Source organism: Nocardioides sp. GCM10027114, assembly GCF_042659625.1.
In the GTDB taxonomy this organism is placed as follows: Bacteria; Actinomycetota; Actinomycetes; order Propionibacteriales; family Nocardioidaceae; genus Nocardioides.
In genome coordinates, this window is record NZ_JBHSSS010000008.1 from 1 (window position 1) to 57,671 (window position 57,671).

At 72.1% G+C, this 57,671-nt stretch carries 48 protein-coding genes and 4 tRNA genes (1 of these 52 running past the window's edge); 7 read left to right on the forward strand and 45 right to left on the reverse strand.

Annotated elements, in window-relative coordinates; all coding sequences use genetic code 11:
- Nucleotides 1-253: 253 nt before the first annotated feature.
- The 23 genes from ACFP2E_RS04375 to ACFP2E_RS04485 all read right to left on the reverse strand — a co-directional run bounded on the left by ACFP2E_RS04375 (nt 254) and on the right by ACFP2E_RS04485 (nt 24,248).
- Nucleotides 254-1,075: a DUF1206 domain-containing protein gene (locus tag ACFP2E_RS04375; protein WP_378521461.1), complete on the reverse strand. Its 822-nt coding sequence runs from the start codon at nt 1,073-1,075 to the stop codon at nt 254-256.
- Between the two features lie 79 nt (nt 1,076-1,154).
- Nucleotides 1,155-1,559 carry a transcription antitermination factor NusB gene (nusB, locus tag ACFP2E_RS04380; protein WP_378521460.1) on the reverse strand — a complete coding sequence of 135 codons (405 nt, stop codon included), beginning with the start codon at nt 1,557-1,559 and terminating at the stop codon, nt 1,155-1,157.
- Nucleotides 1,559-2,122 carry an elongation factor P gene (gene efp / locus ACFP2E_RS04385; RefSeq protein WP_378521459.1) on the reverse strand — a complete coding sequence of 188 codons (564 nt, stop codon included), beginning with the start codon at nt 2,120-2,122 and terminating at the stop codon, nt 1,559-1,561. Before efp ends, nusB begins: the two co-directional genes overlap by 1 nt.
- A 94-nt stretch (nt 2,123-2,216) precedes the next feature.
- On the reverse strand, nt 2,217-2,669 hold the full coding sequence (locus ACFP2E_RS04390; protein WP_378521458.1) for a type II 3-dehydroquinate dehydratase: 453 nt from the start codon (nt 2,667-2,669) through the stop codon (nt 2,217-2,219).
- Nucleotides 2,666-3,775 (reverse strand): 3-dehydroquinate synthase, encoded by a 1,110-nt coding sequence (gene aroB / locus ACFP2E_RS04395; protein ID WP_378521457.1) that lies wholly within the window; start codon nt 3,773-3,775, stop codon nt 2,666-2,668. Before aroB ends, ACFP2E_RS04390 begins: the two co-directional genes overlap by 4 nt.
- Nucleotides 3,775-4,245 (reverse strand): shikimate kinase, encoded by a 471-nt coding sequence (locus tag ACFP2E_RS04400; protein ID WP_378521468.1) that lies wholly within the window; start codon nt 4,243-4,245, stop codon nt 3,775-3,777. The genes aroB and ACFP2E_RS04400 overlap by 1 nt, the downstream gene beginning before the upstream one ends.
- A 44-nt stretch (nt 4,246-4,289) precedes the next feature.
- Nucleotides 4,290-5,468, reverse strand: coding sequence for a chorismate synthase (gene aroC, locus ACFP2E_RS04405; protein ID WP_378521456.1), 1,179 nt, complete (start codon nt 5,466-5,468; stop codon nt 4,290-4,292).
- A gap of 40 nt (nt 5,469-5,508) precedes the next feature.
- The gene (locus ACFP2E_RS04410; protein WP_378521455.1) at nt 5,509-6,249 is read right to left on the reverse strand and encodes a prepilin peptidase; all 741 of its coding nucleotides are present in this window, start codon (nt 6,247-6,249) and stop codon (nt 5,509-5,511) included.
- On the reverse strand, nt 6,242-7,069 hold the full coding sequence (locus ACFP2E_RS04415; protein ID WP_378521454.1) for a shikimate dehydrogenase: 828 nt from the start codon (nt 7,067-7,069) through the stop codon (nt 6,242-6,244). Before ACFP2E_RS04415 ends, ACFP2E_RS04410 begins: the two co-directional genes overlap by 8 nt.
- Nucleotides 7,070-7,102: 33 nt before the next feature.
- Nucleotides 7,103-8,254: an endolytic transglycosylase MltG gene (gene mltG, locus ACFP2E_RS04420; RefSeq protein WP_378521453.1), complete on the reverse strand. Its 1,152-nt coding sequence runs from the start codon at nt 8,252-8,254 to the stop codon at nt 7,103-7,105.
- Entirely contained in the window at nt 8,247-8,708 is a 462-nt protein-coding gene (gene ruvX / locus ACFP2E_RS04425) for a Holliday junction resolvase RuvX (protein WP_378521452.1), read from the reverse strand. Before ruvX ends, mltG begins: the two co-directional genes overlap by 8 nt.
- Nucleotides 8,708-11,431, reverse strand: a complete 2,724-nt coding sequence (alaS, locus tag ACFP2E_RS04430; protein ID WP_378521451.1) for an alanine--tRNA ligase — start codon at nt 11,429-11,431, stop codon at nt 8,708-8,710. Before alaS ends, ruvX begins: the two co-directional genes overlap by 1 nt.
- A complete protein-coding gene (locus tag ACFP2E_RS04435; RefSeq protein WP_378521450.1) occupies nt 11,431-11,793 on the reverse strand; it encodes a DUF6167 family protein in 363 nt (120 codons plus the stop codon). Before ACFP2E_RS04435 ends, alaS begins: the two co-directional genes overlap by 1 nt.
- A 10-nt stretch (nt 11,794-11,803) precedes the next feature.
- On the reverse strand, nt 11,804-12,400 hold the full coding sequence (locus ACFP2E_RS04440; protein ID WP_378521449.1) for a hypothetical protein: 597 nt from the start codon (nt 12,398-12,400) through the stop codon (nt 11,804-11,806).
- A gap of 11 nt (nt 12,401-12,411) precedes the next feature.
- Nucleotides 12,412-13,794: a replication-associated recombination protein A gene (locus ACFP2E_RS04445; RefSeq protein ID WP_378521448.1), complete on the reverse strand. Its 1,383-nt coding sequence runs from the start codon at nt 13,792-13,794 to the stop codon at nt 12,412-12,414.
- Nucleotides 13,795-13,819: 25 nt separating this feature from the next.
- Nucleotides 13,820-14,923: an ABC transporter ATP-binding protein gene (locus tag ACFP2E_RS04450; protein WP_378521467.1), complete on the reverse strand. Its 1,104-nt coding sequence runs from the start codon at nt 14,921-14,923 to the stop codon at nt 13,820-13,822.
- Between the two features lie 182 nt (nt 14,924-15,105).
- On the reverse strand, nt 15,106-16,209 hold the full coding sequence (locus tag ACFP2E_RS04455) for an ABC transporter ATP-binding protein (RefSeq protein ID WP_378521447.1): 1,104 nt from the start codon (nt 16,207-16,209) through the stop codon (nt 15,106-15,108).
- On the reverse strand, nt 16,206-17,213 hold the full coding sequence (locus tag ACFP2E_RS04460; RefSeq protein WP_378521446.1) for an ABC transporter permease: 1,008 nt from the start codon (nt 17,211-17,213) through the stop codon (nt 16,206-16,208). The genes ACFP2E_RS04455 and ACFP2E_RS04460 overlap by 4 nt, the downstream gene beginning before the upstream one ends.
- A 131-nt stretch (nt 17,214-17,344) precedes the next feature.
- The gene (locus tag ACFP2E_RS04465) at nt 17,345-19,123 is read right to left on the reverse strand and encodes an ABC transporter substrate-binding protein (RefSeq protein WP_378521445.1); all 1,779 of its coding nucleotides are present in this window, start codon (nt 19,121-19,123) and stop codon (nt 17,345-17,347) included.
- Between the two features lie 72 nt (nt 19,124-19,195).
- Nucleotides 19,196-20,224 carry an ABC transporter permease gene (locus tag ACFP2E_RS04470; protein ID WP_378521444.1) on the reverse strand — a complete coding sequence of 343 codons (1,029 nt, stop codon included), beginning with the start codon at nt 20,222-20,224 and terminating at the stop codon, nt 19,196-19,198.
- Between the two features lie 144 nt (nt 20,225-20,368).
- Nucleotides 20,369-22,186: an aspartate--tRNA ligase gene (gene aspS, locus ACFP2E_RS04475; protein ID WP_378521443.1), complete on the reverse strand. Its 1,818-nt coding sequence runs from the start codon at nt 22,184-22,186 to the stop codon at nt 20,369-20,371.
- Nucleotides 22,183-23,532, reverse strand: coding sequence for a histidine--tRNA ligase (gene hisS, locus ACFP2E_RS04480; protein ID WP_378521442.1), 1,350 nt, complete (start codon nt 23,530-23,532; stop codon nt 22,183-22,185). The genes aspS and hisS overlap by 4 nt, the downstream gene beginning before the upstream one ends.
- Nucleotides 23,533-23,537: 5 nt before the next feature.
- Nucleotides 23,538-24,248 (reverse strand): MBL fold metallo-hydrolase, encoded by a 711-nt coding sequence (locus ACFP2E_RS04485; RefSeq protein WP_378521441.1) that lies wholly within the window; start codon nt 24,246-24,248, stop codon nt 23,538-23,540.
- A 126-nt stretch (nt 24,249-24,374) separates the two neighbouring features.
- On the opposite strand from ACFP2E_RS04485, the gene ACFP2E_RS04490 reads away from it, so the two are divergent.
- Complete coding sequence (locus tag ACFP2E_RS04490) at nt 24,375-25,601, forward strand: DUF349 domain-containing protein (protein WP_378521440.1); 1,227 nt, start codon at nt 24,375-24,377, stop codon at nt 25,599-25,601.
- A 148-nt stretch (nt 25,602-25,749) separates the two neighbouring features.
- Here the strand turns inward: ACFP2E_RS04490 and ACFP2E_RS04495 are convergent, their stop codons facing one another.
- From ACFP2E_RS04495 to ACFP2E_RS04580, 18 genes are all read right to left on the reverse strand, one after another.
- The gene (locus ACFP2E_RS04495) at nt 25,750-27,981 is read right to left on the reverse strand and encodes a RelA/SpoT family protein (RefSeq protein ID WP_378521466.1); all 2,232 of its coding nucleotides are present in this window, start codon (nt 27,979-27,981) and stop codon (nt 25,750-25,752) included.
- Between the two features lie 95 nt (nt 27,982-28,076).
- Nucleotides 28,077-28,619, reverse strand: a complete 543-nt coding sequence (locus ACFP2E_RS04500; protein WP_378521465.1) for an adenine phosphoribosyltransferase — start codon at nt 28,617-28,619, stop codon at nt 28,077-28,079.
- Nucleotides 28,620-28,645: 26 nt separating this feature from the next.
- Nucleotides 28,646-29,881 (reverse strand): protein translocase subunit SecF, encoded by a 1,236-nt coding sequence (secF, locus tag ACFP2E_RS04505; protein WP_378521439.1) that lies wholly within the window; start codon nt 29,879-29,881, stop codon nt 28,646-28,648.
- Nucleotides 29,881-31,656, reverse strand: a complete 1,776-nt coding sequence (gene secD, locus ACFP2E_RS04510) for a protein translocase subunit SecD (protein WP_378521438.1) — start codon at nt 31,654-31,656, stop codon at nt 29,881-29,883. Before secD ends, secF begins: the two co-directional genes overlap by 1 nt.
- Before the next feature lies 1 nt (nt 31,657).
- A complete protein-coding gene (gene yajC, locus ACFP2E_RS04515; protein ID WP_378521437.1) occupies nt 31,658-31,969 on the reverse strand; it encodes a preprotein translocase subunit YajC in 312 nt (103 codons plus the stop codon).
- Between the two features lie 93 nt (nt 31,970-32,062).
- Entirely contained in the window at nt 32,063-33,130 is a 1,068-nt protein-coding gene (gene ruvB, locus ACFP2E_RS04520) for a Holliday junction branch migration DNA helicase RuvB (RefSeq protein WP_378521464.1), read from the reverse strand.
- Nucleotides 33,131-33,132: 2 nt separating this feature from the next.
- On the reverse strand, nt 33,133-33,747 hold the full coding sequence (gene ruvA, locus ACFP2E_RS04525) for a Holliday junction branch migration protein RuvA (protein WP_378521436.1): 615 nt from the start codon (nt 33,745-33,747) through the stop codon (nt 33,133-33,135).
- The gene (gene ruvC / locus ACFP2E_RS04530) at nt 33,744-34,325 is read right to left on the reverse strand and encodes a crossover junction endodeoxyribonuclease RuvC (protein ID WP_378521435.1); all 582 of its coding nucleotides are present in this window, start codon (nt 34,323-34,325) and stop codon (nt 33,744-33,746) included. The genes ruvA and ruvC overlap by 4 nt, the downstream gene beginning before the upstream one ends.
- A 76-nt stretch (nt 34,326-34,401) precedes the next feature.
- Entirely contained in the window at nt 34,402-35,166 is a 765-nt protein-coding gene (locus ACFP2E_RS04535; RefSeq protein WP_378521434.1) for a YebC/PmpR family DNA-binding transcriptional regulator, read from the reverse strand.
- 48 nt (nt 35,167-35,214) lie between these two features.
- On the reverse strand, nt 35,215-35,811 hold the full coding sequence (gene pdxT / locus ACFP2E_RS04540) for a pyridoxal 5'-phosphate synthase glutaminase subunit PdxT (protein ID WP_378521433.1): 597 nt from the start codon (nt 35,809-35,811) through the stop codon (nt 35,215-35,217).
- A gap of 85 nt (nt 35,812-35,896) precedes the next feature.
- On the reverse strand, nt 35,897-36,745 hold the full coding sequence (pdxS, locus tag ACFP2E_RS04545; RefSeq protein ID WP_378521463.1) for a pyridoxal 5'-phosphate synthase lyase subunit PdxS: 849 nt from the start codon (nt 36,743-36,745) through the stop codon (nt 35,897-35,899).
- 165 nt (nt 36,746-36,910) lie between these two features.
- Nucleotides 36,911-37,525 carry a phosphatidylinositol phosphate synthase gene (gene pgsA / locus ACFP2E_RS04550; protein WP_378521432.1) on the reverse strand — a complete coding sequence of 205 codons (615 nt, stop codon included), beginning with the start codon at nt 37,523-37,525 and terminating at the stop codon, nt 36,911-36,913.
- An 81-nt stretch (nt 37,526-37,606) separates the two neighbouring features.
- Entirely contained in the window at nt 37,607-38,227 is a 621-nt protein-coding gene (locus ACFP2E_RS04555) for a hypothetical protein (protein WP_378521431.1), read from the reverse strand.
- A gap of 43 nt (nt 38,228-38,270) precedes the next feature.
- Entirely contained in the window at nt 38,271-38,885 is a 615-nt protein-coding gene (locus tag ACFP2E_RS04560) for an antibiotic biosynthesis monooxygenase (RefSeq protein WP_378521430.1), read from the reverse strand.
- A 108-nt stretch (nt 38,886-38,993) separates the two neighbouring features.
- Entirely contained in the window at nt 38,994-39,557 is a 564-nt protein-coding gene (locus ACFP2E_RS04565; RefSeq protein ID WP_378521429.1) for an HIT family protein, read from the reverse strand.
- Nucleotides 39,558-39,573: 16 nt separating this feature from the next.
- Nucleotides 39,574-41,562 (reverse strand): threonine--tRNA ligase, encoded by a 1,989-nt coding sequence (thrS, locus tag ACFP2E_RS04570; protein WP_378521428.1) that lies wholly within the window; start codon nt 41,560-41,562, stop codon nt 39,574-39,576.
- 164 nt (nt 41,563-41,726) lie between these two features.
- Nucleotides 41,727-41,801: transfer RNA gene (locus ACFP2E_RS04575), tRNA-Val, on the reverse strand.
- 115 nt (nt 41,802-41,916) lie between these two features.
- Nucleotides 41,917-42,738, reverse strand: coding sequence for an aminotransferase class IV (locus tag ACFP2E_RS04580; RefSeq protein ID WP_378521427.1), 822 nt, complete (start codon nt 42,736-42,738; stop codon nt 41,917-41,919).
- Between the two features lie 130 nt (nt 42,739-42,868).
- Between ACFP2E_RS04580 and ACFP2E_RS04585 the strand changes: the two genes are divergently transcribed.
- The 4 genes from ACFP2E_RS04585 to ACFP2E_RS04600 all read left to right on the forward strand — a co-directional run bounded on the left by ACFP2E_RS04585 (nt 42,869) and on the right by ACFP2E_RS04600 (nt 44,233).
- A tRNA-Gly gene (locus ACFP2E_RS04585) sits at nt 42,869-42,941 on the forward strand.
- Nucleotides 42,942-42,974: 33 nt separating this feature from the next.
- Nucleotides 42,975-43,048 (forward strand) — tRNA-Cys (locus ACFP2E_RS04590).
- Nucleotides 43,049-43,074: 26 nt separating this feature from the next.
- Nucleotides 43,075-43,149, forward strand: a tRNA-Val gene (locus ACFP2E_RS04595).
- A gap of 175 nt (nt 43,150-43,324) precedes the next feature.
- Entirely contained in the window at nt 43,325-44,233 is a 909-nt protein-coding gene (locus ACFP2E_RS04600) for a hypothetical protein (RefSeq protein WP_378521426.1), read from the forward strand.
- 54 nt (nt 44,234-44,287) lie between these two features.
- Here ACFP2E_RS04600 and ACFP2E_RS04605 read toward each other — a convergent pair whose 3' ends face one another.
- Nucleotides 44,288-52,186, reverse strand: coding sequence for an Ig-like domain-containing protein (locus tag ACFP2E_RS04605; RefSeq protein ID WP_378521425.1), 7,899 nt, complete (start codon nt 52,184-52,186; stop codon nt 44,288-44,290).
- 258 nt (nt 52,187-52,444) lie between these two features.
- Between ACFP2E_RS04605 and ACFP2E_RS04610 the strand changes: the two genes are divergently transcribed.
- The gene (locus tag ACFP2E_RS04610) at nt 52,445-53,464 is read left to right on the forward strand and encodes a DUF2157 domain-containing protein (protein WP_378521424.1); all 1,020 of its coding nucleotides are present in this window, start codon (nt 52,445-52,447) and stop codon (nt 53,462-53,464) included.
- 129 nt (nt 53,465-53,593) lie between these two features.
- On the opposite strand, the gene ACFP2E_RS04615 is transcribed toward ACFP2E_RS04610, so the two are convergent.
- Genes ACFP2E_RS04615 through ACFP2E_RS04625 form a run of 3 tightly spaced genes read right to left on the reverse strand, consistent with a single transcriptional unit; the run spans nt 53,594 to nt 56,071 of the window.
- Complete coding sequence (locus tag ACFP2E_RS04615) at nt 53,594-53,932, reverse strand: hypothetical protein (RefSeq protein WP_378521423.1); 339 nt, start codon at nt 53,930-53,932, stop codon at nt 53,594-53,596.
- Nucleotides 53,933-53,947: 15 nt separating this feature from the next.
- Nucleotides 53,948-55,045 carry a potassium channel family protein gene (locus ACFP2E_RS04620; RefSeq protein ID WP_378521422.1) on the reverse strand — a complete coding sequence of 366 codons (1,098 nt, stop codon included), beginning with the start codon at nt 55,043-55,045 and terminating at the stop codon, nt 53,948-53,950.
- Nucleotides 55,046-55,054: 9 nt separating this feature from the next.
- The gene (locus ACFP2E_RS04625; RefSeq protein ID WP_378521421.1) at nt 55,055-56,071 is read right to left on the reverse strand and encodes a YihY/virulence factor BrkB family protein; all 1,017 of its coding nucleotides are present in this window, start codon (nt 56,069-56,071) and stop codon (nt 55,055-55,057) included.
- Between the two features lie 18 nt (nt 56,072-56,089).
- Between ACFP2E_RS04625 and ACFP2E_RS04630 the strand changes: the two genes are divergently transcribed.
- Nucleotides 56,090-57,671 carry the 5' portion of an acyl-CoA dehydrogenase family protein gene (locus ACFP2E_RS04630; RefSeq protein ID WP_378521420.1) on the forward strand. It continues 77 nt past the right edge of the window, so 1,582 of the gene's 1,659 nt are visible here — the first part of the coding sequence; it begins with the start codon at nt 56,090-56,092; its stop codon lies off the right edge, out of view.

Here is a 57,671-nt window from a genome sequence, read left to right on the forward strand (position 1 = left end):
CGAGGCGCACCGGTCCACGGATCCGCCCGAGCAGTAGCTGCCCCGCCCCACACCCCGCCAGGCCACGCTCGGCGGGGGCAGGGGCATGTCACCGACCCGGTTCCAAGGGTCTCGACGGGCTCGACCCACGTATGGTCGCCGCCCTGCGCACCTCACCGGTTCTCGATGGGCTCGACCACCGTTGGTCACCGCCCTGCACTGGCTGCGGGGGTTTCGAGGCTCGCTCCGCTCGCACCTCAACCACCGGTGGAGGTCAGCGGGAGAGGTGGCGGGCCCGGGCGAAGCAGAAGAGGCCGTAGCAGCCGATACCGAGGGCGATGGCGGCGAGCAGGAACTGGCCGAAGGGCTGCTGGAGCACCTTCTGGAGGGCGACGTCGAGACCGCCGGACTTCTTGGGGTCGTGCGTCATGGCCGCGTAGATGAACAGGCCGCCGACGATCGCGATGGCGATGCCCTTGGCCTGGTAGCCGATCTTGCCGAAGAGCAGGTACGCCGTGCCGGAGTCGCCGCTCTGGCCCTCGTGGGTCAGGTGGTCCTCGACCTTGCCGGTCCAGGCGCGGACGGCGTGGACGACGCCGTAGGCGATGATCCCGAGCCCGACGGCGCCCACGATCCACGTGCCGGCGGGGAGGTCCATCAGCTTCTTGGTGGTGGAGTCCGTGCCACCGCCCTTCGACCCGGCGCCGATCGCGGTCTGCATCGCCGAGACGCCGATGGCGCCATAGATGACGGCCTTGCCGGCGGAGCCCAGCCTCTTGCGGATCCGCTCCTTGTCGTCGCAGTCGCGGTGGCCGACCGACGCCTCGAGGAGCCGCCACGCGACGAGCACGAACATGCCGCCCGCGATCAGCCAGATCAGCAATTCGCCGAACGGCTCCTGCGCCATCCGGTTGAGGGCGCCGTCACTGGACGCCTTGCCGCTGCGGTCACCGAAGGCGAGCTGGAGCGCGATCCACGCGATCACCACGTGCACGACCCCGTAGGTGACGAGCCCGAACCGCACCGCGTGCTCGAACCAGTCGCTCTCGTGTGCCTCGCGCCCTGCCCGCTTCGCCTGGTCCGCCACGTCTCCCATGCGGGTCAGCGTACGGGTGCGCGGTGTGGCCCCACCCGGATGGTGAGTGGGGCCACACCGGCGGGCCCGGTAATCGGGCTCAGAGCGAGGACTTGTTGCGCTGCAGGTTGCCGAGGATGCCGTTGACGAAGGCCGGCGACTCGTCGGTGGAGAGATCCCGCACCAGCGCCATCGCCTCGGTGACGGCGACCGCGTCCGGGACGTCGTCGGCGTACAGCAGCTCGTAGACCCCGAGCCGCAGCACGTTCCGGTCGACCGCGGGCATCCGCGCGAGGGTCCAGCCCTCGGAGTACTGCGTCAGCAGCTCGTCGATCCGGGCCTGGTGCTCGACCACGCCGCGCACCAGCACCGCGGTGTACTCGTTGGTCGGTCCCTCACCCTCGGCGATCGCCCGCTCGAGGGCGTCCACCGGCTTCTCGCCACGGAGCTCGGAGGCGAAGAGGATGTCGAGCGCCCGCTTGCGGGCCTTGGAGCGTGCCGCCATCAGGACTTGACGCGACCGAGGTACGACGAGTCGCGGGTGTCGACCTTGACCTTCTCGCCCTGGCCGACGAACAGCGGGACCTGGATCTGGTGACCGGTCTCGAGGGTGGCCGGCTTGGTGCGGCCGGTCGCGGAGTCTCCCGCGACACCCGGCTCGGTGAAGGTGATCTCGAGCTCGACCGACGCCGGCAGCTCGATGAAGAGGACGCGGCCCTCGTTGGTGGCGATGATGACGTCCTGGTTCTCGAGCAGGAAGTTCTTCGCGTCGCCGACGGTCTCGGGCGCGACCTCGAGCTGCTCGTAGCTCTGGACGTCCATGAAGACGTACGAGTTGCCGTCGTTGTAGAGGTACTGCATCGTGCGGCGGTCGACCGTGGCGGTCTCGACCTTGGTGCCGGCGTTGAAGGTCTTGTCGATGATCTTGTTCGACTCGACGTTCTTCAGCTTGGTACGCACGAACGCCGGGCCCTTGCCGGGCTTGACGTGCTGGAACTCCACGACGGACCAGAGCTGGCCGTCGATGCTGAGAACCATGCCGTTCTTGAGGTCGTTGGTCGATGCCATGCGCGCGTGTCAGCCTTACGTCGGAGTAGCAGGAGAGGGTCCGGACGAGTGCCGGACGTCGGCCGCAGAGTCTATCGCCGCCCGCGCAGAGGTCCTACTCGGAGCCGCCGGCGCCGTGGGCGCCACCGGCGAGGTGCTCCAGCGCCTTGCGGTAGCCCTCGACCCCGAGCCCGGCGATCACCGCGACGGCGTACGGCGTGACGACGGACGTGTGCCGGAACTCCTCGGGCCGCTGCGTCGGGTCGGAGAGGTGCACCTCGACCAGCGGAGCGGTCAGCTGGGCGCAGGCGTCGTGGAGCGCCCACGAGTAGTGGGTCCACGCTCCGGCGTTGAGGACCACCGGGGTCTCGTCGTCGGCGGCCTGGTTGAGCCAGTCGAGCAGGTCGCCCTCGTGATTGGTCTGCCGGACCTCGACGTCGAGGCCCAGGTCGGCGCCCCAGCCGCGGCACAGGTCGGCCAGCTCGGCGTGCGTGGTGGTGCCGTAGATCTCGGGCTGCCGGCGGCCGAGCCGACCCAGGTTGGGGCCGTTGAGCACGAGCACCCTCACGCGGCACCTCCCCGGACCAGGGCGTGCGCCCGGCGCAGGCTCTGCTCCGCCGGCCCGGCGAGCACCCGCGGCTCGGCCAGGTCGGTGAGCACCACGAAGCGCAGCTGCGAGCCCCGCGCCTTCTTGTCGACGCGCATCGCCGCGAGCAGCGTCTCGAAGTCCGCGCCGTCGTACGACGTGGGGAGGCCGACCCGGGCCAGCACCCGGCGGTGCCGCTCGACGACCTCGTCGGGCAGTCCGACCTCGAGGCGCGCCAGCTCCGCGACGAACACGCAGCCGACCGCCACGGCTTCGCCGTGCCGGATCCGGTAGTCCTCCGCGCGCTCGATCGCGTGGCCGAGCGTGTGCCCGTAGTTGAGCACCTCCCGCCCCGGGTGCCCGTCCGCGCCGCCGGTCTCGCGCAGGTCGCCGACCACCACGTCGATCTTGACCCGGATGGCCCGCTCGACGAGCTCGCGCAGCTCGGGCGAGGCCGGGGTCAGTGCGGCCGGGTCGGTCGCCTCGACCAGGTCGAGGATCGCCGGGTCGGCGATGAAGCCGCACTTCACCACCTCGCCGAGGCCGGCGACGAGCTCCTCGCGCGGCAGGCTGTCGAGGAGCGCGAGGTCGCACAGCACCCCGGCAGGCTCGTGAAAGGAGCCCACGAGATTCTTGCCGGCGCGGGTGTTGACGCCGGTCTTGCCGCCGACGGCCGCGTCCACCATGGCGAGCAGCGTCGTCGGCACGTGGACCACACGCACGCCGCGCAGCCAGGTTGCCGCGACGAAGCCGCCGAGGTCGGTGGTGGCGCCACCACCGACGGTCACCACCGCGTCGGAGCGGGTGAACCCGGCGTCGCCGAGCGCCTCCCAGCAGCCGGCCGCCACGCTCGCGGTCTTGGCCTGCTCCCCCGACGGCACGCCCAGCCGGGTCACCTCGTGGGTGCCGGCCAGCGCCTCGAGGACCGGCTTGGCCAGCTCCGGCAGGTCGTCGGGGTGGACGACCGCGACACGCTGCGCGCCGTCCCCGACGAGCCCGGGCAGCCGCGAGAGCAGGTCGCGCCCGACCACCACGTCGTACGGCGAGGCGCCGCCGACGCGCAGCACCGACTCCCCCGTCGCGGCCATCACGACAGCGCCTCCATCACCTCGGCGGCCACGTCCTCCGGGCTGCGGCCGTCGGTGTCGACGACCAGGGTCGCCACGGACTCGTAGACCGGGGTGCGCTCGTCGAGCAGCTGCTTGATGCGGCCGCGGACGTTGCCGAGGAGCAGCGGCCGGGACGTGCCGAGCCCGACGCGCTTCACCGCGTCGGACAGGCCGACCCGCAGGAAGACCACGCGGTGCCCCTGCAGCAGGCCGCGGGTGGCGGGGTCGAGGGCCGCGCCGCCACCCAGCGCCAGCACGCCCTCGTGGGTCGCGAGCGCCTCGGCGACCGCCTTGGCCTCGAGCGCCCGGAAGTGCTCCTCGCCGGAGTCGACGAAGATCTCGGAGACCGTGCGGCCCTCGGCGGCCTCGACGTCGGCGTCGGTGTCGCGGACGGCGACGCCCCACGCCTCGGCGAGCAGGCCCGCGACCGTGGTCTTCCCCGCCCCCATCGGCCCGACGAGCACGGCGCGGGGCCCGGGCTGTCCCTGCCCCGTCACCGGTACCTCAGCGAGTCGAGGTAGGCCTCGGCGTTGCGCCGCGTCTCCTGCAGCGAGTCGCCGCCGAACTTCTCGACGACGGCCTCCGCGAGGACCAGCGCCACCATCGCCTCGGCGACGATGCCGGCGGCCGGCACCGCGCAGACGTCGGAGCGCTGGTGGTGGGCGACAGCCTCCTCGCCGGTCGTGACGTCGACGGTCCGCAGCGCCCGGGGGACGGTCGCGATGGGCTTCATCGCCGCCCGCACCCGGAGCACCTCGCCGGTCGACATGCCGCCCTCGGTGCCACCGGAGCGGCCGCTGGTGCGGCGCAGCCCGTCGTCGGTCGGGACGATCTCGTCGTGGGCCTCGGACCCGGGCGTGGCGGCGAGGGCGAACCCGTCGCCCACCTCGACGCCCTTGATCGCCTGGATGCCCATCAGCGCGCCCGCCAGCCGCGCGTCCAGCCGTCTGTCCCAGTGGACGTGGGAGCCGAGCCCGGGCGGCAGACCGTGGACGACCACCTCGACGACGCCGCCGAGCGTGTCGCCGTCCTTGTGGGCCTGGTCGATGCGCTCGACCATCGCCTTGCTGGCGTCGGGGTCGAGGCAGCGCACCGGGTCGCCGTCGAGCCGCGCCACGTCGTCGGGGCCGGGGACCGAGCCGGCCGGGGCCGGGACGCCGCCGAGCTCGACGACGTGGGAGACGATCCGGGCGCCGACGGCCTGCTCGAGGAAGTTCGAGGCCACCCGGCCGAGCGCCACGCGCGCGGCGGTCTCGCGCGCCGAGGCGCGCTCGAGGACGGGGCGGGCCTCGTCGAAGTCGTACTTCTGCATGCCCACGAGGTCGGCGTGGCCGGGTCGGGGTCGCGTCAGCGCGGCGTTGCGCGCGAGCGACTCGAGCTCGTCGGGGTCGACCGGGTCGGCCGACATCACCTTCTCCCACTTGGGCCACTCGGTGTTGCCGACGAGGACGGCCACCGGGCCGCCCTGCGTCTCGCCGTGGCGGACGCCCCCCAGGATCGAGACCTCGTCCTGCTCGAACTTCATCCGGGCGCCGCGGCCGTAGCCGAGCCGGCGCCGCGCCAGGGAGTCGGCGAGGTCGGAGGTCGTCACCCGGACATGGGCGGGCAGCCCCTCCAGGATCGCGACCAGGGAGGGGCCGTGGGACTCGCCTGCAGTGAGCCAACGCAGCATGGCGCCAGTCTTTCACGCGGGTGTCGCGCCCCGGCGCCGGTCACCCCGTCGCGAGACCGCCGGCCAGCCAGGGCGCCAGGACGACGCCGAGCGCGGCGCCGGCCAGCATCGCCGGGCCGAAGGGGTACGCCGCCTTCAGCAGCCGTCGGTCGCGGCGTACGACGGCGAGGGTGAGGCCGGGGACGGCCAGCAGCAGGAACGGCAGGTAGCTGCCCACCAGCAGCTCGGCCCAGCCGAGGTGGCCCAGCAGGAAGCCGGTGACGGCGGACAGCCGCACGTCGCCGAACCCCATCCCGGCGGCGTGGATCCACCACAGCAGCCAGTAGAAGCAGAACGACGCCACCAGTCCCACGAGGCCCCGCAGCAGCGCGTCGGCCTCCCCGGAGGCCGCGGCCACCGCTCCCGCCAGGACGAGGACGGCGGCCACGCCGGGCAGCACCAGCAGTCGCGGCAGCAGTCGGGTACGCCAGTCGATCCAGGCGAGGACCACGCCGAGCGGGACCAGCGGCACCCACAGCAGCAGGTCGGCCCGCCAGCCGAGGGCCGCGCCGAGCACCGCGCCGACCAGCCCGGCCGCGACGACGAGCCGGACCCGGAGGCCCGGGGTCGCGGCCAGGTCGGCGTAGGGCACCTTGGGGGGCTCGTCGGGCAGGCCGTCGGGCAGGCCGCCGGCGGGCGTGACGGCCGCCGGCTCGGGCAGCGAGGCCACGACGCGCGGCGCCGGAACCGCGAGCAGCGCCGCAGCTCCCGCAGCGACGGCCACCGCCAGCAGGTCAGCCATGCCGTTCCCTCCCGGCGGCGGCCCGCTCCGCCAGCGCCCGCTCCCCCGCCTCCCGCATCACGGCGATTGGCGCCGCCACACCGGTGAACGCCCGGAACTGCAGGGCCGCCTGGTGGACCAGCAGGTCGAGGCCGCCCACGAGCACCCGGTCGCCGGCGGCGGCGGCCAGCGGCGTGGGCCACGGGTCGTAGAGGACCTCGAAGACGACCGGCACGTCCGCGCAGCGGGCGACCAGCGACTCGTCCTGTGCGGAGGCCGGGACGGTGGAGACGACCACGTCGCCCTCGACCGGGTCGTCGGCCAGCCGGCCGACATCGACCCGGGGTGCCGAGGGGTGGGCGGCGACGACCTCCGCGGCCTCGGCGGCGCGCTCGGGCGAGCGCACGAGCAGGCGCACCGTCGTGGCCCCCAGGTCGCACAGCGCGAGACCGGTCGACGCGGCGGTCGCGCCGCCGCCGAGGACCGTCGCCGAGCGCACCGGGCCGTCCCAGCGCTCGCGGACCGCCGCGCGCGCCCCCGGGACGTCGGTGTTGTCCGCGTGCCAGCCGTCGTCGCCGCGGACCAGCGTGTTGGCGCCGCCGGCGAGCACCGCGGTCTCGCTGCGGGCGGTCGCCGCCGCCAGTGCCTCCCGCTTGAGGGGCGCCGTCACCGACAGCCCGCGCCAGTCCTGGTCGAGCCCGTCGACGAAGCCCGCGAGGCCGCCGGCCGGGACCCGGTGGGCCTCGTAGGTCCACGCGAGCCCGAGCGCGTCGTAGCCCGCCCGGTGCAGCACGGGCGACAGCGAGTGGGCGATCGGGTCACCCAGGACGGCACACCTCACCGGCCCCTCCTCGTGACGATCAGGGGCCCGCGGTCAGCAGGCGCCCTCGGACTCGTTCGCGCAATACTCCCGCAGCTCGTTCTTGTACGTGAGGAACTCGTCGTACGTCTCGGCGAACTTCGTCTCGCCGGTCGCGAGGTTGACCGTGACGTAGTAGTACCAACCGCCCTCGGCAGGCTGCACGGCCGCCTGCATCGCCTCCTCGCCGGGAGCCTCGATCGGCCCCGGCGGGAGCCCGGGGTTCTTGTAGGTGTTGTACGGCGAGTCCAGCTCGAGGTCCTCGGTCGTCGGGACCGCGCCGAGCTCCTGGTTCGCCGCGTAGTTGACCGTGGCGTCGATCTGCAGCAGCCCGTTGGTCTCGTCGCCCTCGAGCCGGTTGTAGATCACGCGGGCGATCTTCGGCATGTCGTCGCCGCGTCCCTCGGCCTCGACCAGCGAGGCGATGGTCATCATCTCGTGCGGGGTGAAGCCCAGCGCCTCGGCCCGGGCCTCGAGGTCGACGTCGGCGGCTGCCTGCTCCCACCGCTCGACCATCGCGCGGAGCATGTCGGCCGGCTTGTCCTTCGGACCGAAGGCGTACGTCGAGGGGAACAGGTAGCCCTCCGGGTTGCCGTCCGCGTAGGCGGGCAGCCCGAGCTTCTTCGGGCTGGACAGCACCTTCTCGAACTGGGCGGCGCCGAAGTCGGTCTCGTCCGCGAGGATGTCGACGATGTCGACCACGCGGAGCCCCTCGGGGATCGTGACGCTGTTGGTGACGATGTTCGAGGGGTCGACGAGCACGTCGATCGCGTCGGCCGCGGCCATCTGCTTCTTCAGCTGGTAGAAGCCGACCTGGATGCCGGCGGCGTCGGGGTCGGCGTTCGCGGCCGCGATGCAGGCGTCGACGGAGGCGACGACGTCCTCGTCCTTGAGGCTGCGGCAGATGACCGTGGAGGTGTCCCCCTCCGCCACCTCGACCGTGACCTTCCCCGTGCCGGGCCCGGCGTAGTCCTCGGGGTCGGCGAACCGGTCCTCCACCCACTGGAGGCCCCGGCTCACCGCGATGTAGCCGCCGCCGACCACGATGGCGAGCGCGACGAGGACGGCGATGCAGCCGGGGAGGCCCCGGCGCTTCCGCCGCCGGCCACCGGTCTGGTAGGTCTCCGCTGCCGGTTCCTCGACCGGCACCAGCGGCTCCTCACTCATGCGTCTCCTCGACGATCTCGCCCGGCGCCGCCCCCGACGAGCGCTCGATGTCCAGTGCGTGCTGCAGGATCAGCACCGCGGCCGCCTGGTCGACCACCTCGCGGCGCTTGCTGCCCTTGCGGCCACGGTCGCGCAGCATAGCCTCCGCCGAGACCGTGGTGAGACGCTCGTCGCACAGCCGGACCGGCACCGGCGCCACGCGACGGGCCAGCGCCGCCGCGAACTCGCGCACCTTGGCCGCGGCCGGGCCCTCGCCGCCGGCCAGCGACCGGGGCAGCCCGACGACCACCTCGACCGCGCCCTCCTCGGCGAGGATCTCGGCGATCCGCTTCAGGTCGCCCTTGCCCCGCCGCACGGTCTCCACGGGCGTGGCGAGGAACCCGGACGGGTCGCTGCGCGCGACCCCGATCCGGGCGTCCCCGGGGTCGATCCCGAGGCGGACGCCGGGTCGCATCAGCCGACGGCCCGCGCGACCTCGGTCGACACCAGCGCGAGCGCCTCGTCGATGCGGCTGGCGTCGGTGCCGCCGCCCTGGGCCACGTCGTCCTTGCCGCCGCCGCGGCCGCCGACGAGCGGTCCGACGGCGCCGACGAGCGTATTGGCGGAGATCCCCCTGTCGCGGGCCTCGTCGTTGACGGCGGCGACGACGGCGACCTTGCCGGCGCCCCCCGAGTCCGACTGGGTGCCGATGATGACGACGACGCCCGGCTGGCCCGCAGGCAGCCGGCCGCGCACGTCGAGCGCGAGGGTGCGCACGTCGCCACCACCCGCACCGTCGGCGCGGTGGGCCACGACCTTGACGCCGGAGACGTCGGCCGCGTCGGCGGCCAGCTGGCCGCCCGCGGCGAGCAGCTGGCCGACGCGGATCTTCTCGATCTCCTTCTCGGCGGTCCGCAGCTTCTCGACGATGTCGTTGACCCGCTCGGGCAGCTGCTCCGGGCGCACCTTGAGCGCCTCGGACAGCTGCGCCACCAGGACGTGCTCGCGGGCGAGGAAGCGGTAGGCGTCGCCGCCGACGAGCGCCTCGACGCGGCGTACGCCGGAGCCGATGGAGGACTCGCCGAGCAGCTTGACCACGCCCAGCTGGCCGGAGCGCAGGGCGTGGGTGCCGCCGCACAGCTCGCGGGCCCAGTCGCCGACGGAGATGACCCGCACCTCGTCGCCGTACTTCTCGCCGAACAGCGCCATGGCGCCCGACTTCACCGCCTCCTCCTGGGTCATCACCTCGGCGTGCACGGCCAGGTCGGCGAGGACCAGGTCGTTGACCCGGGCCTCGACGTCCGCCATGACCGAGTGCGGGACCGCGCCGGTGGCGGAGAAGTCGAAGCGGAACCGGCCCGGGGAGTTCTCGGAGCCGGCCTGCGTGGCGGTGTCGCCGAGCGCCTCGCGGAACGCCTTGTGGACCATGTGGGTCGCGGTGTGGGACCGCGAGATCGAGCGGCGCCGCTCGATGTCGACCTTCATCTGGGCCGCCAGGCCGGCGGTGACCTCGCCCGAGATCACCACGGCCTGGTGGACGATGAGGCCGGTCACGGGCGACTGCACGTCGCGGACCTGGAGCAGCGCGCCGTTCTCGAGCTCGATGAGCCCCTCGTCGGCGAGCTGGCCACCGCCCTCGGCATAGAACGGCGTGCGGTCGAGGACGACCTCGACCTCCTCGCCCTCGCGGGCGACGTCGACGACCCCGCCGGCGGTCACGAGGCCACGGACGGCGCCCTCGGTGACGACCTCGGAGTAGCCGGTGAACTCGACCGCCTTGCCGAGGGTGTCGGCCACCGCGCGGTAGGCGCCGGCGTCGCGGTGCTGGCCCTTCTTCGCCTTCGCGTCGGCCTTGGCCCGCTCACGCTGCTCGTTCATCAGCCGGCGGAACTCGCCCTCGTCGACGGAGAGGCCCTGCTCGGCGGCCATCTCGAGGGTGAGGTCGATCGGGAAGCCGTAGGTGTCGTGGAGCGCGAACGCCTTGGCGCCGGAGAGCTGCGCGCCGCCGCCCTGCTTCACCTCGGTGGTGGCGAGGTCGAAGATCGCCGTGCCGGCCCGGAGGGTCGTGCGGAAGGCGTCCTCCTCGGCGAACGCGACGGCGGAGATCCGCTCCCAGTCCTGGTGGAGCTGGGTGTAGGTCTCCCCCATCTTGTCGCGGCTGACGGGCAGCAGCTCGGGCAGCGCGCGGTCCTCGAAGCCGAGAAGCCGCATCGACCGGACGGCGCGGCGCAGCAGCCGGCGCAGGACGTAGCCGCGGGCCTCGTTGCCGGGGGTCACCCCGTCGGAGATCAGCATCATCGACGACCGCACGTGGTCGGCGACGACGCGGAAGCGGACGTCGTCGTCATGGCCCTGCTGTCCGCCGGCGCCGTAGCGGCGGCCGGTGAGCTCCTCGGCCTTCTGGATGACCGGGAACATCACGTCGATCTCGTACATGTTCTCGCGGCCCTGGAGCAGGAACGCGACCCGCTCGAGGCCCATGCCGGTGTCGATGTTCTTCTTCGGCAGCGAGCCGGCGATGTCGAAGTCGGACTTGGACCGCACCGCGCTGAGCTCGTCCTGCATGAAGACGAGGTTCCAGATCTCGAGCAGCCGGTCCTCGAGCTCGACGGGCATGTCCGGCCCGATCTGCGTCGGGTCGAAGTCGGGGCCGTAGGCGCCGCCGCGGTCGTAGAGGATCTCCGAGCACGGGCCACCCGGGCCCGGGACGCCCATCGACCAGTAGTTCTCCTTCTTGCCGAGGCGCAGGATCTTCTCCGCCGGCAGTCCGGTGGCCTTCATCCAGAGCTCGAGCGCCTCCTCGTCCTCGGCGTAGACGCTCGGGTAGAGCCGCGCCTCGTCGAGGCCGAAGCCGCCGTCCTCGTGGGAGCGGGTCACCAGCTCCCAGGCGAGCTCGATCGCCCCGGCCTTGAAGTAGTCGCCGAAGGAGAAGTTGCCGCACATCTCGAAGAACGTGCCGTGCCGCGTCGTCTTGCCGACGTCCTCGATGTCGGGGGTGCGGACGCACTTCTGGACGCTCGTCGCGCGGGCGTACGGCGGCGTCTCCTGGCCCAGGAAGTAGGGCTTGAACGGCACCATGCCGGCGTTGACGAACAACAGGTTGGGGTCGTCGAGCAGCAGCGACGCAGACGGCACCGTCGTGTGGCCGTTGCGCTCGAAGTGAGCGACGAACCTTCGGCGGATCTCCGCGGTGTCCATCAGGTGCTGCCTTCCTCGTCGGGGGTGGGGGTCGAGCCCGGGACCGGGCCGGCCACTGCGTGGGGGGTGCCGTGCTGGCTGCCCGGCTGGCCGACGGGCTGCGGAGCGGCGCCGGCGCGGTGCCGGCCGCCGGCGAGCGCCGGGGCGCCGGAGGGGACCAGGCCGTAGCGCACCCGCAGCTCGGCCTCCTTGTCCGCCTGCCCCTGCGCGACCTCCTCGCGCAGCAGCCGGGCGCCCAGGGTCAGGCCGGACCACCGGTCGCGCAGGCCGTCGGCGGTGAACACCTCAGCGGCGCGGCGTGCCCGCACCACGGCGTAGACGCCGGCGCCGGCGCCGGCCACGAACCACAGACCTCTGCTCATCAGTCGTCCCTCACGCTGCGTGCTCGTCGTCGAGGGTCGCGCGCTGCCGCGCCTCCCAGTCGCGTCGCGCCTCGCGCAGGTCCGCCCGGCGCTGCTTGCGGGCGCGGCGGATCTCGCGGCGGACCTCGAAGCGGACCCGGTTGCGGGTCTCGGGCGCGAGTGCGCGGCGTACGCCGTGGGCCAGCGAGGCAGCCCGGACCACCGTCTCGCGCAGCACGAGGTCGGCGAACAGGGCGCGGTCGATCCCCGGGGCGGCCCCGGTGGTGGCAGGCGTGCCCTGCGCGGGGCGGGCGGGCACGGCGGGCGGCCGGCCGGCGGCGGGCCTCGCCTCCGCCGTGGCCGCCGACAGGTCGAGGTCGGTGATCCGGAGCTCGGTGGCCGCCCGGCGCTCCTCGGCAGCCAGCCGGCGCTGCACCTGGGCGACCTGCGCGCGCAGCGCCGCGGTCTCCGCCCGGGCGGCGGCCAGCTCGAGGCGGTGGCGCGTGCGGGCGCGCAGCAGGGCCAGGCCGAGGACACCCGCCAGCAGCACCGCGCACCCCGCGATCCCGAGGGCGACGGCGACGGTGGACGGGGTCACGGCCGCGCCCCAGGTCCCTTCGTCGATCACAGTGCCCGACCCTATCGCGGTGACTTCCGGCCCCGGACGAGGCGTCGGATGCGCTCCCAGCGCTCCTTGACCGCGGCCTCCGCCCCCAGCGAGGTGGGCTGGTAGTAGCGCGCGTCCGCCACCACGTCGGGCGCGTACTGCTGCTCCGCGATGCCGTAGGGCTCGTCGTGGCTGTAGACGTAGGTCGCGCCGTGCCCGATCTTCTTCGCGCCGGAGTAGTGGGCGTCGCGCAGGTGGGGCGGCACCGGCCCGACCTTGCCGGCGCGGACGTCGGCGCTGGCCGCGTCGATGGCCTTGATGACGGCGTTGGACTTGGGCGCGACCGCCAGCGCGATGGTCGCCTGGGCGAGGTTGAGCCGCGCCTCGGGCATCCCGATCAGCTGCACCGCCTGCGCCGCCGCGACGGCGGTCGTCAGCGCGGTGGGGTCAGCCAGCCCGATGTCCTCGCTCGCGAGGATCACCAGCCGGCGGGCGATGAAGCGGGGGTCCTCCCCCGCCTCGACCATGCGGGCGAGGTAGTGCAGCGCCGCGTCGGCGTCCGAGCCGCGGATCGACTTGATGAAGGCGCTGGTGACGTCGTAGTGCTGGTCGCCCTGCCGGTCGTAGCGCACCGCTGCACGGTCCACCGCCGTCTCCGCCGTGGCGAGGTCGATGGTGGTGGCACCCGTGGCGACCGCGGCCCCGGCCGCGGCCTCGAGGTAGGTCAGCGACCGCCGCGCGTCTCCCCCGGCCAGCCGGACCAGGTGCTCGCGGGCGTCGTCGTCGAGCGTCACCGCCCCCGCGAGCCCCCGCTCGTCGACGAGCGCCTGGTCGATGACCGCACGCACATGGTCGTCGGTGAGCGACTCCAGCCGCAGCAGCAGGCTGCGCGACAGCAGCGGCGAGATGACGGAGAAGAAGGGGTTCTCCGTCGTCGCCGCGACCAGGGTCACCCAGCGGTTCTCGACGCCGGGCAGCAGCGCGTCCTGCTGCGCCTTGCTGAACCGGTGGACCTCGTCCACGAACAGCACTGTCTCCCGGCCGCCGGCGACGAGCTCGGCGCGGGCGGCGTCGATCGCGGCCCGCACCTCCTTGACCCCGGCGGAGACGGCCGAGACCTCCACGAACCGCCGGTCGGTCTGCTGGCTCAGGATCGAGGCGATCGTGGTCTTCCCGGTGCCCGGGGGTCCCCACAGCAGCAGCGACATCGACTGGTCGCCGTCGATGAGACGGCGCAGCGGCGCCCCCTCGGCGCGCAGCTGCTCCTGGCCGATGAGCTCCTCGAGGGTGCGCGGACGCATCCGCACGGCGAGTGGCGCCGCGGCGTGGCCGTACGACGACAGGGACCCGCCGGCGGCCGACGGCGTACCGCCGGCCGCCCGGTCCGTGCCGGGTACGTCGAAGAGCCCGTCCACGACGGTCAGTCCGAGGGCTGCAGGATCAGGCCGAGACCATGGTCCGGCGCTCGACGTCGAACCACTCGTCGTCGAAGCCCGGCCCGGTCGAGACCGGCACCACGGAGGCGCCCGGCTGCGGCGAGCCCTGGGCGTCGACCCCGAGGAGGTCGGACGTCACCGGGGTGGCAGGGTGCTTGCCGAGCTCTCCGGCGAAGTGGCAGGCGACCTTGTGGCGCTTGCCGATCTGCAGCAGCGGCGGCTCGACCTTGGCGCAGATCTCCTGGGCCAGCGAGCAGCGGGTGCGGAACCGGCAGCCCGACGGCGGGTTGATCGGGCTGGGGACGTCGCCCTCCAGCCGGATGCGCTCGCGCCGGCCGCCCACCGCGGCCTGCTTGACGTCCGGCACCGCCGAGAGCAGGGCCTGGGTGTACGGGTGGTGGGCCCGTCCGTAGATGGTGTCCCGGTCGGCGATCTCCACGATCTTGCCGAGGTACATCACCGCGACCTCGGGGCAGAAGTGCCGGACCACGGCCAGGTCGTGCGCGATGAAGAGGAACGCGATGTTGAACTCGGACTGCAGGTCCTGGAGCAGGTTGATCACCTGCGCCTGGATGGAGACGTCGAGCGCGGAGACGGGCTCGTCGGCCACCAGCAGCTTGGGGTTCAGTGTGAGCGCGCGGGCGATGCCGATGCGCTGCCGCTGACCACCCGAGAACTCGTTGGGGTAGCGGTTGTAGTGCTCGGGGTTGAGGCCGACGACCTCGAGGATCTCCTGCACGCGCGACAGGATCTGGTTCTTCGGCACGATGTTGTGCACCGCGAGCGGGGCCCCCACGATCGAGCCCACGGTGTGCCGCGGGTTCAGCGAGGTGTAGGGGTCCTGGAAGATCATCTGGACGTCCTTGCGCAGCGGCTTCAGCTGCCGCGGCGAGAGCTGCGCGAGGTCCTGGCCCTCGAAGTGCATGCTGCCCGCGGTCGGCTTGTAGAGCCGCGTGATCAGGCGTCCGGTGGTCGACTTGCCGCAGCCGGACTCGCCCACGAGTCCGAGCGAGCCGCCCTCGGGGACCTGGAACGAGATGCCGTCGACGGCCTGCACGTGGCCGATGGTGCGGCGCACCACGCCCGAGGACTTCACCGGGAAGTACATCTTGAGGTTCTCGACCTCGAGGACCGGCTTCGCGTCGGGGTCCAGCCGCGAGGCGGCGTGGCCGTGCTCGGCGAGGTCGGCGAACGACGCGCCCTCGGCCGGCTGCTCGCCGTGCTGCTCCTCGACGGCGGCCGGCTCCTGCTCGGCGGCCTCGTCGTGCTTGTCGGTGTTCAGGTCGGACATCAGTGGGTCTCCTCGACCAGGTCGGGGGCGATCTCCGGCAGGATCTCGGCCTCGTAGACGCGGTCCGGGTCGGCGAGGTGGCATCGCTTGAGGTGGCGGGGACCGCGCTGGCCCGGAACGAGCTCCGGGAGCTCGGTCTCGCACAGGCCACCGGGGACCTTGTCCTTGTGGACGCACCGCGGGTTGAAGGAGCACCCCGTCGGCGGGCTGAGCAGGCTGGGCGGGTTGCCGGGGATGGGGATGAGCCGCGCGTCGGTGTCGCCGGTGACGTCCGGGACGCTCGAGAGCAGACCCCACGTGTAGGGCATCTCCGGGTGGGTCAGGATCTCCTTGGTGGAGCCGAACTCCACCGCCCGGCCGGCGTACATCACGAGGACGTCGTCGGCCATCTCGGCGATGACGCCGAGGTCGTGGGTGATGATGATGATCGCGGAGTTGAACTCGCGCTGGAGGTCCTGCAGCAGGTCGAGGATCTGCGCCTGCACCGTCACGTCGAGGGCCGTGGTCGGCTCGTCGGCGATGAGGAGCGACGGGTCGTTGATGAGGCCCATCGCGATCATCGCGCGCTGCCGCATGCCGCCGGAGAACTGGTGCGGGAAGTCGTCGACGCGGCGGTCGGGCTGCGGGATGCCGACGCGGTCGAGCATCTCGATGGCCTTGCGACGCGCGTCGCGCTTGCTCGCCTTCGGGTGGTGCACGAGGTACGCCTCGGCGAGCTGGTCACCGACCTTGTAGAAGGGGTGCAGGGCCGCCAGGGCGTCCTGGAAGATCATCGACATGGCGTTGCCGCGGAGCTTGCGCATCCGCTGCTCGGAGAGCCCGATGACCTCCGTGCCGTCGACCCGGATGGAGCCGGTGATCCGGCTCGACCTCGCGTCGTGCAGCCCGAGGACCGCCAGGCTGGAGACCGACTTGCCGGAGCCGGACTCCCCCACGATGCCGAGCGTCTTGCCCTTCTCGACGGAGTAGCTGAGGCCGGAGACGGCGGTGACGAGGCCGTCCTCGGTGGGGAACTTGACCGTGAGGTCCTCGACGGCCAGGAACGGCTCGCCGGTGGCGCCCGCGGTGGTCGACGCGGGCACGGTGCTGGTCTGCTCGGTCACGAAAGCCTCACCCTCGGGTCCAGGACGCTGTAGACGACGTCGACGATCAGGTTGCTGATGATCAGCGCAGCGGCGCCGAAGATCGCCGTGGCCATGACCACGGGCAGGTCGCGGGCGTTGACCGCCTCCAGCGTCCAGAAGCCGATACCGTCGATGTTGAAGATGCGCTCGGTGAAGATCGTGCCTGCCAGCAGGGTGCCGAAGTCGATACCGAAGATGGTGACGACCGGGACCAGGGCGGCGCGCAGGCCGTGCTTGTAGACCACTGTCCGTGGCGGCAGGCCCTTGGCCTTGGCGGTCCGGATGTAGTCCTCGTTCAGCGCCTCGACCATGGCACCGCGGGTGTAGCGGGTGTACTGGGTGCAGCCGAAGATGCCCAGCGCGATCCAGGCGAGCGCCATGCCGGAGAACCACTTGGCGGGGTTATCGGTGATCGGGAAGTAGCCGGTGTCACTGAAGAAGGGGACCTCGAAGATCACCGTGAGGTAGAGCCAGGTGAGCAGCGCGAAGAGGTAGTACGGGATGGAGCTGATGGTGAGGAAGCTCGACACGAGCGCCTTGTCGGCGACGGTGCCTCGTCGGCGGGCGGCGGCCACGCCGATGGGGACTCCCATCAGCAGGTAGAGCCCCGCACCTCCGATCGCGACGGAGAAGGTGGCAGGGAGCCGTTCCTTCATCTCGGACCACACCGGGGCCTTGGTCCGGAAGGAGTACCCCAGGCAGGGAGCGGCGCAGTCGTAGGTCGTGGCGCCGATGGAGATGTCGCGACCGACGGCGACACCCTTCATGAACTTGCCGTACTCGACGTAGACGGGGTTGTCGTACCCGAGGGAGCGCTCGTAGCGCTCGAGGCGCTCGGGGGTGCACCGGTTGCTGGTCTCACGGTCACAGATCGGCTGGGCTGGGCTCGAGGGCCCGAACCAGAACAGCGCGAAGATCGCCATCGAGACCAGGGCGATCACCACGACACCGGCAAGCGCGCGCTTGACGACATACGCGAACATCAGGGCTCTTCTCTGGGGTGGGAGTCGAACAGGCCGCTGTCGGCCCAAGGTGGGGACCCCCGGCTGTGGCCGGGAGCCCCCACCTCTTGGACTTACTTCAGGTGGTGCATCGGATCAGCGTAGGACGCCGATCACTGCATCACGTAGAGGCCCTTGTAGTAAGGGGCTCCGATGGAACCGTCGCCGACGCCGTAGCCGATCTTCGAACCGAAGACGAACAGGTCGTTGCGGAAGGCGGTCGGGATGATCGGGAAGTACTCGGTCCCGATCTTCTCGTCCAGGGCACCCCACGCGTCAGCCTGCTCGTCGAGCGGGAGCTCGGTGACGATGCGGTCCATCTCCTCGTTGATCTCAGCCTCGTCGAAGAACGAGGTGTTGTAGACAGCGCCACCCTTGGTGAGCGGCGGGACCATGGTCAGACCGGACGGCCAGTCCGAGCACCAGTTCACGCCACGCAGGTTGAGCTGCTTGTTGATCTTGTTGTCGGGGTCGAGCCAGATGTTGTACGGCGAGTCCTGGACCGGGATGCCCTTGACGGAGAACCCGGACTCCTCGAGGCCCTTCTCGATCTGCTTCTGCGCGGCGACCGCGTTCGGGTCGACCTCGTAGTAGACCATCGTGATCTGGTAGGGCTCGTCGCCGTAGCCGGCCTCGGCCAGGAGCTCCTTGGCCTTCTCCGGGTTGTACTCGAACTGCTCGCCGTCCGCGAAGTACTCCTTCTTGCCGGCCATGCCCGGGGGCATGATCGAGTTCGCGGGGACGCGGGTCACGCCGGGGACCTCACCGCTGGCGAGCCAGACGTCGGTGTAGGGGTAGGCGTAGGCGAGGGCCTTGCGCACCTCGATCTCGGTGATCTTGGTGTAGTCGGGCGACCAGAAGCTGGTGCACTGCGACGACTGCTGCACGAGGCGGTCACCGAGCTCGCTGTTGGCGCGCTCGTAGTTGTTCGAGCCGATGGCGGTCGACACCGAGGTCTGCGACTCGGTGTTGTCGCTCAGCATGATCTGGTCGACCTGGGCCTGGTCCTGGTTGAACTTGAAGACCCACTTGTCGGCGTACTGGTGACGCGCCGGGTCGGAGTCCGGGTTCCACTGGTCGTTCTTGACCAGCACCAGCTCCTCGCCCGGGCGGAACGAGTCGACCTTGTAGGGACCGTTGGCCAGGATCGTCTGTGCGCCGTAGTTCGGCGGCTGGCTGGCCTTGCCCAGCGGGGCCGGGCCGATCGCCATGAAGGCGCCCCAGTAGTCCATGTCCGGGAACGGCTTGGCCATCTTGATGGTCACGTCGGACCCGTTGACCTCGACGCCGCCCCAGTCGGAGCAGTCCTCGTCCTTGCCGGTGTAGGGGCCCTTGTACTCGCCCGCACCGAAGAAGTAGGTCTGGGAGTACTCGGTGCCCGGACCCGACGGGAACTGGTCGGAGTCCATCGACCGGCAGATGCCCCAGGCGACCTCCTCGGCCGTCACGGGCTCGCCGTTCTCCCACGTGGCGTCGTCACGGATGGTGAAGGTCCACTCCGTGTAGTCCTCGTTGGCGGTGCCCAGGTCGGTCGCGAGGTCCGGGACCAGGATCATGCTGCCGGTCTCGGGGTCGCGGTAGTACTGGGTCAGCGAGCGGCTCGTGAGCGCCTGCTGGATCGAGTTGCCGGTCACGGACCAGCCACCCGTCGGGTCGATGTTGTCCGGACCCGGGTCGCCGGGGAGGAAGACCGTGATGGTCCCGCCCGACTCGGCGCCCTCGATCTCGGGGGCCGGGCCCTGCATCTCCTCGTCCTTGGCAACGTCGGCCGCGGCCGTGAACGTCTTGTCGCTGCCCGGACCGTCGTCACCGCTGTCCGACCCGCCGCCGCATGCAGCGAGGGTGAACAGCGCAGCACCGGCGACTACCGCCAGCGGCTTGCTCCGTCTCATTGTCCAGCCTTTCGTCATCTTCATTTCGTGCCCACGAGGAGAGCCGTGGGCAACGTCAGGGGAAGAGCGGCGTCAGCGCCGCGTCTTCGGGTCGAGGGCGTCGCGGATCGCGTCGCCCAGCAGGTTGAGCGCCAGCACCAGGGCGACGATGCCGAGGAGCGGCTGCCACAGGTAGAGCGGGTAGCTCTCGAAGTACGGCACGGCCTTGAGGATCGTCTGGCCCCACGACGGGATCGTCGTCACGCCGATGCCGAGGAAGGCCAGGCCGGCCTCCAGCGCCACGAAGGCGGGCAGCATCAGCGACACGGCCACCACGATCGGCGCGGCGAGGTTCGGCAGCAGCTCCTTGACGAGGATCCGCCGGGTCGGCATCCCCATCACGCGGGCGGCCTGGATGAACTCGCGCTCGCGCAGCGACAGCACCTCACCGCGGATGAGACGGGCAACGCCCATCCAGCCGAAGATCGCGAGCACGGCCACGAGGTTCCAGAACTGGATCCGGCCGTAGTTGTCGCTCGCCGCGAACCGCTCGTTGATGATCGGCGCGATCGTGAGCGCCGCCAGCAGGAACGGGACCGTGAGGAACAGGTCGATCACGAAGGAGAAGATCTTGTCGACCACGCCGCCGAGGAACCCGGCGGTGAGGCCGACCAGCACGCCGGTGATGGACGCGATCAGCGTGGCCATGCCCGCGATCGACAGCGAGGTACGGCAGCCGTAGACCCAGTAGGCGAGGTTGTCGTCAGCCGTCTGCGGCGCGATACCGAACGGGTGCTCCATCGTGAAGCCGCCGTTGGGCGGGCCGTACTCGGGCAGCGGCAGGCCGCCGCCGAGGGTGTCGAGGAACTGGCTGGGGAACACGGTGTCGGTGCTGACACCGAAGACCTTCGCGATGACCCCGGCGAAGACGGCGACCAGCACGAAGAACAGCACCACGATCGCGCACACGACGGCGATCTTGTCCTTGGCCAGACGGCCGAGGGCGATCCGCATCGGCGACTTGCCGGTGATCGACTTGGCCTTCTTGCTGGTGGGGTCCGGCGGCGGCGCCTCGTCGCTCAGGTGACCCAGGGTCTCGGGTCCGGCAGTCTGTGCCGACATGCTCACCTTCTCTGCCTTCAGGCCCGGGGTGTTCCAGGCCACTTGCGTGTGCGCCGAGACGGGACTCTATGTGACGGTGCGCGGACGCACGATCACCTGCGCGTAACGATCTGGTCTCGGCACCCGGTCGCCACGTGGGGCACGTCACTCCTGGGCGGGGTCCCCCGCGGGAGCCGCCTCGGAGGCCCCCGGCTGGACCGGCTTGACCGGCTGGGCGTCCACGCCGGCCTCCTTGCGCTGCTGCGTGGTGATCGGCGCCGGGGCGGCCGTCAGCGGGTCGAACCCGCCGCCCGACTTGGGGAAGGCGATGACGTCGCGGATCGAGTCGCTGCCGGCGAGCAGCGCAACGATCCGGTCCCAGCCGAAGGCGATGCCGCCGTGCGGCGGGGCGCCGTACTTGAAGGCCTCGAGGAGGAAGCCGAACTTCTCCTGCGCCTCGTCCTCGTCGATGCCCATGATCGAGAAGACGCGCTTCTGGACGTCCTCGCGGTGGATACGGATGGAGCCGCCACCGATCTCGTTGCCGTTGCAGACGATGTCGTAGGCCCACGCCAGGGCGTTGCCGGGGTCCTGGTCGAAGCCGTCGAGGTCCTGCGGCGCGGTGAACGCGTGGTGGACCGCGGTCCAGGCGCCGCTGCCGACGGCCACGTCGCCCGCGGCGGTGGCCTCGTCGGCGGGCTCGAAGAGCGGGGCGTCGACGACCCACAGGAAGGCCCAGGCGGACTCGTCGATCAGGTCGCAGCGGCGACCGATCTCGAGCCGCGCGGCACCGAGCAGGGCGCGGCTGGCCTTGACCGGGCCGGCCGCGAAGAAGACGCAGTCGCCCGGCTGGGCGCCCACGTGGGCGGCGAGGCCGGCGCGCTCCTCCTCGGAGAGGTTCTTGGCGACGGGACCGCCGAGCTCGCCGTCCTCCTGGACGAGGACGTAGGCGAGGCCGCGCGCGCCGCGCTGCTTGGCCCACTCCTGCCAGGCATCGAGCTGCTTGCGGGGCTGGCTCGCTCCCCCGGGCATGACGACGGCGCCGACGTAGGGCGCGTTGTCAGGGGAGAAGACGCGGAAGGGGGTGTTTCGGAAGAATTCCGTGCAGTCGACGAGCTCCTGGCCCATCCGCAGGTCGGGCTTGTCGGTGCCGTAGCGCGCCATCGCCTCGGCGTACGTCATCCGCGGCAGCGGGGTCGGCACGTCGTGGCCGATGAGCTTCCACAGCGCGACCAGGATCTCCTCGGCGACGCCGATGACGTCGTCCTGGTCGACGAAGCTCATCTCGATGTCGAGCTGGGTGAACTCCGGCTGCCGGTCGGCGCGGAAGTCCTCGTCGCGGTAGCAGCGCGCGATCTGGTAGTAGCGCTCCATGCCGGCCACCATGAGCAGCTGCTTGAACAGCTGCGGGCTCTGCGGCAGGGCGTACCAGCTGCCGGGCTGGAGCCGGGCCGGCACCAGGAAGTCACGGGCGCCCTCGGGGGTCGACCGGGTCAGGGTCGGGGTCTCGATCTCCACGAAGTCGTGGGCGTCGAGCACGTCGCGGGCCGCCTTGTTGACGCGGGAGCGCAGCCGCAGCGCCTCGTTGGGGCCGGAGCGGCGCAGGTCGAGGTAGCGGTGCCTGAGCCGGGCCTCCTCCCCCACCTCGAGGTGCTCGTCGATCGGGAACGGCAGCGGCGCCGAGGCGCTGAGCACCTCGACGTCGGCGGCGATGACCTCGATCTCGCCGCTCGGCAGGTTCGGGTTCGCGTTCCCCTCGGGCCGGAGGCTGACCTCACCGGTCACCTTGAGGCAGTACTCGTTGCGGAGGCTGTGGGCCACCGCCTCGTCCCGGACCACGACCTGGACGACCCCGCTGGCCTCGCGGAGGTCGAGGAAGGCCACGCCCCCGTGGTCCCGTCGGCGGGCGACCCACCCGGCGAGGGTCACGGTCTGCCCGGCGTGGGCGGCGCGGAGGGCGCCGGCGTCATGGGTGCGGATCACTGCTTCTTCTCCTTGGCAACGACCTGCGGTCGCAGGTCCTCGGTGGGTGGTGTCCAGGCGGCGGGGTCGGCCTCGACCTGCTCGCCTGAGCGGATGTCCTTGACCTGGTGGGCGCCGTCGGCCTGGGGGAACCAGACGAACGGGATGCCGCGTCGCTCGGCGTACCGGATCTGCTTGCCGAACTTCTGGGGCGAGGGGGCCACCTCGCAGGGGATGCCGCGGGCCCGCAGCGCCCCGGCCACGGCCTCGCTGGCCGGGCGGGACTCGTCGTCGACGAGGGCGACCACGACGGCGCTGGGCACCTTGCGGCTGGCCGCCAGCCCGGTGCGGGCCATCAGCGAGACGACCACGCGGCTGACCCCGAGCGAGATGCCGACGCCGGGGTAGGTGGACCGGCCGTCGGAGGCCAGCGCGTCGTACCGCCCGCCGGAGCAGATGGAGCCCAGCGACTCGTAGCCGTCGAGGCGGGTCTCGAACACGGTGCCGGTGTAGTAGTCGAGGCCGCGGGCGATCGAGAGGTCGGCCTCGACCCGGACCCGGCCGGACACCAGGTCGGCGCACGAGGTGACCAGGGCGGAGAGCTCCGCGAGGCCCTCGTCGAGCAGCTCGTGCTCGACGCCGAGGTCGCGCACGGCCGCGACGAAGGAGTCGTCGGTCGCGCGGATCGTCGCGAGCTTGAGCACGCGGTCGGCGGTCGCCGCGTCGTTCCCGGCCTCCTCGACCAGCATCGTGCGGACCTTGTCGACCGGCAGCTTGTCGAGCTTGTCCACCAGGCGCATGACCTCATCGGTGTCGGCGATGCCGAGACCGGCGTAGAAGCCCTGGATCAGCTTGCGGTTGTTGACCTGTAGCCGGAACGCCGGCAGGAAGTCGAGCCGTCCGAGGGCGTCGACCATCACCCGGGTGACCTCGACGTCGTGGTGGAACGGCAGCGCGTCGCGGCCGATGATGTCGATGTCGGCCTGGGTGAACTCCCGGTAGCGCCCCTCCTGGGGGCGCTCCCCCCGCCATGCCTTCTGGATCTGGTAGCGCCGGAAGGGGAACTCCAGCTTGCCGGCGTTCTCCAGGACGTAGCGCGCGAACGGCACCGTCAGGTCGAAGTGCAGGCCGATGCCGGCGTGGCCCTCGGCCGACTCCTCGTGGAGCCGCCGCAGGAGGTAGACCTCCTTCGAGGTGTCTCCCTTGCGCAGCAGCTGGTCGAGCGGCTCGACGGCCCGGGTCTCGATGCCGGCGAAGCCGTGCAGCTCGAAGGTGTTGCGCAGCGTGTCGACGACCTGCTGCTCGACGAAGCGCTGCTCGGGGAGCAGCTCGGGGAACCCGCTGAGCGGGGTGGGCTTGGCGTTCATGGGTGTCAGAGACCTCGGGTCACTCGACCCGCAGAACCGTCCGCCTGGAGGTCCTGCAGGAAGGGGTTGGTCGCGCGCTCGCGACCGATGGACGTCTGCTCGCCGTGACCGGGGAGCACCACGATGTCGTCGGCGAGCGGCAGCACCTTCTCGGTGAGGCTGCGCAGCATCGTGGCGTGGTCACCGCCCGGCAGGTCCGTGCGTCCGATGGAGCCGGCGAAGAGCAGGTCGCCCGAGAACATGACCTCGGAGACGTCGTCGGCGGGGTACGGCGTGCGGAAGGTGACCGACCCCTCGGTATGGCCCGGGGTGTGGTCGACGACGAACCGCAGGCCGGCCAGCTCGAGCTCCTGCAGGTCGGAGAGCTCCCGGACGTCGTCGGGCTCCGCCCACTCGTAGGAGCCGCCGAGGAGCATCTGGGTGGTCTCGCGCGACATGCCGGCCATCGGGTCGGTCAGCAGGTGGCGGTCGTCGGGGTGGACCCAGGCGGTGGCGTCGTAGGTGCCGGCCACCGGCGCCACGCACCACATGTGGTCGACGTGGCCGTGGGTCACCAGGACCGCCACGGGCTTCAGCTTGTGCTCCCGGACCACCTCGGCGACCCCCGCCGCCGCGTCCTTGCCGGGATCGATCACCACGCACTCGCTGCCGGGTCCGGTGGCGGCGACGTAGCAGTTGGTCCCCCAGGGTCCTGCGGGAAAGCCGGCGATGAACACCCACGCAGGGTAGCCGCCGCGCCGACCGCCGTCCGCACCGGCCGGTCCCGCACGAGCCCGGTCCTGACTAGCATGGGCCGTGCATCCGCACCGAGCGTGCGTCCGAGCGAGCGAAGAGGAACACCTGTGACGAGCCATGAGTGGGGTCGGGTCGCCGAGGACGGCACGGTCTACGTGAAGACCGCCGACGGCGAGCGCTCCGTCGGCCAGTACCCCGAGGGCACGCCCGAGGAGGCCCTGAAGTTCTTCACCGAGCGCTACGACGCGCTGGCGTTCGAGGTGAACCTCCTCGAGCAGCGGGTCCGGGCGGGCAAGCTCTCGCCGGAGGAGGCCGCCGAGTCGGTGCGCACCGTCCGCGAGCAGGTCGTCGACGCCCACGCCGTCGGTGACCTCGCGTCCCTGGTCGGGCGGCTCGACTCGCTCGGCCCGGTCATCGAGCAGCAGCGCGCCGCCCGCAGGGCCGAGCGCGCCCAGAAGGCGGAGGAGTCCCGCGGCCGCAAGGAGGAGATCGTCGCCGAGGCCGAGCGGCTCGCCGAGGGCACCGACTGGCGCCACGGCGCCAACCGGCTGCGCGAGCTCCTCGACCAGTGGAAGGCGCTCCCCCGGATCGACCGCGCCTCCGACGACGCCCTGTGGCGCCGCTTCTCGACTGCCCGCACCGCCTACACCCGGCGGCGCAAGGCGCACTTCGCCGAGCAGAACGAGCGCCGCGAGGCCGCCCGTGGGGTGAAGGAGAAGCTCGCCGCCGAGGCCGAGGGCCTCGCCTCCTCGACCGACTGGGGACCCACCTCGGGCCGCTTCCGCGACCTGATGCGGCAGTGGAAGGCCGCGGGTCCCGCGCCCCGCGACGTCGACGAGGCACTGTGGAAGCGGTTCCGGGGCGCCCAGGACCAGTTCTTCGGGGCCCGCGACGCCGCCGCCGCGGAGCAGGACCAGGAGTTCGCGGCCAACGCCGAGGTCAAGGAGCAGCTCCTGGCCGAGGCCGAGGCGCTGCTGCCGGTCACCGACCTCGACGCCGCCAAGAGGACGATGCGCGACATCGCCGAGCGGTGGGAGGCGGCCGGGAAGGTGCCGCGGGCCCGGATCAAGGAGCTCGAGGGCCGGATCCGCAAGGTCGAGCAGGCCATCCGGGACGTCGAGGACGAGCAGTGGCGCCGCACCGACCCGGAGAAGTCGGCGCGCGCCGACGACATGGTCTCCAAGCTCGAGGCGGCGATCGCCCAGGTCGAGGCCGACCTCGAGAAGGCCCGTGCGGCCGGCGACGACCGCAAGGTCACCGAGCTCGAGGAGAACCTCGCGTCGCGGCGCCAGTTCCTCGACATGGCCAAGAAGGCCTCCGCCGACTTTTCGTAGCTCGGGGCCGACGAGCCTGCGAGTCGGCGCCGAACGCGGAGAAGATCGAGCGAGCCCGCGGCCGAGCCGGCGAGGTCGCGTCGGCGGGTCGAGATCCAGTGAGGTGCGCAGGGCGGCGACCAGTGCCGCCGCGGGACGCATCGTAGCGCTACTGCGTCACCCGGTAGGCGTCGAAGACGCCGGGCACCGACCGCACTGCGCGCAGCACGCTGTCGAGGTGCTTCGACTCGGCCATCTCGAACGTGAAGCGGCTCTTCGCGACCCGGTCCCGCGTGGTCGACAGCGTCGCGCTGAGGATGTTCACGTGGGCGTCGGAGAGCGCCATCGTGATGTCGGAGAGCAGCCGCGCCCGGTCGAGGGCCTCCACCTGGATGTTGACCAGGAACGTCGACTGGCCGGTCGGCGCCCACTCGACCTCGAGCAGCCGCTCCGGCTGGCTGCGCAGGCTCTCGGCGTTGGTGCAGTCGTGACGGTGCACGGAGACACCGCCGCCCTTGGTGACGAACCCGAGGATCGGGTCGGGAGGCACGGGCGTGCAGCACTTGGCGAGCTTCACCCACACGTCGCTGGTGCCCTTGACGATCACGCCGGAGTCGCCGGCCGGGGTCACCCGCGGCCCGCGCCGGCGTCCGGTGATGGTGACGCCCTCGGCGAGGTCCTCCGCGGCGCCCTCGGCGCCGCCGTGCAGGTCGATGACCCGGCGTACGACGGCCTGGGCGCTGAGGTTGCCCTCCCCCACGGCTGCGTAGAGCGCCGAGACGTCGGCGAGCTTGAAGTGGACGGCCGCGAGCGTGAGCGTCTCGTGGGACATCAGCCGCTGCAGCGGCAGCCCCTCCTTGCGCATCATCCGCGCGATCTGGTCCTTGCCGCGCTCGATGGCCTCCTCGCGGCGTTCCTTGGTGAACCACTGACGGATCTTGGAGCGGGCGCGGGGCGACTTGACGAACGTCAGCCAGTCACGCGACGGGCCGGCGTTGGGGGCCTTGGAGGTGAAGATCTCGATGACGTCGCTGTTCTCCAGCGGCGACTCGAGCGGCACCAGCCGGCCGTTGACCCGGGCGCCGATCGTGTGGTGGCCGACCTCGGTGTGGACGGCGTAGGCGAAGTCGACCGGCGTGGCGCCCGCCGGGAGCGCGATCACGTCGCCGCGCGGCGTGAAGACGTAGACCTCCTGGCGGTTGATCTCGAACCGCAGCGACTCCAGGAACTCACCCGGGTCCTCGACGTCGCTCTGCCAGTCGAGGAGCTGGCGCACCCACGTCATGTCGTCGAGGTCGCCCTGGCGGTCGGTGTCCAGGCCGGCCCGGCCGTCCTCCTTGTACTTCCAGTGGGCGGCGACGCCGTACTCGGCGCGACGATGCATCCCGAAGGTGCGGATCTGCATCTCGACGGGCTTGCCCTGAGGACCGATCACCGTGGTGTGCAGCGACTGGTACATGTTGAACTTCGGCATCGCCACGAAGTCCTTGAACCTGCCGAGGACGGGGTTCCAGCGGGCGTGGACGACGCCGAGGGCGGAGTAGCAGTCGCGGTCCTCGTCGACGAGGATCCGGATCCCGACGAGGTCGTAGATGTCCGAGAAGTCGCGGCCCCCGACGATCATCTTCTGGTAGATCGAGTAGTAGTGCTTCGGACGGCCGGTGACCTTGGCCTTGACCTTCGCGTCCTTGAGGTCCTGCTCGACCTGGCTGATGACCTGGGCGAGGAACTGGCCACGCGACGGTGCGCGCTCGGCGACCATCCGGACGATCTCGTCGTAGATCTTCGGGTGGAGCGTGGCGAACGCGAGGTCCTCGAGCTCCCACTTGAGGGTGTTCATGCCGAGCCGGTGGGCCAGCGGCGCGAAGATGTCGAGCGTCTCCCGGGCCACCCGCTCCTGGGTCTCCGGCTTCACGTAGCGCAGGGTGCGCATGTTGTGGAGCCGGTCGGCCAGCTTGATGACGAGGACGCGGATGTCCTTGGACATCGCCACGATCATCTTGCGGATCGTCTCGGCCTGCGCGGAGTCGCCGTACTTGACCTTGTCGAGCTTGGTGACGCCGTCGACGAGGTGGGCCACCTCGTCCCCGAAGTCGTCGCGCAGCTGGTCGAGGGTGTACGGCGTGTCCTCGACCGTGTCGTGCAGCAGCGACGCCACCAGCGTCGGCTCCGTCATGCCGATGTCGGCGAGGATGGTGGTGACCGCGAGCGGGTGGGTGATGTAGGGGTCGCCGCTCTTGCGGGTCTGGCCACGGTGGAATCGCTCGGCGGTGACGTAGGCGCGCTCGAGGAGCGCGAGGTCGGCCTTCGGGTGGTTGGCCCGCACCGCCCGGAACAGCGGCTCGAGGACCGGGTTGCCCGGCTGGCTCCGGGAACCCATCCGGGCGAGCCGCGCGCGCATGCCGCGAGCGGACGTCGTCGAGTCCGCGGCCCGGTCCCGGGTCGCGGAGGTGGCCGCCGGTTCGTCGCTCACGGGGACCAGTCTAGGAGTGACGGTCAGATCGTCAGCAGGCTGCGCAGCGGAAGGTCGCCGATCGTGGCCCGACCCGGCAGGAAGCTCAGCTCCATGAGCACCGACACGCCAACCGGGACGCCACCCGCGCGGCGGACCAGCTCGCTGGTCGCGGCGACCGTGCCGCCGGTCGCGAGCACGTCGTCGACGAGCAGCACCCGGTCCCCCGGCTCGACCGCGTCGGCGTGCATCTCCAGCGTCGCCTGGCCGTACTCGAGCGTGTAGGAGACGGCGTGGGTGTCGCGCGGCAGCTTGCCGGACTTGCGGACCGGGACGAAGCCGGTGCCGAGCGCCAGGGCGACCGGGGCCGCGAGGATGAAGCCGCGGGCCTCCATCCCGATGACCTTGTCGACGACGACCGTTCCCGACGAGTCCCGGCCCGAGGCGGCGAGCGCCTCGACCACCGCGGTGAAGCCGGTGTGGTCGGAGAGCAGCGGCGTGATGTCCTTGAAGACCACGCCCGGCTCGGGGAAGTCCTGGACGTCGACCACGAGCCGCTGCAGCGCGTCGCGCGCCGCAGCGGTCACGTCGGCCCCCGACCGGTCGGCCTGGGTCACTTCTTGCCCCGCTTGGACCGCGGCTTCCGTGTGGGCTGGGCCCGCCCGGCCGCGCCGGACTGCTTCATCGGGCCGTGGGCCTGCGGCACGACCCGGCCGCGGCCGGAGGCCTCGGGCGCGGAGGCCGTAGGGGCGGCCACCGGCTGCTCCACGGGACCGTCGTCGTACGGCAGCCGCACCTCGGGCTCGGCCTGCACCGGCATCCCCTCGCTGAACGCCGGGACCGAGGCGTAGCGGTCGGCCTGGGCGCGCCGGCGTGCCTTCTCGCGCTTCTCGGCCATGACGACCTCGGACTCGTTGCTCTTCAGGTGCACCAGCAGCGGCGTGGCGATGAAGACCGACGAGTAGACGCCGGCGGCCATGCCGACGAACAGCGCCAGCGCCAGGTCCTTCATCGAACCCGTGCCGAGCAGGATCGCGCCGGCGTAGAGGATGCAGCCGACCGGGATGAGCGCGACGACCGAGGTGTTGATCGAGCGGACCAGGGTCTGGTTGACCGCGAGGTTGGAGGCCTCGGCGTAGGTCTGGTGGTGCGATCGCATGTCCTTGGTGTTCTCGCGGACCTTGTCGAACACCACGACGGTGTCGTAGAGCGAGAAGCCGAGGATGGTCAGCACACCGGTGACCGTGGCAGGCGTGACCTCGAAGCCGGACAGCGCGTAGACCCCGACGGTGATGATGACGTCGTGGGCCAGCGCGACCAGCGCGGCCACCGACATCTTCCACTGGCGGAAGTAGGCCCAGATGAAGAGGACCACCAGCACCAGGAAGACGGTGAGGCCGATCAGGGCGCGCTCGGCGACCTCCTGGCCCCAGCTGGCGCCGATCTCGGACTGCGACAGCGCGTCGGCCTGGGCCCCGGTCGTCTCGAGGATGACGTCGGCGACGACCGCCGACTCCTCGTCGGTCAGCGGCTCCGTCTGGACGAGGATCGACTCCGTTCCCGAGGTGGTGACCACGGGCGAGGAGGCGTTGTCGACGCCGCTGTCCGCAACGGCGGTGCGGACGTCGTCGGCGGTGTCCTGGGTCACCTGGCTCGACGGCAGGGTGACGCGGTACTCCGCGCCGCCCGTGAACTCGATGCCCCAGTTGAGCCCCTTGACGAGGAGCCCGGAGAGGCACATGACGACCAGGACGGCGGAGGCGGTGTACCAGAGCCACCGCTTGCCGACGAAGTCGATGGACCTCTTGCCGCTGTAGAGGTCGTTTCCGAGACGCGAGAACTTGCCCATCAGGCCCTCCCTCCCACGGGGAGTCGGTCGAGACCCAGGCTCTCGGCGTCGAGGCCGGAGAGCTTGTGCCCCTTGTTGAAGAACTGGAACCGGCCCAGCCAGGACACCATCGGGTGGGTGAACCAGAAGAACACGGCGAGGTCGATCAGCGTGGACAGGCCGAGCGCGAACGCGAAGCCCTTCACCACGCCCGTGGCGAAGATGAACAGGACCACCGCCGCCAGCAGCGACACCGCGTCGGCCGCGAGGCAGGTGTTGCGGGCGCGGGCCCAGCCGCTCTCCGCGGCCACCCGCATCGACTTGCCCTCACGCATCTCGTCACGGATCCGCTCGAAGTAGACGATGAACGAGTCCGCGGTGATGCCGACCCCGACGATGAGGCCGGCAACGCCCGGGAGGCTGAGCGCGAAGCCGGCGGCCTCGCTGAGCAGCAGCACCATCGCGTAGGTCCATGCCGCCGCCACGAAGAGCGAGGCGAGCACCACGATGCCGAGGCCGCGGTAGTAGAGCATGCAGTAGACCATCACCAGGGCGAGGCCGAAGCCGCCGGCGAGCAGGCCCGCCGAGAGCTGGTTGCCCGCGAGCGAGGGGCCGACCAGCTCGACCTGGGTGCTGTTGTCGTCGAAGGTGACGGGAAGCGCACCGAACTTGAGGCTGGTCGCGAGGCTGCCGGCGGTCGCCTCGGTGAAGTTCCCGCTGATCTGCGCCTGCCCGTTGGTGATGATGCCCTCCATCGTGGGGGCCGAGATCACCTGGCCGTCGAGCACGATGGCGAACTGGTTCTGGGTGCCGAACAGGTCGCGCGAGATGTCGGCGAACGTGTCCGTGGCCTCGCGGTTGAAGTCCAGGGTGACGACCCAGTTGACCTGCTGGTCCGGGATGACCGCGTCGGCGGAGTCGAGCTGGGTGCCTTCGATCATCGAGACCGAGAGGAGGTACTTGATGCCGTCCTCGTCACAGGTGACCAGCGGTCGGTCGGGGTTGTCGTCGACGAGCGCGACCTCGCCCGCGGGCGGGCACTCGTACTCGTTGAAGGCGCGGACGCTGGCCGGGTCGGGGTTGTCCATCCAGGTCAGCGGGTCGTCGACGTTCGCGCCGCCCTCGGGCTGGGCCGGCTGGTCCGACTGACCGGCCCCCTCGCCCGACCCGTTGCCGGACTTGTCGCCGCCGGTGCCCTGCGCCTTGGCGTCCTTCTGACCGTCCTTGCTGCCGGCCTTCTTGTCGCCCTTCTTGTCGGCCCACGCGAGGCCGGGGCGCTCGGCGGCCCCGTCGGAGGTCCCGTCGGAGGTCCCGTCGGAGGTCCCGTCGGAGGACTCGGTCTCGGGGATGACGACACCGGAGCCGCCACCCTGGCCGAGATCCTGGCCGGGCTGCTGCTGCGGCGCCTGGACCGGCTGGCCGCCGCAGGTGGGGTCGAAGGAGGTGCAGGCGACGACGCGGAAGCGCAGCTGTGCCTGGCGCTTCACGGTCTCGACGAGCTCGCGTCGCCCCTCGCCGGGGATCTCGACGACGACGATGTTGTCGCCCTGGGTGTTGACCTCGGACTCCGAGACACCGGAGCCGTTGACGCGCTGGTCGATGATCGCCCGCGCCTGGCCGAGGTTCTCCTGGGTGGTCTCGCCCTTGGCGACCAGGGTGATGCGGGTGCCGCCCTGGAGGTCGAGGCCGAGGCGCGGCGTCCACTCGCCCGCGATGGCGACCAGCCCGAAGGCGATGCCGAGGCAGGCGAAGAAGACCGCGACCGTGCGACCCGGCCGGTAGGTCTTGCGGGCCACGTCAGCCCTCCTCGCCGTGCGGGCCGGACTCACCCTCGTAGCCGCGGTCGGCGGCGGGGGGAACGACCTGGGCGACGGCGCCGCGGGCGACCTGCAGGGTCACGCCCGCGGAGACCTCGAGGTGGAGCCGGTCGCCCTCGGTCGAGACGAGGCGTCCGAAGATGCCGGAGGCGAGCATGACCTCGTCGCCCACGCTGAGCGCGTCCTGCATCCGGCGCAGCTCCCGCTGCCGCTTGGCCTGCGGCCGGATGAGGAGCAGCCAGAAGAGGCCGATGATGGCGACGAGAGGCAACAGGGAGACGAGCTCCGGCACGACAAGACCTTCCGAGCGTGGGGTGGGGAGGCGACCGGCACAGGGCGGTCGACCGACCACGAAGTGTAACCGCGGCCACTCCGCGGACCTGAATCAGTCCTCGAAGAGCGTGGCCTCGCCCGCGCCGGGCGGGGGCGGCGGCGCCTCGAGCCCTAGGTGGGTCCACGCGGCAGGGGTCGCGACCCGGCCGCGCGGGGTGCGGGCGAGCAGGCCCGACCGGACGAGGAAGGGCTCGGCGACCTCCTCGACCGTCTCGCGCTCCTCCCCCACGGCGACGGCCAGTGTCGAGACGCCGACCGGCCCGCCGCCGAAGCGGCGGCAGAGCACGTCGAGGACCGCGCGGTCGAGCCGGTCGAGCCCCGACCCGTCGACCTCGTAGAGGTCCAGCGCACGCCGGGCGACGTCGAGGGTGACCAGCCCGTCGGCCCGGACCTGGGCGTAGTCGCGGACCCGGCGGAGCAGCCGGTTGGCGATGCGGGGGGTGCCGCGGGAGCGGGAGGCGATCTCGGCGGAGCCGTCGGGGGTCAGCTCCACGCCGAGCAGCCCGGCGGAGCGGTGGACGATCAGGTCGAGCTCGTCGGGCTCGTAGAACTCGAGGTGGCCGGTGAAGCCGAACCGGTCGCGCAGCGGCCCCGGCAGCAGGCCGGCGCGCGTGGTGGCGCCGACCAGGGTGAACGGCGGGATCTCCAGCGGGATCGCGGTGGCGCCGGGTCCCTTGCCGATGACGACGTCGACCCGGAAGTCCTCCATCGCCATGTAGAGCATCTCCTCGGCCGGCCGCGACATCCGGTGGATCTCGTCGACGAAGAGGACGTCGCCCTCGTTCATGCCGGACAGGATGGCGGCGAGGTCGCCGGCGTGGGTGATGGCCGGACCACTGGTCAGCCGCAGCGGAGCGGTCATCTCGGCGGCGATGATCATCGCCAGGGTCGTCTTGCCGAGGCCGGGCGGGCCGGAGAGGAGCACGTGGTCGGGCGCGCGGCCCCGCTGCCGGGCCGCCTCGAGCACCAGGCCGAGCTGCGCGCGGACCCGCTGCTGGCCCACGACCTCGTCGAGGGTCCGCGGCCGGAGCGCGGCCTCCACCGCACGCTCGTCGCCCTCGGCCTCCGCCGCGGTGAGCGAGCGCAGGTGGGCCTCCTCGGCTGCCTCCAGGTGGTCCATGGTCACGCCTTGCTGAGGGTACGGAGGGCCGCGCGCAGCAGTCCGGCCACGGCGCCGGCGTCGGCGGCCGGTCCCGGCTGCTGCTCGGCGGCAACGGTCTCGATCGCCCGGTCGGCGTCCTTGGCCGACCAGCCGAGGCCGACCAGGCCCTGGCGGACCTGGTCGCGCCAGGCCTCCGCCGGGGCCGGGACCGCCGCCCGGGCGCCGCTGCCGACCGGGGCGCCCAGCCGGTCCTTGAGCTCGAGGATGATCCGCTGCGCCCCCTTCTGGCCGATGCCGGGGACGCGGGTCAGCGTCTTGACGTCGTCGGCGGCCACCGCGACCCGCAGGTCGTCGGGCGAGAGCACCGCGAGCATTGCCTGGGCCAGCTTGGGGCCGACGCCGGACGCGGTCTGGACGAGCTCGAAGGTCGCGCGCTCGTCCTCGTCGACGAAGCCGAAGAGGGTGAGGGAGTCCTCGCGCACCACCATGCTCGTCGGCAGGGTGGCCGGCTGGCCCGGGCGGAGCGTGGCGAGCGTGCCGGGGGTGCACTGCACCTCGAGGCCGATGCCCCCCACCTCCACGACCGCACTGGTGAGACCGACCGCGGCGACGTCGCCGCGCACGAACGAGATCATCTGCTGCTCCTGGGGGTTGCCGGGGTGCCGGGGCGGGTCGCCTGCCGCTGGGCCGCCCGCTGTGCTGATCTCTGGGCGGCGAGCGCCGCCTCGATGCGGGACTGGGCGCCGCCGCGCCAGACGTGGGTGATGGCGAGGGCCAGCGCGTCGGCCGCGTCGGCCGGCTTCGGGGGCGCGTCGAGCCGGAGGATCCGGGTCACCATCGCGCCCACCTGGGCCTTGGCCGCGCGACCGCTGCCGGAGACCGCCGCCTTCACCTCGCTGGGGGTGTGCAGCGCGACCGGCAGGCCCCGGCGGGCGGCGGCGACCAGGGCGATGCCGCTCGCCTGGGCGGTGCCCATGATCGTGCTCGAGTCGGAGCGGGCGAAGACCCGCTCCACGGCGACGGCGTCCGGGGCGTACTCGTCGAGCCAGGCGTCGATGCCCCGCTCGATGGTGACCAGCCGCTCCGCCACCGGCAGGTCGGCGCTGGTCCGCAGCACGTTGACGTCGACGAGGTGGAGCGGTCGACCCACCGAGCCCTCGACCACGCCCATCCCGCAGCGGGTGAGGCCGGGGTCGATCCCGAGCACACGCATCACGACGCCTTCCGTCCGAACACCTGTTCGGAGTCCACGCTAACCGGCCGCGCCGACCGATCGGCGTACGACACGCTCAGGCGTCGAGCTGCTCCATGACCTCGTCGCTCACGTCGTAGTTGGCGTAGAGGTTCTGGACGTCGTCGAGGTCCTCGAGAACGTCGATCAGCCGGAACAGCTTGCCGGCGCCGTCGGCGTCCAGCGCTATCTTGTTGTCGGGGACGAACGACGCCTCGGCAGAGTCGTAGTCGATCCCGGCGGCCTGGAGGGCGCTGCGGACGGCCACGAGGTCGGTGGCCTCGGAGATCACCTCGAAGGACTCACCCAGGTCGGCCACCTCCTCGGCACCGGCGTCGAGGGTGGCCTCGAGGACGTCGTCCTCGGTGACGGTCCGGCCGTCCTGCTCCACCGGGACGACCACGACGCCCTTGCGGTTGAAGAGGAAGGAGACCGACCCCGGGTCGGCCAGCGAGCCGCCGTTGCGGGTCATCGCGGTGCGGACCTCCATGGCGGCCCGGTTCTTGTTGTCGGTGAGGCACTCGATCAGCATCGCCACGCCCGAGGGGCCGTAGCCCTCGTACATGATCGTCTGGTACTCCGCGCCGCCGGTCTCGGCGCCGGAGCCGCGCTTGACCGCGCGGTCGATGTTGTCGTTGGGGACCGAGGCCTTCTTGGCCTTCTGGATGGCGTCGTAGAGCGTGGGGTTGCCCGCGGGGTCTCCCCCGCCCATCCGCGCGGCCACCTCGATGTTCTTGATGAGCTTGGCGAACATCTTGCCGCGCTTGGCGTCGATGACGGCCTTCTTGTGCTTGGTCGTCGCCCACTTGGAGTGCCCAGCCATGCGTCTCTTCTCTTCGTCTCGTCTCGCGCGTACGTCGTCGTCCGGACCTCAGGAGGAGCGGACCAGCTCCACGAACTGCCGGTGCACCCGGTCGTCGCCCCCCACCTCGGGGTGGAAGGAGGTCGCCATCAGCGGCCCCTGCCGGACCGCGACGATCCTACCCGCGGCCGGGCCGCGCTCCACCCGGGCGAGCACCTCGACGTCCGGCCCGGCCTCCTCGACCCACGGCGCCCGGATGAAGACCGCGTGCACCGGGGCGTCGAGGCCGCGGAAGTCGAGGTCGTCCTCGAACGAGTCGACCTGGCGGCCGAAGGCGTTGCGGCGCACGGTGGCGTCGAGGCCGCCGAGCGTCTCCTGGCCCGGGGCGCCGTCGAGGATCCTGTCGGCGAGCATGATCATCCCGGCGCAGGTGCCGAAGACCGGCATGCCGGCGGCGACCCGCTTGCGCAGCGGCTCGAGGAGCTCGAAGGTGCGGGCCAGCTTGGCCATCGTGGTGGACTCGCCGCCCGGCAGCACGAGGCCGTCGCAGGCCTCGAGCTCGGAGGGCCGGCGCACGGGCATGGTCGTCGCGCCGAGGTCGCCGAGCACGCGCAGGTGCTCGCGGACGTCCCCCTGGAGCGCGAAGACGCCGATGGTGCAGGTCACGCCCGGATGGTAGTCCCGGGGCCCGGACGGCCGCGGGCCGGGCCACGTCACCGTGGCCCGGCCCGTCAGTCGCGAGTCGGTCAGGTCACCAGCCGCGCTCGGCGAGCCGGTGCGGGACCGGGATGTCGTCGACGTTGATGCCCACCATGGCCTCACCGAGGCCGCGCGAGACCTTGGCGACCACGTCCGGGTCGTCGTAGAAGGTCGTCGCCTTCACGATGGCCTCGGCGCGCTGGGCGGGGTTGCCGGACTTGAAGATGCCGGAGCCCACGAAGACGCCCTCGGCGCCGAGCTGCATCATCATCGCCGCGTCCGCCGGAGTCGCGATGCCGCCGGCGGTGAACAGCACGACCGGCAGCTTGCCGGCCTCGGCCACCTCCTTGACGAGGTCGTACGGCGCCTGCAGCTCCTTCGCCGCGACGTACAGCTCGTCGGGGCTCAGCGAGGTGAGCCGGCGGATCTCGCCGCCGATGGTGCGCATGTGGGTGACCGCGTTGGACACGTCGCCGGTGCCGGCCTCGCCCTTGGAGCGGATCATCGCCGCGCCCTCGGTGATCCGCCGCAGCGCCTCGCCGAGGTTGGTCGCGCCGCACACGAACGGGACCGTGAAGGCCCACTTGTCGATGTGGTTGGCGTAGTCGGCCGGCGTGAGCACCTCGGACTCGTCGATGTAGTCGACGCCCAGGCTCTGCAGGACCTGCGCCTCGGCGAAGTGGCCGATGCGGGCCTTCGCCATGACGGGGATCGAGACGGCCTCGATGATGCCGTCGATCATGTCCGGGTCGCTCATCCGGGAGACGCCCCCCTGCGCCCGGATGTCGGCCGGAACCCGCTCGAGCGCCATGACGGCGACCGCGCCGGCGTCCTCGGCGATCTTCGCCTGCTCGGGAGTGACGACGTCCATGATGACGCCGCCCTTCAGCATCTCGGCCATGCCGCGCTTGACGCGGGTGGTGCCGGTGCCGGTGGTGGAGCCGCCCTCGGTGGTGGCCGAGGCGTGCTCGTGGGGGTGGTTCTCTGCCATGCGCTCATGGTACGGGCGCGTCCGTGACCGGCCGCATCGGCAGGACACCCTGCGGGCAGCACCGCCCGCGCCCTGTCAGGCGGCGCTGCCGGAGAGGGCCTGGCGGCGGACGACCCAGATCCGCTGGCCGACGGTCACGGTGCTGGCCAGTGCGAGCGCCCACAGCGTGACGTGCAGCAGCACCGGCAGGTCGAGCAGTCCGCTGAAGCCGGTCATGACGAGGATCGCGACGAGGCGGTCGGCCCGCTCGGCGATGCCGACCTTGGCCTCGAAGCCGAGCGACTCGGCGCGTGCGCGCGCGTAGGACACCACGCCGCCCATCACGAGGCAGACGAGGGACAGGGCGAGGTACAGGTCGCTGTCGCCGGGCCCCGCGAAGTAGAGCGCGAGACCGCTGAAGATCGCGGCGTCGCCGATCCGGTCCAGCGTCGAGTCCAGGAACGCCCCGAACGGCGACGTGCGACCGCTGAGCCGGGCCATGTGCCCGTCGATGAGGTCGCTGAACACGAACGCCGTGATGAACAGGACGCCGAGGAGCAGCTCACCGCGGGGGAAGAAGACGAGGGCACCGACCGACACCCCCAGGGTGCCGACCAGGGTGACGACGTCGGGGCTGACCCCCATCCGGAGGAGCAGGCGGGCGATCGGCGAGAAGACCTTCGTCCAGAAGGCCCGGAAGCGTTCCATCATGGTGGCCGCAGGCTACCGGGCATCCCCGCCGCGCCGACGCCGCCTCGCGCAGGCAGCGTCGTCGGGGCTCTACGGAACGGTTCAGACCAGCTCGGGCACCCGCAGGTGAGCCAGCACCAGCTCCATCTCCGCCACGTCGAGGACGTCCACGCCGACCTCGCGGGCGCGGGCCTCGCGGAGCGCCCAGGCCCGGTCCCGGCTCGCCTCCATGGCGTCCCAGGTGTCGTACGTCGCGGTGCTGCAGGCGCGCGCCAGGCCACGGTTGACCAGCAGGCTGGCGTTGACGAACCCGGGCAGCGACTCCATCTCCGGCATCAGGCTGGCGCGGTAGACCGCGATGCCGCTGTCCACGCGGGCGTGGTCGGTGCGCAGCCAGGCCACGCGGCAGCAGGCGCCGTCCTCCACCCGGTGTGCCCGGTGCATGACCGCGACCTCCCACTCCTCGACGAGAGGCATCCCGCCGAGGAGTCGGGCACCGCGGTGACGCAGCGGTGCGAGGTGGAGGTCGCTGGCGCGCATGTCGCCGGCGGTGCGCCAGGAGCTGGTGACGATGCACCGGCCCGTGACACGGTCGACGAGCATCGAGAGCCCGACCCAGCCGGGCCGCTCGGGCATCTCGGGGAGGACCTCGTCCCGGACGTAGGCGATGCCGTCCTCGAGCCGGTCGACGTCGCCCTGGATGGTGATGGATCGTGCGTACACGAGGTCCTTCCTCTCCGTGTGCCGGCCTGTCCGGAGCTGTCCGTCAGACGAGCTCGGGCAGGTGCAGGTGGGCCAGCTCGAGGTCGAACTCGGCGATGTCGAGGAACTCGGCGCCGATGCGGTCGCCGGCGTGGGACCGGATGCCTGCGGCCTTGGTGCGGCTCTCCGCGAGAGCCTCGTGGCTGTCGAACGTGACGGTGGTGGTGAAACGGTTCGTCGACCGGTCGATGAACAGGCTGGCGTTGCAGAAGCCGTTCATACCCTCGGCCTTGGGCAGGACCTCGTCGCGGAAGAAGCCAACGGCGCGGTCGACGTCGGGGACGCGGCCCCAGGTGACGCGGCAGCAGGCGCCGACGCCGGTGTGGTGGTCACGGTGCATCATCGCGACCTCCCACTCGTCGACCTCGGGGGTGCCGCCGAGGATCTCACCGCCACGCGCGCGGACGGGGGCGAGACTGTCGCGGCTCTCGTCGAGGGCCTCCTTGCTGTCCCACGAGCTGGTCGCGATGCCGCGGCCCGACTCGCGGTCGACGACGAGGGACAGGCCGAGACAACCGTCCATGGAGGTGATCATGGGCATGACCTCGTCGCGGACGAAGGCGATCACGGCGTCGACGTTGGCGGGGTCCCCCTTGATGGTGGTGGAACGGGCGTACATGCGCTGCCTCCAGCGGGGTCCGGGCGGCACCCCGGCGGCGCCGCCGCTCGACTCCCACCCTGCTCCGGTGACCGGGCAGGGGCAATGACGCGAAGGGGCTAGCCCGGCCTAGCCGGTGGCGGCTTGCTGCTCCCAGGCCTGGGCCACGAGCACCCGGGTGTCTCCGAGGAGCTCCGGCAGCGTCTTGGTGCGCCCGATGATGGGCATGAAGTTCTGGTCGCCGGGCCAGCGCGGCACGACGTGCTGGTGGAGGTGGGCCGCGATGCCCGCCCCGGCGACGTACCCCTGGTTCATCCCGATGTTGAACCCCTTGGCCGCCGACACCGAGCGGATGACCGTCATCGCCTGTCGGGTGAGGTCGGCCATCTCGGCAGCCTCCTCGTCCGTGGTCTCCGTGTAGTCGGCGATGTGCCGGTAGGGGCAGACCATGAGGTGGCCCGGAGCGTACGGGTAGAGGTTCAGCACGGCGTAGGCGAACCGCCCCCGCCGCACCACCAACCCGTCCTGGTCGTTCTTCCCCGGGATCCGGCAGAAGGGGCACTGGCCCTCGGTGTCGTCGTCCGGCTTGTTCTCGCCGCGGATGTAGGCCATCCGGTGGGGAGTCCAGAGCCGGTCGAGACCGTCGGCGACGCCGATCCCGTCCTGGTGTGCGATCTCCTCCGGCTCGCTCACGACCTCGGTCCCGTTCTCAGACCTGCACGCGGTTCTCGACAGCCTCCACGACGCGCTTGATCGCCTCGTCGACCGGGACGCCGTTCTCCTGGTGTCCGTCGCGGTAGCGGAAGGACACGGCGCCCGCCTCGATGTCCTGGTCGCCGGCGATCACCATGAACGGCACCTTCTGGAGCTGCGCGTTGCGGATCTTCTTCTGCATCCGGTCGTCGGAGTCGTCGACCTCGACGCGCAGCCCAGCCGCCTGCATCCGTCGCGCGACGTCGTACAGGTAGTCGTGGTGGCGCTCCGCGATCGGGATGCCCTGGACCTGGACCGGGGCGAGCCACGGGGGGAAGGCACCGGCGTAGTGCTCGACGAGGACGCCGAAGAAGCGCTCCAGCGAGCCGAACTTCGCCGAGTGGATCATCACCGGCTGCTGCCGGCTGCCGTCGGCAGCCTGGTACTCGAGCCCGAAGCCCTTCGGCTGGTTGAAGTCGTACTGGATGGTCGACATCTGCCAGGTGCGGCCGATCGCGTCCCGGCACTGCACGGAGATCTTGGGGCCGTAGAACGCCGCGCCGCCCGGGTCCGGCACCAGCTCGAGGCCGGAGTCCGTGGCGACCTTCTCGAGGATCGCGGTGGCGGTCGCCCAGTCCTCGTCGGACCCGACGAACTTGTCCTTCTTGCTGTCGTCACGCGTCGACAGCTCGAGGTAGAAGTCGTCGAGCCCGAAGTCCTTGAGCAGGCTCAGCACGAAGTCCAGCAGGTGCTTGATCTCCTCGGGGGCCTGCTCCGGGGTGACGTAGGAGTGGGAGTCGTCCTGGGTCATGCCGCGGACCCGGGTCAGGCCGTGGACGACGCCGGACTTCTCGAAGCGGTAGACCGACCCGAACTCGAAGAACCGCAGCGGCAGCTCGCGGTAGGACCGTCCGCGTGAGCGGAAGATCAGGTTGTGCATCGGGCAGTTCATCGCCTTGAGGAAGTACCGGCTGTTCTCCAGCTCCATCGGCGGGAACATGGTGTCCTCGTAGTACGGCAGGTGCCCGGAGGTGTGGAACAGCCCCTCCTTGGTGATGTGGGGCGTGCCGACGTACTGGAAGCCCTCCTCGATGTGGCGGGCGCGGACGTAGTCCTCCATCACCCGCTTGATCACGCCGCCCTTGGGGTGGAAGACGACCATGCCCGACCCGATCTCGTCGGGGAAGCTGAAGAGGTCGAGGTCGCGACCCAGCTTGCGGTGGTCGCGCCGCTCGGCCTCCTCGAGGCGGTGGAGGTGCTCCTCGAGCGCCTCCTTGCTCTCCCAGGCGGTGCCGTAGATCCGCTGGAGCTGGCGGTTGCTCTCGTCGCCGCGCCAGTACGCCGCCGCCGTGCGCATCAGCTTGAAGGCGGGGATCCGCTTCGTGGTCGGCAGGTGCGGGCCACGGCACAGGTCGCCCCACGCCACGTCGCCGTTGCGGCGGACGTTGTCGTAGATCGTCAGCTCGCCGGCGCCGACCTCGACGCCCGCGCCCTCGGCGGCACCCTCGGCGTGGCCGGAGCCCTTGAGGCCGACGAGCTCGAGCTTGTAGGGCTCGTCCTTCAGCTCGTGGATCGCGTCGTGGTCGCTGACGACGCGGCGCGAGAACCGCTGGCCCTCCTTGATGATCTTCCGCATCGCGGTCTCGATCTTCGCGAGGTCCTCGGGGACGAACGGGGTCTCGACGTCGAAGTCGTAGTAGAAGCCGTTCTCGACCGGCGGGCCGATGCCCAGCTTGGCCTCGGGCCAGATCTGCTGCACGGCCTGCGCCATGACGTGCGCGGTCGAGTGGCGCAGGATGTCGCGGCCGTCGGGGCTGTCGATCGCGACGCCCTCGACCTCGTCGCCGTCGGCGAGCTCGTGGGAGAGGTCCTTGAGCTCGCCACCGATACGCGCCGCGATGACGGCGGGGTCCTCGGCGTACAGCTCCCAGGCCTTGGTGCCCGTCGTGACCGTCCGCTCCTCACGCACATCGGCGTGGACGAGGACGACCTTGATGTCGGACACGAGCTCTCCCTGCGTAGGTGGTCTGTCCGCCCGAGTGGGCGGTCCGGACGATCGTATCCGCCGCGCCACCCTCGGCTCGCCCCGGTTTGCGACGTGCGCCAGCAGACCGAGAGGACCTGGCAAAAGCACGAGGCCGGCCCCGTCGGGGACCGGCCTCTGTCTGGTGGTGGGCGATACTGGGTTCGAACCAGTGACCTCTTCGGTGTGAACGAAGCGCGCTACCACTGCGCCAATCGCCCAGACATGCACCCTGCGGTGCGGTGCGGTGCGAAACCATAGCCTATCGACGGCCGGGACTCACATCGACCCGCGCAGGCCGGCCTCCGCTCCGGCCGGGCACTGGTCCGACGGCGGTCAGAGGCCCAGCAGCTCGGGCTCGCGCTCCTGCCAGACACGGCGTACCTCCTCGGTGACCGGGCCCGGCGCCGGCAGCTCCCGGTCGTTCCACCGCTCGACCGCCTGAACGTCGCGGGTCGTCGAGACGAGGAAGACCTCACTGGCCTCGTCGACCACCCCGATCGGCTCGTCGACCTCGGTCCCGCCGTACCACTCCAGCACGAGCGCCCGGGTCACTCCGGCGAGGCAGCCGCTCGCGAGCGTCGGCGTGCGCAGCTCGCCGTCGACGACGTAGAAGACGTTGGAGCCGGTCCCCTCGCACAGGTGGCCGGCGAGGTTCTCGAAGATCGCCTCCGAGGCGCCGTGGCGCTGGGCCTCGGCGAGCGCGACGACGTTCTCGCCGTACGACGTGGTCTTGAGGCCGGCGAGCGCGCCGCGCTCGTTGCGCGGCCACGGCACGGTGACCACCGCGGTCGACTCGGGCCAGTGGCCCATGGTGTCGGCGACGACCACGAGCGTCGGCGGCGCATCGCCGCGGCCGGAGCCGAGGGGCGCCGGCCCGCCGGTCAGGGTGATCCGGATCCGGCCCAGCGGCAGGACCTGGCCCTCGAGCACCGCGGCGACCCCGCGCCGCACCACCCCGGCCTCGGGGACGTCGAGTCCGAGGCCGCGCGCACTCCGCGCGAGCCGGTCGAGGTGCCGGTCGAGGGCGAACGGCTTGCCGTCCACGACCTTGATCGCCTCGAACACCCCGTCGCCGACGGTGAACCCGTGGTCGGTCACCGAGAGGGCCGGAGCCGTGGCGTCGTCGAGCAGCTGTCCGTTCAACCAGGCGCGCATGGCGTCACTCTAGGGACGAAAAGCCCGGAGTTCCGGGGCTTCAACACGCCCGCAGGGGGTCGATTTTGCACCGGGTGGGGCGTGGGCTAATGTTTCGTCTCGCACCGAGGCCCCCGGGCCGAGGAAGCAAGCGGACGTAGCTCAGTTGGTAGAGCGCAACCTTGCCAAGGTTGAGGTCGCGAGTTCGAGCCTCGTCGTCCGCTCGGAGAGGTCTCTCCCATACGTTGGGCCTCCACGGTGGGTTGGCCGAGAGGCGAGGCAACGGACTGCAAATCCGTGTACACGGGTTCAAATCCCGTACCCACCTCCACCAGCCACCGGATAACTCAAGAACTCGGGCGATTGGCGCAGCGGTAGCGCGCTTCCTTGACACGGAAGAGGTCACTGGTTCAAACCCAGTATCGCCCACCACATCACAGGTCGGAGCCCCTCCTCGGAGGGGCTCCTTCCGTTTTGCCGGCGATCCGGTGCCGAGGTCCCGCGAGACGCACCCCGATGGTCCCTGTCACACCCCGCGCCCCCCGACGACCATGGTGGACGAGCGGGGGCCAGTCGATCGGGGCGATCGGGACGATCGGGAGGCGGTGTGGATCCCACGACGGAGGACCGGGTCGTGCGCGACGAGGGGACCCCCGGGCAGCTCGAGGTCGTCACCATGCCGCCGGGGCAGCCCATGCCCTCGCGCGTCGTGGAAGCGGTCGGGTACGTCGGCGGCGCGCTGGCCGCGCTCGGTGGCGTGATCGTCGTGGGGGCAGCCTGGGAGGACCTGTCGGTGTGGGTCCGGCTGGCACTGCTCGGCGTGGCAGTCGTCGCGCTCATCGGCGGCGGCTTTGTGATGCCCGGCCATCTCGGCGCGACGGCGGGCAGGCTGCGCTCGGCGTTCTGGGCGCTGGGCGTCGTCGCGGCAACCGGGCTCTTCGCCGTGGTCGCGGTGGACCTCCTCCACCGTGAGGACGAGGATGTCTTCCTCCCCGCCTTCGCGCCGGCGGCCGTGGTCGCCGCCGTGCTGTGGTGGCGCTGCCAGCGGGTGCTCCAGCAGGCCGCGATGCTCGCCCTCGTGCTGCTGTCGGCATCGGCCCTCGCCGAGCAGCTCACCCTCACCGACTCAGCCTGGCTCGGGGCGGAGATCTGGGCCCTGGGGACGGCCTGCATGGTGCTGGCCTGGCTGGGCTGGTTCCCGCCGCGTGTGGCGGGGGTGTCGCTGGGTGCCCTCGCCGCCCTCCTCGGCTCCTACGGCATGCTCAACGACCTCGGGTTCGCCCTCGGCTTCCTGACCGCCGCGGCGCTGGTGGTCCTCGCAGTGCGGGAGCGTCGGCTGACCTGGCTGGCCGTCGCGGCCACCGCCGTGATGCTCACCGGGCCCAGCGCGGCCTTCGACTGGTTCCCCGGCCGACTCGGGGCTGCGCTCAGCCTGGTCGTCCCGGGCGGCCTGATCCTGGCCGCGGCGGTGTGGGTCACCCGCCACCGGTCACCGCCCGGCAGGCACGCACGCTGATCACCGAACGGGTGCGCGCGGCGGGGACCTCCCGCCACGCGCACCCTCCCCTTCTCACCGGAAGCGGAACTCCGCGGTTCTCTCGGAGCCGTCCCGGAACCGGAGCACCAGGGTGCGGCACTGTCCGGCCCAGCTCTTCTGGGTCTTCCACACGTAGTGGTAACGGCTCGTTCCGGCGTCCCACGTCAGCCCGCTGGAGCCCGGGGTCGCCGTCGACTCCAGCGCGTCGCTCTCCGCGGTGGAGTCGCACGCGTGCCGCCTCGACGCCGGGAACCCGGCCTCGAAGATCTCCATGCCGCGGTACTCCCCCAGCCCGAACTTCAACGGGACCGACGATCCGGCCTTGACGACGTTCACCACGGGCGGGTTGTCCACCGGGGCGTGGAAGCCGTCGAAGGGCCAGGCCGGCCTCGGCGCCGGCGTCACCGTCACGGTGACGGTCGAGACCGCCGACGTGGCGGCCCCGTCGGTCACCCTCCACGTGAAGGTGTCGGTCCCCGACCAGCCGGGCTCGGGCACGTAGGTCCGTGCCGCCCCCTGACCGGTGACCGCGCCGTGGGCCGGTGCGTCGACCAGCTCGACCGTCAGCGGGTCACCGTCGACGTCCGATCCGGTGAGCTCGACGTCGACCGGGGTGTCCTGCGCGGTCGTGACCTCGAGGTCCGGCCCCGCCGTCGGAGCGTCGTTCACCGGTCGCACCTCGACCGTGACGGTGGCCGTCGCCGACCACTCCTCGCCGTCCGAGACGCGATAGGTGAAGGAGTCGGTCCCGGACCAGTCGGCCACCGGCGCGTAGCTGCGGTCCTGCCCGCCCCCGGTGAGCGTGCCGTGCTGCGGCGCGTCCACCACCTCGTAGGTCAGCGGGTCGCCGTCGGCGTCGGTCCCCTCGAGCCGGATCACGGCTGTCGAGTCCTCGTCCACCTCCGCCGTGACGTCGGCCGCGGCAGGCGCCCGGTTCTCCGGCGGCACGTGGCCGCACTCCGCCTCGGCGCCGAGGTCGAGCAGGAACGAGTCCACCTGCCCCTCGACGTCCCCCGGCACCAGGTCGTCGGCGTCGGACCAGAAGACCACCCAGCGACCGTTGCCCGAGATGACCGGGAAGAAGCTGTCGCCCGTCGCCTCGGCCCCGTCCCGCGCCTCGACACTGAGGCGGCGGGTCCGGGCGGAGTCCCGGAGGAAGACGTCGGTCATGTCGTTGCCGTCGCCCTCCACGAGGTCGCTGGACCAGGACTGGAACACCACGTTGCCGCAGGCGTCCACCGCACGGTTCTGGCCGTAGGTCTGGCCGCCGCGGTGCGGCGAGACGCCCTCCGGCGTCACCGTCACCAGCGCGAGCCGACCGGTACGACGGTCCAGGTGGAACACGTCGGGGAGGTGGCCGTTGGCGTCGTCGGGCACCAGCTGGTCCCCCTCCGAGGTGAACCAGACGTCCTGGCCGTCCTCGGAGATCGAGACGGACTGGATGTCCCACGACGACTCCGTGTCGGCGGCCTTCTCGCGGGTGCCGTCGACCCGGTCCACGACCCAGAGCTTCCCGCCCGCCCCGTAGGCGACGTACCGGCCGTCGGGCGTGACACCCACCTGGTGCTCCACGTACTCGACCGGGGCGCCGTCGGGGCTGCTGACCCGCTGGAGACCCGTCGGGTCAGCCACGTAGAGCTGCATGCAGTTCGACGTGCCGCACCCGATGTCGCGTCCCGCGAGGTTGTCGCTGGTCGAGGTGAACCAGGCGACACCGTCGTCGGTGACCACCTCGGGGAAGGTGTGCCAGGAGGCGAGCTGCCCTGTGGCGTTCCGGGAGACCAGCCTGGTCGTGTCCGCGTCCAGGTCGCGGACGAACGTCTGCGCCGGCGTGCGTCCGTTGACCGGCACCATCGCGTTGAACGCGACCGTGCGCCCGTCGGGCGAGAGCACCGCCGTGCCCGGGTGGTCCACCTCGCTGCCGTCCGGCATCACGGAGACCACCTCGTGCTCGCCCGTCTGCCGGTCCAGCACCGCGAACGGGAACGCCCGCGGCGCCCGGTCCCGCACCTCGTAGAGCACGTAGCGCCCGTCGTCGGAGATGTCCTCGACCCGGATCGGCGACCCGTCCACCAGGATCCGCTGGAGCGCACCCAGCGGCCGGTACGGCGCGACCGTCGCCGTCGCCTCGGCCACCGCGACGTGCCCGGCACGGTCGGTGACCCGGATCCGGGCGGTGCCGTCGAACGCCTCCGCGTAGACGTGGTCGAGGTGCACCAGCACCGACCCGTCCGCCACCTCGGCGTCCCAGGTGCCGTCACCGTCGACGTCGAACTCGACCGTCGCGACGTCGCCGTCCGGGTCGCCCGGCTGGGCGATGAGCCTCGTGACGTAGCCGGCCTCGCCCGTGACCGGACGCAGCGTCGGCACCGGCGCGGTGCCTGCTCCGACGTGGATGGTCTCCCGCAGCGTCGTCGGCGCGTAGCGGTCGGTGCCCCCGAACCGGACCACCAGCTCGGTGTCGCCCGGTGGGACGTCGGCGGGGATGGTCGCCTCGGCCGGCCCGTCGGCCAGCCGCGCCGTCGCGGTGTGGCCGGCGAACTCGAAGGTGACCTCGCCCTCGTGGACCCGCTCCCCGAGCACGTCGCGCAGCGAGACCAGGAAGTGGGTCGGCGAACCTGAGGTGGTCCGGCGGTCCCCCGGCCGGTCGAGCTGCAGCTCGGTGGGAGCGCCGGTCACGGTGATCGACACCGTCGCGGGCTCGCTGTACCGCTGACCGTCGAAGGCCCGCCAGGTGAAGGAGTCGGACCCGACGTACCCGGTGTCCGGCAGGTAGTCGAACACTGGTCCGCTGCCACCCACCCGGCCGTGCTCCGGCTGGTCGACGATCTCGAACTGCAGCGGCTCGCCCTCGGGGTCGCCGGCCTCCACCTCGATCGCCGACGACACCGTGCCGGGCACCGTCACCTCGGACGGCAGCGCCACGGGGGCGTCGTTCCCGGGGCCGTCGACCCCGGCGGTGAGCACGGTCGCCGCCGAGACGGTCCGGTGGAAGCCGGGGTCGTCGGTGGTCACGTCGACCGCCACCGGCCCCTGGGCCAGGTCGGTGAGGACGCCGGACCAGGTGCCGTCGTCGGCCGTCCGGTCGCCGCCGGTGCCGTCGTCGACGAGGGTGACGCCAAAGGTCTCGCCCTCGCGGGTCGTCGTGGTGGCCAGCATCGTGTCGAACGGGCGCTCGAGCGGCGCCCCGGTCAGCCGGGCCGTGACGAGGGCGCGGCCGTTGAGGCCGACCTGCTCGACGTGGGCCTCCAGCCGGGTCTCGTCCCCCTCGACCCATGTGGCGAGCGGCACCGTGACGGGCTTGCTGCCGTGGTTGGTGACGCGTACCGCCCAGCCGCCGCGCGCCGCGTCGGCGACCCGGGCGGTCTGGAACCCGCTGTCCCGGGCCGGGTCGTCCGCGGACGTCGCCGACTGCTCGCCGCGCACCAGGACCACCTCGACCGACGGCGGCGCCAGCGCAGCCGTGCCGATCGCCGGCCGCGCCTGCTGCAGGTAGAAGCCGCTGGTCCCGGTCTCCCCCGGCGCCACGGTCAGCTCGTCGCGGACGAGCAGCTGCGGCGCGGCGGATGTTCCGGACTCACCAGCGGCCCCCTCGGCGGCGTCGCCGTCCAGCCGCGAGGCACCCGCGCCCGCCCCCGCGCCGACCGTGCCGTTCAGCCGCGGCGCGACGTACTCGTCGAACATCTGCTCAGAGCCGGTCATCGAGGTGTGCAGGATCGGGAAGACCGTCCGGTCCTCGATGCCGTGGAAGGCCGACCAGAGGGCGACGACCATGTCGCTCGGCCCCGGCTCGCCGCAGGTGGTCGGCAGCGGGTCACCGGCGCCGATCGAGAACGGCACCCCCCGTCGCTCGGTGACCGAGGCGTTGAAGACGGTCATCACGTCGGTGCGCAGCTCCACGGTCATGGGCGCCGTGAAGAGGTTCGCGCAGTACGACCCGGCGTTGGGCGTGCCGAGCATCACCAGCCTCCTGGCCGGCCGGATCCCGTCGTGCTCCGGCATCAGCCGCGCGATGTAGTAGCGCGAGATGAGCCCGCCCATCGAGTGGGCGACGAGGTCGACCTGCCAGGCGTTCTGGCCGCGCTGCACCTGCTCGACGTACGCCGCGAGCCGGCGGGCGTTCTGGGCCACGGTGTTCGGCACGACCGATGTGGTGTCCATGGTGTCCACCGCGAAGGTGCGCCAGCCCGAGTGGGCTCCCTGCGTGAAGCCGTCGTAGGCGATCCAGGTGGAGGCGTCGGAGTTCATGCCGTGCACCGCCACCACGGGCCGGGGCACGACCTTGAGCTCGAGGGGCCAGTCGGCGACGTCGTTGCCCGCGGCGTCCTCGACCCGCACGTCGAACGGCACGGGGGCGCGCTCGGCGCCGTCCTGCCAGGCGAGGCCGTCGGTGTCCACGTCGCGCGTGACGGCGACCTCCTCGCCCGGTGCGAGGTCCAGGGACTCGGGCTCGCCGAGCCGGCCGTCCGGGCCGGTCACCACGACCCGCAGCGCCTGCGGCTGGGAGGTGTTGTTGCGGACGACGGCCCGCACCCGGGCGGGCGTGCCCTCGACGACCCGGCGGCCGACGTCGACGAACGACTCCGGGTCCGGGAAGGCCGCCTCCTGCAGGTCCGCCTCCACGCAGACGCGGCAGCCCGCTCCCGGCGGCACCAGCACGGCACCGACGCGACCGAGGCCCTGCGAGCCGCCGGCGTAGATGGTCCCCTGCTCGTTGATGTAGAGGGCGTAGAAGAGGTTGGTGGTCTTTCGCACGTCCTTCGGAAGGGCCTGGTTCAGGTCGGTGACCCTGCCGTCCTTCCACAGGGTGGCGCGGCCGCCCCGGGACCCGACCATGTGCCCGGCCGAGTTGACGTCGTGGACGGCCGTGTCGGCACCGAGGTCGGTCAGCGGCGTCCCGGGCCGCCAGGTGAAGCCGTGGCTCGGCCCGTGACCCCACTGGTCGGGGACGTACGCCGTCCCGGCGACCAGGCCGTCGTCGGTGATGTTGACGTCGGAGATGCCCTCCATCCCGTCGACGACGGGCACGTCGTGCACGCGGCCGTTCGCGAGGCGGAGCCAGGCAGTGGTGAGCATCCCGTCGCGCACCACGCCGACCATGTCACCGCGCTCGTTGATGTCGGTGACGCGGCTGCGCGGGCCCATCCCCAGGTCGACCGGGGCGGAGGTGCGGTCGGGCCAGTAGGCAGCCTTGTCGTGCACGGCGCCGCCGATGACGCCGCGGTCGTTGATGACCGTCGGGTCGCCCCCGGCGTCGCCCGGCAGCGGGGTGTCGACGCCGCGGTCGCGGACGCAGAGCCGGTTCCCCTCGCACGCGCCGACCGCGACGTCGAGATCGTTGATGGCGTAGGGCAGGAAGCCGTTGCGGGGCGCGTACCGCTTCCCGTCGCTGATCCGGTAGACCCAGCCGAGCGAGGTCTCCCCCTCGACGAGGTCCACGCCGGTGACCCACGACGTGCCGAGGCCGGTGTCCCAGTGCATGCCCCCGGAGCGGAGCGGCACGGGCTGGTAGCGGTAGTCGAGCGCCTCGTCGTCGTCGATGATCGTCCCGGTCACCTCGGGTCGTGCCAGCCGGGCGCCCTCGGCGGTCAGGGCCAGGGTGAAGGTCTCGTCGTCCTCCTCGATGTCGTCGTCCACGACGGGGATCTCGATGGTGCGGGACATCTCGCCCGGCAGCAGCGTCACCCGGCCGGTGGGCTCGCCCACGAAGTCGTCGTCCCCGGCGCTGCCGTTGACCCGGGTCCAGTGCACCACGGTCATCGCCTCGGCCGGCCGGGGCAGCCGCACATCGAACCTGACCTTCTCGTGGATCTCGACACCGCTGCCCGGGTGCACCGTGACGCAGGACTGCGGCACGAGGGTGACCAGGTTCTCGCCGTAGGAGATCTCCGAGCAGGGGTCGTCGGTCTCGACCTGCACGAACTCACCGGTGCGGCCGGTGGAGGTGACGAGGTCGTGCAGCTCGGTGCGGGGCAGGGCGCCGTCCGCGCGGCCCAGCGCGAGGGTGCCGTCCAGCCACACCCGACCGCTCACCTGGAGCGCCTCGGCCCGCGTGGCGTCGACCCGCAGCCGCAGCTTGCCGTCTGCGGTCTGCGTGTAGCTGCCCTCGGCCCGGATCGTGCCGGTGGGCGAGATCCGGCCCTCGTTGCGCACGCTTCCGAGAAGGGTGCCGTCGCCGGTCAGGGCGCCGGCCACGACGACGTCGGCACCGAGCCCGCCGAGGACGGCGTCCGTCCCCAGCAGCACGTTGCCCTCGCTGCCGATCCGCACCATGGCGTCCAGGCCGGCGCCGAGGTCCTCCTGCAGGATGGCGGGACCGTCGACGACCAGCTCGCCGAACACCCGCGCGGTGCCGCGCTGGGTCAGCGGCCCGTCCTGGTGGAGACGCCCGCCGGCCGCGACCTCCAGCGTCTGCTCGCCGCGGATGTCGAGCATCGCCGAGGACACCGTGTTCCCCTGCACCAGCAGCTCCCCGACCGTCAGCTCGGTCTCGTAGGGGTCGTCGGCGACGATCGAGGCCGCGCCGGCCGTGGTCAGCCTGCCGGCGACCCGGACCCGGCCGCCCTCGGACAGGCTCAGGGCGGCGTCGGCGTCCGGTCCGGCGTCCACGACGAGGTCCCGCGCCGTCAGGGAGGCGTCCGCGACCCGCAGCGACCCGCGCACGGTCAGCCGGCCACCGACGTCGAGGGCGCCCTCGCCCCAGACCTTCGTCACGCCCTCGGCCTCGGCAGCGCCGGTGACGGTGACGTGTCCGGCCAGCTCGGCGTCACGAAGGGTGAGGGTGCCGGCGGTGATGCCCTCGGGCTCGACGAAGAGCTCGCCCCTGAGAACGGCCTCGCTGGCCTGCAGCCGACCGGTCACCAGGGCGACGCCGTCGAGGTCGAGCGTACGGACGTCGGCGTCGCCGCTCAGGCCGACCACCGACCGGGGCTCGCCGGCCACCGTGCCCAGCGTCCCGTGGCCGACCACCCGTGAGGTCTCGGAGAAGCGCACGCCGGTGCCGACGCGCACCGTGCTCTCGACGCCGAGCAGCACCGCGCCGGCGAGGTCGGCCTCCTGGTCCTGCCCGGGCGTGATGAGGACCCGGGCGCCGGCCTCGGTGACCACCTGGCTCTCCGGGCCGGCCAGCATGCCCGTGGCGACGGTCAGGGTGTTGTCGGGTTCGACGACCAGGTGGCCGAGGAGGTCGAGGCCTCCCTCTCCCTCGACCGTGCCGTGGCCGACGACGCGGGACTCGCCCGCCGCCACGACGCGGGCGTCCCGGCCCAGCTCCAGGGTGGTGGCGCCGGCGAGCCGGAGGCCGCGGTCGACCCGCACCGTTCGTCCGCGCAGGTGGAGGTCCTGCCCCCCGCTCAGGTAGGCACCGTGCCCCCCCTCCTGGTCGGCGCCCGTCACCCGGGTCGTGCCGGCCCCGAACTGCTGGCCGCCATACCAGCGGAGCCGGGTGTCGACGGTGATGTCGCCCGAGCCACCGAGGGCGCCGCCACCCTGCTCGACCACGGCGGTGAGCAGGGACGTGTCGACCCGGACGAGGCCGCTCTCGAGGAAGAGCCCCTCGATGTAGGAGTCCATGGCGGTGTGCAGTCCCGCGCCGTCCTCGGCGAGCACCCGGATGGCGGCGTTGCTGCGGATGGCCCGCACCTGCTGCACGTCGGGCCCGTCGACCACCACCGAGTGCCCCACCGCGGCAGCGGAGACGCAGACCACGTCGTCGACGGCCGGGAGCCGGTCCCCGGTCCAGTTGCCGGCGTCCAGCCAGCGGTCGGTGCCGGCGCCGTGGTCCCAGTCGATGGTGCACGGCCCGGGGTCCGCGTCTGCCGCGGTCCCCGACGCGGTCGTCGGGACCAGCACCGGCAGGAGCGTGGCGACGAGGAGGGCGAGCAGCGCGGGGGCGGTCCCGCGGACGGCCAGCAGGCGTGGCAAGGCAGGCATGTAGATGTACTCCCCGGTGAATGGCCGTGGGTGGCGGTGGGTGCAGTGGTCGGGCAGGCGGGCAGGGCCCACCCGCAGGCACCCTCCAGCGCGCCGCTTGGCACCCACTTGTCATCCGCTTGAGGTCTGCGACACCGGGAGGGCCGGTCCGAGGTCCCCCGCAGCGCGGCCGAACGCCCCTGCCCGCCCCACCGCCCGGCCAGCAGGCTGGAGCCGAACGGGTTGTCCGGACATGGACATCCGTCCGAAGGAGGTCCCGTGTCGATCACGACCGGTCGCGGCCCGACCACTCCCCCGCTCGGCGAGCAGCTCGAGCACTGGATGCAGGCCGGGATCATCTCTCCGGACCAGGCGGTCCGGATCCGGGCGTACGAGGCCGGGCGACCGGCACCCCCCGCGCCGTCACCGCCGGCGCCGACCACCGGCCGACCCCCCTCGCTCGTGGTCGAGGCGCTCGGCTACCTCGGGGGCGCCGTCATGCTGGTCGGGTCGGTCATCCTCGTCGGCCTGCTGTGGGGCGACGTGCCCGTATGGGTCCGGCTCCTGCTCGTGGCCGTCACCACGCTGGTCCTCCTCGGCGCCGGGCTCGCCGTACCCGACCGGCTCGGCGCGGCGGCGGCCCGGCTGCACGCGGTGCTGTGGGCGCTGGCGGTCGTCTCCACGGGGACGTTCTTCGCCGTCTTGTCCGTGGACGTGCTCCACGACGGCGGGGACGGCCGGCTCCTCGAGATCTTCCCGCCCACCGCCGCCGTGGCCCTGCTGCTCTGGTGGTGGCGGCGCACCTTCCTCCAGCAGCTCGTGCTGCTCGTGCCCACGCTGGTCTCGGCGGCCGCCGCCGCCAGCGAGCTCGCCGGCGACGAGTCGGCCTGGGTCGGCGGCATCACCTGGGTTGTCGCTGCCGCCTGGACGGCCCTGGCGTGGGCCGGACGGCTCGAGCCCCGCGCCACCGGCGTCGCCTTCGGCGTGGTCGGCGGCGTGTTCGCCTCGCTGGCGATGGTCAACGACCTCGGCATCGCCCTCGGCCTGCTCACAGCAGTGGCCCTCGTCGTCGCCGCGCTGGCCGCACGGAGCCTGCCCTGGCTCGGCGTGGCCGCGTTCGCGGTCCTCTGGACGGCCCCGCGCGCCGCCGTCGAGTGGTTCCCGGGCCGGCTCTCGGCCGCGCTGACCCTCATCGTCACGGGCGGACTGCTGGTCGGTGCCGCGGTCTGGGTCGCCCGGCAGCAGGGCCGGCACCAGGCCGTCGAAGCAGGATCCCGGGAGGGGTCCGGAAATAGGTAGAACCGCTGGCGTCTCGGGTCACCAGCGGTTCTGAGGAGGACAGTAGCGCGGGGTTCCGGGGGACGCACGCCTCTCGGCCGGAATCGTTGAAATCTGTCCGACCGGTCCAGTCCGGTTGTCTCAGCGGGCTCAGAAGGTGACCCAGAGCCCCGCGGCCGTGACCAGAAGGCCCAGGCCGAGCCACGGGGACAGGATCGGCTTCCCGTGGATCCCGCGGGCGGCCGCCACAGCGCCGACCCCGACGAGACCGGCGATGACGTTGAGCCCGACCCGGCCGTCGACCTTGCCCTCGTCGAGGTACGCCGCGGCGATCACCAGGCCCACCGCGAGGTGCAGGATCGTGGTCACCGCCAGCGCGGAGAGGACCCAGCGCTGCACCTGGGTGATGCTCATCCCCTGCTGGTGCCGCGGGCGGGGCGGGTTCGCAGGGTCGATCAGGTGGCGTCGGCGGGGCGGGGGCTGGGTCACGGCAGGACGGTACGGTCACGCCTCGTCGGAGGCGAAGTCCTCGTTGTGGGTGCCGGGGCGCGGCGCCCACGGCAGCTCGCGGGCCGGGCGCACGACGATCAGCCGGTCGCCACGCGCGAGCTGGGTGACGACCGGGTCGAAGTAGCGGTAGACCTTCTCGTCGCGGACCACGGCGATGACCTGGTCGGGCAGCGCCTGCGGCGGCTTGCCGACCTCGGGCACGAGCAGCTCGCGCTCGGCGACCTCGAGCCCCTCGCCGTACGTCAGCAGGTCCTCCATGACCGACCCCAGCGACGGCGACAGCGACGACAGGCCGAGGAGCCGACCGACCGCGTCGGACGAGGTGATCACCGAGTCGGCGCCGGACTGCTTCATGAGCGGCACGTTCTCCTGCTCGCGCACGGCGCAGACGATGAACGCGTCGGGGTTGAGCTGCCGGACGGTGAGGGTGGCGAGCACGTTGGAGTCGTCGCGGTCGGTGGTGATGATGACCTGGTCCGCCTTGGCGACACCGGCCCGGCGCAGCACCTCGCGCCTGGTCGCGTCGCCGGTGACGACGGCGAGGCCGTCGGCGTGCGCGTCCTGAAGGGCGGTGGGCCCGTTGTCGACCACGACGATCGACTCGCGGTCGAGGCCGTTGTTGACGAGCGTGTCGGCGGCGCTGCGCCCCTTGGTGCCGTAGCCGACGACGACGACGTGGTTCCCCATCTTCTTCCTCCACCGGGCGACCCGGAACATCTCGCGTCCCTGCGAGGCGAGGACCTCCAGGGTGGTGCCGATCAGCAGGACCAGGAACCCGATGCGCAGCGGGGTGATCACGAACGCGTTGATCAGGCGGGCATGCGGCGCGACCGGCGCGATGTCGCCGTAGCCGGTCGTGCTGAGCGTGACGGTCGTGTAGTAGATCGCGTCGATCAGGTCGACCCTGCCAGTCGGGTCGGTGTTGTCGCGGTAGCCCTCCCGGTCGAGCCAGACCAGCATCACCGTCGTCACGAGGATGGCGACCGCCAGCAGGACCCGTCGGCCCAGCTCCCACCACGGGGAGCGCTGCACCTCGGGCAGGGCGACCCGGAAGGTGCGGTCGTCGGCGAGGTCGCCGGTCTGGTCAGCCACGGGGGAAACCTACTCGACGTCGTCCGTGTCGGTGTCGGCCGCGACCCTGTGGGCGCCACCGTTGTCCCGGGCCGGGAGCCGCTGCCGCAGCCGCTGCACCAGCTCCCGGCGGGCGCGCGTGGTGTTCTTCTGCGGGAAGACCGTGTCGAAGGCGGCGTTGACGGCTGCGCCGATCAGCACCGCGATCGCGAGCAGGTAGAGCCACAGCAGCACCGCGATCGGCGCGGCCAGCGGGCCGTAGATGGACTTGGAGTCAGCCGCGGTGACGGTGAGGACCCAGCGCAGCACGGCCGAGCCACCCAGCCAGCAGGCGAGCGCGAACGTCGCACCGGGCAGGTTGAAGCTCCAGTTGGTCCGCACCGGCACCGACACGTGGTAGAGCGTGGCCAGGAAGCAGATGCACAGCACCACGACGGCCGGCCAGTAGAACATCATCAGGAAGTCGAGGGTCTCCGGCAGCACGTCGCGCACCAGGCCCGGGCCGGCGACCACCAGCGGCAGCGCGATCACGCCGGTGACCATCGCGAGGATGTACAGCAGGAAGGACAGCGCCCGGGTCTTGATGATCCCTCGGTGGCCGCCGAGGCCGTGCATGATCGTGATGGTGTCGACGAAGACGTTGAGCGCGCGCGACCCCGACCACAACGCCAGCACGAAGCCGATCGAGATCACGTCGAACCGACCGCCGTCGAGGACGTCGTCGATGGTGGGCGTGATGATCCGGTCCACCGCACTGTCGGTCAGCGCCCGCGACGCGAGGTCGATGATGGCCCCGCGCACGTCGGCGACCTGGGCCGGCGTGAAGTAGTCGCTGACGTAGCCGATCGTCCCCGCGAGGGCGAAGATCAGCGGCGGCACCGACACCACCGCGAAGAACGCCGCCTCGGCCGCCAGGCCGGTCACCCGGTGCCGCATGCAGGCGCCGACGGTGGTCACCACCAGGCGCCACGCGACGTGCCGCGCGTGGCGGAGCCATGCCGTCGCCCGGGCCGGCCCCGCGTGGGAGTGGCTCTGGGCGGGCGGCATACGCCCTACGGTAGCCACATGGACACGCCCGAACCGGCAGGCAGCACCCCCGACATCCGCAGCGTCGTGAACCAGGCTCCACCCCTCGTCGGGCACAACACGGTCACCGGCGATCCCGCGCTCGTCGAGGCGGTCACCCGCCACGCCGGCCCGGACGTCGTCGAGGACCTGGCGCCGGTCGGAGCGGAGGCCGCCACGGCCGAGGCGCGCGAGCACGGCATGCTGGCCAACGAGCACCACCCGCGGCTCAGGACCTACGACCGCTACGGCCACCGCATCGACGAGGTCGAGTTCCACCCGTCGTGGCACTGGCTGATGGAGCGCGCGGTCGGGCACGGGCTGGCCGCAACCCCGTGGGAGTCCGACTCCCCCCACGCCCACGTGCGCCGCGCGGCCGGGTTCATGGCCTGGTCACACACCGAGCCCGGGCACGGCTGCCCGATCTCGATGACGTACGCCGCGGTGCCGGCGCTGCGGGCCGACGACGTGCTGGCCAAGGAGTGGACCCCGCTGCTGGCCTCGACGGAGTACGACCCGGGGGTCCGGCTGGCGAGCAGCAAGCGCGGCGCCCTCGCCGGGATGGGGATGACCGAGAAGCAGGGCGGCTCGGACGTGCGCGCCAACGTGACCCGGGCCGTGCCGACGTCCGTCGACGGTGAGTACGCCCTGCACGGCCACAAGTGGTTCACCTCGGCCCCGATGAACGACGTCTTCCTGGTGCTCGCGCAGGCCGACGGCGGCGTCACCTGCTTCGTGGTGCCGCGGGTGCTGCCGGACGGCAGCCGCAACCGGCTCGACGTCGTACGACTCAAGGACAAGCTGGGCAACCGGTCCAACGCCTCCTCGGAGCTCGAGCTCCGGGGCACCCTCGCCCGGCGGCTCGGGGACGAGGGCCGCGGCGTGCGCACCATCATCGAGATGGTCGCGGCGACCCGGCTCGACTGCGTCCTCGGCTCGACGTCGCTGATGCGGCGCGCGCTCAACGAGGCGGCGTGGCACGCCGCCCACCGCTCCGCCTTCGGGTCGCTGCTCCTCGACAAGCCGCTGATGCAGAACGTGCTCGCCGACCTCGCGGTCGAGGTCGAGGCGGCCACCACCCTGGCCATCCGGCTCGCGGCCGCGGTCGACCGCGCCGACGACCCCCACGAGGCGGCGCTGCGACGGATCGCACTGCCGCTGGCGAAGTTCTGGGTCTGCAAGCGGACCCCCGCAGTCGTGGCCGAGGCGCTGGAGTGCCTCGGCGGCAACGGATACGTCGAGGAGTCCGGGCTGCCGCTGCTCTACCGCGAGGCGCCGCTCAACTCGGTGTGGGAGGGCTCCGGCAACGTCAACGCCCTCGACGTGCTCCGGGCGCTCGGGCGCGAGCCGGAGTCCCTCCAGGCGTGGATCACCGAGGTCGGCCGCGCCCGCGGCGTGGACACCCGCCTCGACCGGGCGGTCGACGACACCCTGGCCCTGCTCGGCGACTCGGCGACGCTCGAGGTCACCGCGCGACGGCTCGCCGGCCGGATGGCCGCCTGCCTGCAGGGCGCGCTGCTGGTCCAGCACGCGCCGGCCGAGGTGGCCGACGCCTTCTGCGGCTCCCGGCTCGGCACGTCGT

Coding starts and splice junctions, on each gene's coding strand:
- ACFP2E_RS04375 (WP_378521461.1), bottom strand. CDS start 1,075: ATGGGAGACGTGGCGGACCAGGCGAAGCGGGCAGGGCGCGAGGCACAC.
- nusB (WP_378521460.1), bottom strand. CDS start 1,559: ATGGCGGCACGCTCCAAGGCCCGCAAGCGGGCGCTCGACATCCTCTTC.
- efp (WP_378521459.1), bottom strand. CDS start 2,122: ATGGCATCGACCAACGACCTCAAGAACGGCATGGTTCTCAGCATCGAC.
- aroB (WP_378521457.1), bottom strand. CDS start 3,775: ATGGCCGCGACGGGGGAGTCGGTGCTGCGCGTCGGCGGCGCCTCGCCG.
- ACFP2E_RS04400 (WP_378521468.1), bottom strand. CDS start 4,245: ATGGGGGCGGGGAAGACCACGGTCGCGGGCCTGCTCGCCGAGGCGTGG.
- aroC (WP_378521456.1), bottom strand. CDS start 5,468: ATGCTGCGTTGGCTCACTGCAGGCGAGTCCCACGGCCCCTCCCTGGTC.
- ACFP2E_RS04410 (WP_378521455.1), bottom strand. CDS start 6,249: ATGGCTGACCTGCTGGCGGTGGCCGTCGCTGCGGGAGCTGCGGCGCTG.
- mltG (WP_378521453.1), bottom strand. CDS start 8,254: ATGAGTGAGGAGCCGCTGGTGCCGGTCGAGGAACCGGCAGCGGAGACC.
- ruvX (WP_378521452.1), bottom strand. CDS start 8,708: ATGCGACCCGGCGTCCGCCTCGGGATCGACCCCGGGGACGCCCGGATC.
- alaS (WP_378521451.1), bottom strand. CDS start 11,431: ATGGACACCGCGGAGATCCGCCGAAGGTTCGTCGCTCACTTCGAGCGC.
- ACFP2E_RS04435 (WP_378521450.1), bottom strand. CDS start 11,793: ATGAGCAGAGGTCTGTGGTTCGTGGCCGGCGCCGGCGCCGGCGTCTAC.
- ACFP2E_RS04450 (WP_378521467.1), bottom strand. CDS start 14,923: ATGTACTTCCCGGTGAAGTCCTCGGGCGTGGTGCGCCGCACCATCGGC.
- ACFP2E_RS04460 (WP_378521446.1), bottom strand. CDS start 17,213: ATGTTCGCGTATGTCGTCAAGCGCGCGCTTGCCGGTGTCGTGGTGATC.
- ACFP2E_RS04465 (WP_378521445.1), bottom strand. CDS start 19,123: ATGAGACGGAGCAAGCCGCTGGCGGTAGTCGCCGGTGCTGCGCTGTTC.
- ACFP2E_RS04470 (WP_378521444.1), bottom strand. CDS start 20,224: ATGTCGGCACAGACTGCCGGACCCGAGACCCTGGGTCACCTGAGCGAC.
- hisS (WP_378521442.1), bottom strand. CDS start 23,532: ATGAACGCCAAGCCCACCCCGCTCAGCGGGTTCCCCGAGCTGCTCCCC.
- ACFP2E_RS04495 (WP_378521466.1), bottom strand. CDS start 27,981: ATGCGCGCGCGGCTCGCCCGGATGGGTTCCCGGAGCCAGCCGGGCAAC.
- secF (WP_378521439.1), bottom strand. CDS start 29,881: ATGGGCAAGTTCTCGCGTCTCGGAAACGACCTCTACAGCGGCAAGAGG.
- ruvB (WP_378521464.1), bottom strand. CDS start 33,130: ATGGACCACCTGGAGGCAGCCGAGGAGGCCCACCTGCGCTCGCTCACC.
- ruvA (WP_378521436.1), bottom strand. CDS start 33,747: ATGATCTCGTTCGTGCGCGGCGACGTCGCCGCGGTCGGTCTCACCAGT.
- ruvC (WP_378521435.1), bottom strand. CDS start 34,325: ATGCGTGTGCTCGGGATCGACCCCGGCCTCACCCGCTGCGGGATGGGC.
- ACFP2E_RS04535 (WP_378521434.1), bottom strand. CDS start 35,166: ATGGCTGGGCACTCCAAGTGGGCGACGACCAAGCACAAGAAGGCCGTC.
- pdxS (WP_378521463.1), bottom strand. CDS start 36,745: ATGGCCGAGATGCTGAAGGGCGGCGTCATCATGGACGTCGTCACTCCC.
- pgsA (WP_378521432.1), bottom strand. CDS start 37,525: ATGATGGAACGCTTCCGGGCCTTCTGGACGAAGGTCTTCTCGCCGATC.
- ACFP2E_RS04560 (WP_378521430.1), bottom strand. CDS start 38,885: ATGTACGCCCGTTCCACCACCATCAAGGGGGACCCCGCCAACGTCGAC.
- ACFP2E_RS04580 (WP_378521427.1), bottom strand. CDS start 42,738: ATGCGCGCCTGGTTGAACGGACAGCTGCTCGACGACGCCACGGCTCCG.
- ACFP2E_RS04605 (WP_378521425.1), bottom strand. CDS start 52,186: ATGCCTGCCTTGCCACGCCTGCTGGCCGTCCGCGGGACCGCCCCCGCG.
- ACFP2E_RS04625 (WP_378521421.1), bottom strand. CDS start 56,071: ATGCCGCCCGCCCAGAGCCACTCCCACGCGGGGCCGGCCCGGGCGACG.